The organism is Shewanella sp. H8, from assembly GCF_040285065.1.
In the GTDB taxonomy this organism is placed as follows: Bacteria; Pseudomonadota; Gammaproteobacteria; order Enterobacterales; family Shewanellaceae; genus Shewanella; species Shewanella polaris.
Genome location: NZ_CP157213.1, coordinates 4440697 through 4490743, shown reverse-complemented (window position 1 = coordinate 4490743; position 50047 = coordinate 4440697). Strand labels below are relative to the sequence as shown.

Below are 50047 nucleotides of genomic sequence, written 5' to 3'. Positions count from 1 at the left end.
TTATTTATCCCCAATATCTTTAATCAAAGGAGGTGTATTCTATAGTGAGATCACAATGATCGCTATCCTTAAAAGAATAATTATCCCCAACGGGATCATTCTGTGTATAGATCAGTGATCATCAAAGATCAAATTCGATCCATTATTTGTAAAATTCAAGCAGATCCAGCTTTATTAACCGATCCAACTTGATCTATAATAGCGATTCTTTGATCTATTAATACGAGTAAAGATCCACAAGATATAGTGTCTGTACACAGACTTATCCACATCTTCTGGTGCTTAATCGATAGTAGCTCAAAATAAAGTTTGGCAGAAATTTATCATATAAGTACTTTCGTTATTGACGGTAGCATTTAAAGTGATTACAATTCGGCCTCTTTTTTGCCCTTACCTCTAATTTTGGAGCTAAGGTAAATTCACTAACAAAGACGGATTGCCATCATGAGTAAACGTACTTTTCAACCTAGCAACCTGAAGCGCAAGCGTTCTCACGGCTTCCGCGCTCGTATGGCTACTGTAGGCGGCCGTAAGGTGCTTGCACGTCGTCGTGCGAAAGGTCGCGCTCGTTTATCTGCGTAAGTAGATAACTAGGTGACTAGCTATACCTTTTCGCGGGAGTTACGTTTGTTAACTCCCGCGCAATTTAAATCTGTATTCTCCAATCCAATCAAAGCATCCTCTGCTGAAATAACTCTGCTCGCAATTCCAAATTCAGAGCAACATCCTCGTTTAGGATTAACTGTGGCCAAACGTTTTGTTAAACGTGCAAACCAACGTAATCGTATTAAGCGTGTGATAAGAGATAGTTTTCGTTTACATCAACACGACATCCCAGATATCGATATCGTTGTATTAGTCAGAAATGGCGTGATGGAAATGGAAAATGCAGAACTACACAAATTAATAGAAAAGCTATGGCGCAAACTCAATCGCCGTTACAATGGCTAGCAACTACGGTTATTCGTGGTTACCAAATTATTATCAGCCCTTTATTGGGACCGCGGTGTCGGTTCAATCCAACTTGTTCTTATTACGCTATAGAAGCAATAAAAACTCATGGAACAGTGAAAGGTAGTTGGCTTGCTATGAAACGCATATTAAAATGTCACCCTTTACATCCCGGCGGTAGTGATCCCGTCCCCCCTAAAAATGACAGGTGTAATAAATAGGCTATGGAATCTCAACGCAATATATTGCTAATCGGTTTACTGTTTGTCAGCTTTTTAATGTGGCAGCAATGGCAAACAGATAAAGCACCACAACCAGCAGCGACTCAAACTGTTAGTCAAACTAACGCGGCATCGCAACACAGTGCTGACGTTCCTGAAGCAGATATAACTGGAGTACCAGTCGAATTACCTGCAACTAAAAACCTTATTAGCGTTAAAACTGATCAGCTTGATATTAAAATCAACCCGATTGGTGGTGACATTGTTTATGCAGCATTAGTGGCTCATAAACGCGAAATAAACAGTAATGATCCATTTGTCATTTTAGAGCAACACAACGATTTTACATATATAGCTCAAAGTGGACTCATTGGTCGAGATGGTATAGATAGTAGTGCTAATGGTCGTGCAACTTATAGTGTTCAAGCTAATTCATATTCGTTAGCTGATGGTAAAGACACACTAACAGTGCCATTAACTTATACTGCAAACAACGGTGTTACCTACATAAAAAACTTTACTTTTACACGGGGTCAATACGATGTAAAAGTTGATTACAGTATCAACAATACCTCTGCAGCACCTTTACAAGTGCAAATGTATGGCCAAATCAAGCAATCGGTTAAAGAATCAGAAAGCAGCATGATGATGCCAACCTATCGTGGTGCAGCATTCTCATCTCAAGATACTCGTTATGAGAAATATAACTTTGACGATATTGCTGAAAAGAATCTCAATAAAGTCACACTGGGTGGTTGGGCTGCGATGCTACAACATTACTTTGTGTCTGCTTGGGTTCCACCAGCAACAGATTCAAACACCATTTTCTCAAGTATGAGTGCTGGTGGATTAGCTAATATTGGTTTCCGTGGCGCGGTATATGATATTGCACCAGGTACAGCGAAAGAAATTAGCTCACAGTTTTATGTTGGCCCAAAAAATCAAAAAGCACTTTCAGCTATTTCTGAAACCTTAAACTTGGTTGTTGATTACGGTTTCTTATGGTGGTTAGCTATTCCAATCCATTGGTTATTGATGTTCTATCAATCATTTGTGGGTAACTGGGGTGTGGCTATTATTTTGATAACACTCACCGTCCGTGGTGGTCTATATCCGCTTACGAAGAAGCAATATACCTCTATGGCCAAAATGCGTAATCTCCAGCCTAAATTGGCAGAGATGAAAGAACGTTTTGGTGATGACCGTCAAAAGATGGGTCAGGCTATGATGGAGTTGTATAAAAAAGAAAAAGTAAACCCTATGGGCGGTTGCTTACCTATTCTGTTACAGATGCCAATTTTCATCGCATTATACTGGGTACTACTAGAAAGCTATGAATTACGCCATGCGCCATTCATGCTTTGGATTACTGATTTATCGGTTCAAGATCCATACTATGTATTACCATTGTTAATGGGCTTATCAATGTTCTTGATGCAGAAAATGCAACCGATAGCGCCAACAATGGATCCAATGCAAGTGAAAATGATGCAGTGGATGCCAGTTATCTTTACCGTATTCTTCTTATGGTTCCCAGCAGGTCTAGTACTTTACTGGTTAGTGGGTAACTTAGTTGCAATCACACAGCAGAAAATTATTTATGCAGGCCTTGAGAAAAATGGCATAAAATAAGCCTAAGCTCAATGTGGTATAACTGATTAAAAAGGCGGCTGATTAGCCGCCTTTTCCTTTATCAATTTTATAGGTAATACCGTGACAACAGACACTATTGTGGCACAAGCCACCGCCCCAGGACGAGGTGGCGTAGGTATCATTCGCATTTCTGGTGATTTAGCCACTAATGTAGCAAAAGCGATTATTGGCCATGTGCCTAAAACTCGTTACGCAGAATATTGTGACTTTAACAATGCAGACGGTCAGGTGATTGATCAAGGTATTGCGCTATTTTTTAAAGGACCAAATTCATTTACTGGCGAAGATGTCTTAGAACTCCAAGGCCATGGCGGCCAAATAGTACTTGATATGCTAATTAAGCGAGTAATGGAAATAGACGGTATTCGTATTGCTAGGCCTGGTGAGTTCAGCGAACAAGCCTTTATGAACGATAAACTCGACTTAACTCAAGCAGAAGCCATTGCAGACTTAATTGATGCCACCAGTGAACAAGCAGCAAAAAGTGCGTTGCAATCACTACAAGGTGAATTCTCAAAAGAAGTTCATGAGCTTGTCGACCAAGTAACCAATCTACGCTTATATGTAGAAGCCGCGATTGATTTTCCCGATGAGGAAGTCGACTTTCTATCCGACGGTAAAATTGCCAACGCGTTATATAAAATCATCAGTAAACTAGACACTGTACAAGCTAGCGCCAAGCAAGGTTCAATCATCCGCGAAGGAATGAAAGTTGTGATTGCTGGCCGCCCTAATGCCGGTAAATCAAGCTTACTTAATGCATTAGCCGGTAAAGAGTCAGCCATTGTGACTGAAATTGCAGGAACGACTCGCGATGTACTTCGCGAACATATCCACTTAGACGGTATGCCACTGCACATTATCGATACGGCTGGGTTACGAGATACACTCGACACTGTTGAACAAATAGGTATCGAACGCGCATGGGCAGAAATAGCCAGTGCCGATAGAGTCTTGTTTATGGTCGATGGCACCACAACCGAAGCTGTGAATCCTCACGAAATTTGGCCCGACTTTATCGACCGTTTACCGGCAAAACTAGGGGTAACCGTAGTACGAAATAAAGCAGATTTAACGGGTGAAACCTTAGATAAAACCGAAGAACAAGGCAGTTGTGTTTACCGGATATCAGCTAAAACAGGTTTAGGTGTTGATGAATTAAAGCATCACCTTAAATCATTAATGGGTTATCAAAGTAACTTAGAGGGTGGCTTTATTGCCCGTCGTCGCCATTTAGAAGCTCTCGACTTAGCCGCTAATCACTTACAGTTGGGCAAAGAACAGCTTGAAGTGTATTTAGCTGGAGAGTTACTAGCAGAAGAACTGCGCATGACACAAATGGCCTTATCTGAAATCACCGGTAAATTTACCTCAGATGATCTATTGGGCAAGATTTTTGGTTCATTCTGTATTGGTAAATAGGTGTAAATTGATGAAACTCGCTAACCAAGTTGTGGTGCTCGATTTTGAAACCACAGGATTATCACCAGATAACGGTGACCGAGCCATAGAAATTGGTGCGGTTAAGTTAGTTAATGGTCAAATAGTCGATACTTTTCAGGAATTGATTAATCCTGGTCAGCGAGTCAATAGCTTTATTGAGCAATACACAGGTATTAGCAATGACATGCTCAAACATGCCCTAGTATCCAAACAAGTTATGGGGCAGTTTTCCAAGTTTATTGATGGTTTTAATTTGGTGGCACACAATGCCAGCTTTGATAAAAAGTTTCTCGATGCTGAATTTAGTCATAGCAAACTGCATTACAATGGTCAGTTTGCTTGCTCGTTATTATTGTCTCGACGTATTAGCCAAGAAGTCCCCAACCATAAGCTTGGCACACTTGTAGATCATCACCAGTTACCTAACGATGGTGTGTTTCACCGAGCCTTGGCTGATGCCACCATGACCAGCCATTTATGGTTACATCAAATTGATGTATTACAGCAGCAACTGCCCAAGCAAGCTATTACCATTGAACTAATCAATAAAATATCCAGCCTTCCAAAAGCTCAAATTGCACGCTATTTGCGAACGATGAGCTAGTTACAACTCTTGCGATAACTTATCGACCAATAATCTCACTTTGGGTGATAAATGGCGATTATGCGGATACAAAGCCCAAATACCTTCTTTAGGTTGTTGAAAAGGAGCAAGCAATACCACTAACTGCCCCTCTGCTATAGCATCATTGACGTAATATCCTGGTAACTGCACAATCCCCAAACCACATATAGCTGCATTCAATAAACTCAAACCACTGCTACAAGCTAAAGACCCATGCACTTTTACCGTCTTAGGTTTACCTTGCTCAACAAAATGCCAATGTGACTGACTGCCGATTAAACAATTATGCAGACTTAACTCCGATAACGCATAAGGCGTGCCGTATTTAGCGATATAACTCGGGGCTGCGCACACATATTGGCTTCGACTAGTAAGCCGCTTTGCCATCATAGTCGAATTAGTTAATCGCCCTAACCTAATCGCCAAATCGTAACCACCGTCCACCAAGTCAAGTTGCTGATTAGTCAGTTCACAAATCACTTCAATGTCTGGATATTGCTGCATAAAATCAATCACTATCGGCATTATAAACTTTTCACCATAAGTCACTGGCGCAGTAATTCTAATAAGTCCTTGTGGCTTATCTTTTAAACTTGAAATGGCTCGTTCTGCTTCATCAAGACTGTTTAATACTTGGCGACAATGCCGATAATAAACCGAACCTTCTTCGGTTAACGATACTTTACGGGTGGTGCGATAAAATAATTTGGTGTTTAAACGGTTTTCAAGCTGACTGATTTGTCGACTTACTTGAGCTGTTGAAATGCTCAAACGTTTACCAGCCACAGTAAAACTGTCAGTTTCAGCCACTGCCACAAATTCGAAAATGCCTTCCCATTTCATCATTATTACATTCTCGTAAAAGTCATTTGCAAAATAAGCTGATTATCATTCTATGATAAACAAATACAATAACTAAATACACTACACTGTAGTAATACCTCTTAACCATGTTGACCATGGTCGTTAATGTTAAGGAAATCATTTATGTCAGCACAATTTATTAAATCAAAAGCCGCTATTGCTTGGGGACCTGGCCAGCCATTATCGGTAGAAGAAGTCGATGTAATGTACCCAAAAGCGGGTGAAGTCATGGTACGTATTGTGGCATCTGGGGTTTGTCATACCGATGCATTTACGCTTTCTGGTGATGATCCTGAAGGAGTATTCCCAGCAATTCTTGGTCATGAAGGTGGCGGCATAGTTCATATGGTCGGTGAAGGGGTTACCAGCGTACAAGTAGGCGATCATGTTATTCCGTTATACACAGCAGAATGTGGGGTATGTAAGTTCTGTACTTCTGGTAAAACTAACCTTTGCAGCGCAGTACGTGAAACTCAAGGGAAAGGATTAATGCCAGACGGCACTACGCGTTTCTTTAAAGACGGCAAGCCAATTTTTCACTACATGGGCTGTTCAACATTTTCTGAGTACACAGTATTACCTGAAATATCATTAGCCAAAGTCAGTAAAGATGCGCCATTAGAAGAAGTGTGTTTATTAGGCTGTGGCGTAACAACAGGTATGGGGGCAGTACTGAAAACAGCTAAAGTTCAAAAAGGTGATACTGTCGCTATTTTTGGTTTAGGGGGTATTGGTTTATCGGCAATTATTGGCGCCACCATGGCTGGTGCGAGCCGGATTATTGGTATTGATCTTAATGAATCTAAATTTGAACTTGCCAAAAAATTAGGTGCAACCGACTGCATTAACCCTAAAAACTTTGATAAGCCTATTCAAGAAGTGATTGTAGAAATGACCGACGGTGGTGTCGATTTCTCATTTGAATGTATTGGTAATGTCAATGTAATGCGCAGTGCATTAGAGTGCTGTCATAAAGGTTGGGGCGAGTCAGTCATTATTGGTGTAGCAGGTGCAGGCCAAGAAATATCAACCCGTCCATTCCAGTTAGTCACTGGTCGCGTATGGCGTGGAAGTGCATTTGGTGGCGTTAAAGGACGTAGTGAATTACCGGGTATTGTTGAGCAATACTTAGCTGGCGAATTTAAACTTGACCACTTTATAACTCACACTATGGGGCTTGAAGGCATTAATGATGCATTTGATTTAATGCACAAAGGTGAAAGTATTCGCAGCGTGATTCACTTTGCCAAGTAACGTTTAATTAATAGTGACAGGCGCAGTTAAGTGTAAAACCACTTAACTGCGTTCTGACAAATAAGGACACATCATGACCATTGAAAGTATCAGCAGTACCAAAGCATTTGGTGGTTGGCATAAACAATATAGTCATCAATCAAGTGCACTTAATTGCACCATGCGATTTGCTATTTACTTACCACCACAAGCCGAAAGCCAAAAAGTACCGGTTTTATATTGGTTGTCAGGGCTTACCTGTACTGATGAAAACTTTATGCAAAAAGCAGGTGCACAGCGAATAGCAGCAGAGCTAGGCATGGCTATTGTCGCACCCGATACCAGCCCACGAGGTGAAAATGTCGCAGATGATGCTGACGGCACTTATGACTTTGGTTTAGGTGCAGGCTTTTATCTAAATGCCACTAAACCACCATTTAGTCAGCATTACCAAATGTATGATTACGTGGTAAACGAATTGCCAGCATTAATTGAAGCCCATTTCCCAGTAACAGAGCAACGCAGTATTAGCGGTCATTCAATGGGTGGACATGGCGCGTTAACTATCGGATTAAAAAATCCGCACAAATATAACAGTTTGTCAGCATTTAGTCCTATTTGTCACCCAATGGACTGTCCATGGGGCATCAAAGCATTCCGCGGTTACTTAGGTGATGACCAGCAACAATGGAAACAATACGATAGCTGCGAGTTAATGGCCAATAGCCAACAATTTGTGCCCGCGCTGGTGGACCAAGGCAGTAATGACAATTTTTTGAATGAGCAATTAAAGCCACAAGACTTAGTTAAAATAGCAAAAGACAAAGGTTATCCGCTTGAGCTAAGAATGCAGCCTGGTTATGACCACAGCTATTATTTTATCGCTACATTTATTGAAGACCATTTGCGTTTTCATGCAAAGTATTTGTCATTAAGTTAGCTATCCAAGTAATACTGGAGTATTAACCCCATATCAACGAGCCTTATAAGGCTCGTTTTTTTATGCTAAAAACATTAAACACTCATGTTAACCAATAAACAAAGCCTAAATAAAAGCACTTAAAAACGCCTAAAGCACACTTATTTACACCGTTATCCCCCTTTATAAACACAAATAAGCCAACATTAATCGCAATTGAACGAGTAAAATAGCCAAATGCATCGCCCCACAGCAATCAAAACAGGTATGCAATAATGAAATACACAGATAATTTGGAGTCAAGATGGCAAAAGTAGCATTATTAGTAGGCACAACATTAGGCGGTTCAGAATATGTTGCCGATGAAATGGCGGCTCAACTTGCTGAGTTAAACCATCAAACAGAGGTCTTTATTGAGCCCAATATAAATGAATTACCAGATTTTTCAGTGTGGATTCTTGTCTGTTCTACTCATGGAGCAGGCGATCTGCCCGACAATATAGTACCGTTTCATAAGCAATTAATGATCGAAATGCCCGATCTTAACCATATAAAGTTCGCTTTATGTGCAATTGGTGACTCTAGTTACGATACTTTCTGCCAAGGACCAGAAAAAATAACCTCACTACTTTTACAATATGGATCTAAGCCTATTGTGGATAAGATCCAAATAGACGTCCAACGAGATCCAATACCTGAAGAACCTGCTCTAGCGTGGTTATTGCAATGGCAACATCTTATCTAAGCATATATAGGTCAGATCATTTTCTGCATAAATCATGATCAACCCACAGATTAGATCATACTTATCCACAATATGTTACTTCTTAGTATAACTTTGTGGATAAGCTATTATTTTTAGCGATCATAACTCTGTACTATTCACAGTCCGATCTGCTCAATGATCACCCTTGTGGATAATTACCCGATCTATCCCCATGTTATCTTGAGTTTGATCGCGATCAGATCACAGGTTAGTTTTAACTTTACCATATGATTTTAAGACAAAATTAAAGTTATCAACAGAAAAGTCCGATCCTAATAATAAACATAATAAAAAGATCTATATAAAGATCTTAAGATCTATTAAGCAAACCGCATCTTGATCAATCAGTGAAAAATGATCGTTCACGTTCAGACAAGCAAGTGCTAAAATGATCCAATCGAAAAAAGATTAAATTCGAATTTAACTTTCTTAGCTATCAAAGGTCAGATAATGCATTTTCATGAACGGTTTGATGTAATTGTTGTTGGTGGTGGTCATGCCGGAACTGAAGCAGCACTTGCAGCTGCAAGAATGGGCTCAAAAACATTATTGTTGACCCATAACATCGACACACTTGGGCAAATGTCTTGTAATCCTGCTATTGGAGGAATTGGCAAAGGGCATTTGGTAAAAGAAATTGATGCCTTAGGTGGCGCAATGGCAACAGCCACTGACTTTGCAGGTATTCAATTTAGAACGTTAAATTCCAGTAAAGGCCCAGCAGTTCGTGCTACACGAGCCCAGGCAGACAGAGCGTTATATCGTCAAAAAATCCAGCATATTTTACAAAATCAACCTAATTTACGTATTTTCCAACAAGCTGTTGATGACCTAGTTGTTGAAAATAATAAAGTTGTTGGTGTAGTAACACAAATGGGTTTGGCTTTCGAAGCACCAGCAATTGTATTAACAACGGGTACTTTCTTAAGCGGTAAAATCCATATTGGTATGCAAAATTACAGTGGTGGTCGCGCAGGTGATCCACCGGCAATTGCATTAGCAAATCGTTTACGAGAATTAAATATCCGTGTTGGCCGTTTAAAAACCGGAACCCCACCACGTATTGATGCTAATACCATTGATTTTTCACAAATGACCGAGCAAAAAGGTGACACACCATTACCTGTAATGTCATTTATTGGTGATGTAAGTCAGCATCCAAGACAAGTTTCTTGTTTTATCACTCATACCAATGAGAAAACCCACGACATTATCCGTGGAGGACTAGATCGAAGCCCTATGTATTCAGGTGTTATAGAAGGGATCGGACCACGTTATTGCCCATCTATTGAAGACAAAATCCACCGTTTTGCAGACAAATCGTCGCATCAAATATTTATTGAGCCTGAAGGGCTAAGCACTAATGAAATTTATCCAAACGGCATCTCAACCAGTTTGCCATTTGATGTACAGTTAAATTTAGTTCGTTCAATAAAAGGCATGGAAAACGCTGAAATTATGCGTCCTGGCTATGCCATAGAATACGATTATTTTGATCCACGAGATCTTAAAAACTCATTAGAGACCAAAGCCATTGAAGGACTGTTTTTTGCTGGTCAAATTAACGGAACAACAGGTTATGAAGAAGCCGGAGCACAAGGATTACTTGCAGGGATGAATGCATCATTGCAAGTACAAGGCAAAACTGCTTGGTGTCCTCGTCGTGATGAAGCTTATCTAGGTGTTTTAGTTGACGATTTATCTACATTAGGTACAAAAGAACCGTACCGCATGTTTACTAGTCGTGCAGAATACCGTTTATTACTTCGTGAAGATAATGCTGATTTACGCTTAACAGAAAAAGGCCGTGAACTTGGATTAGTTGATGATAATCGCTGGGAATCATTTATTATCAAAAGAGAATCGATTGAATTAGAACTTCAGCGTTTACGCAGCCAATGGGTTCACCCTAATTCAGCTTTACTGGGCGTACTCAATCCAGAATTAAATACTCCTATTTCACGTGAAGCATCATTTGAAGATTTATTACGTCGTCCAGAAATGGACTATGCAAAATTGATGTCATTAGAGGGTTTTGGTCCTGGACTCGAAGATAATCAAGCTGCTGAACAAGTACAAATTCAAGTTAAATACTCGGGTTATATACAACGTCAACAGGAAGAAATTGATAAAGCTATCCGCCATGAAAATTCATTATTACCATTAGATCTGGATTATCAAGAAGTGCCGGGGTTATCAAATGAAGTGATTGCCAAATTAAATAGCCATAAACCTGATACAGTAGGACAAGCATCGCGGATCTCTGGAATTACTCCAGCTGCGATATCAATCCTGTTAGTACATATGAAAAAACGCGGTTTATTGCGAAAAATAGCATAAATTTAGCTCTTTTTTCAAATCAATAACACGAGGGAAGTCATAAGACTTCCCTTAGTGCTTCTACGGCTTCATAATAACTACCGTCTTTATCATGCAACCTACGAGGCTTTCTGTGTTATCTGCCCAACTAAAAACCTATTTAGCTGAAATGAAAATGTCAGCCACTGAATTACAACAAAAACAATTAGTGGGTTTTGTTGAAATGCTCGATAAATGGAATAAGGCTTATAACCTCACTTCGGTTCGCGATCCTGAGCAAATGTTAATTCGTCATGTTATGGACAGTTTGACTGTTTCTCCTTATCTTGAAGGGCCACGTTTTATCGATGTAGGTACAGGTCCTGGATTACCAGGGATCCCATTAGCTATTATGAATCCCGATAAAGAGTTTGTACTGCTTGATAGTTTAGGGAAACGGATCCGTTTTCAAAAGCAGGTTCAGTTCGAATTAAAAATTAAAAACATTACTTCAGTTGAAAGTCGTGTTGAAGCATATGAGCCAGAGATTAAATTTGATGGTGTGTTAAGTCGCGCATTTGCATCAATACAAGATATGCTTAGTTGGTGTCACCATTTGCCGACTGAAAAAGGCACTTTTTATGCGTTAAAAGGCCAGTTAAATCAACAAGAATTACAAGAGATACCAGCAGGTTTTTCGTTGGTAGAAACCATTGTATTGCATGTACCAAAGTTAGATGAACAGCGACATTTATTAAAAATTGCTAAGCAATAAAGCGTATTTCATTTGCTAATTAAGCTAACCGGACATCAATAATTATTCAGATAGGATGACATTGTGGGTAAAATCATTGCCGTAGCCAATCAGAAAGGTGGCGTTGGAAAAACAACAACTTGCGTTAATCTCGCCGCATCACTTGCCGCCACAAAGCGTAAAGTATTATTGGTCGATTTAGATCCTCAAGGCAATGCAACAATGGGTAGTGGAGTCGACAAATATGATGTAGACAACACTGCTTATGATTTATTGGTCGAAGAAAAACCGTTTGCTGATATTGTGATTAAAAATACTATTGGTAAATACGATTTGATCGCAAGTAACGGTGATGTCACCGCTGCTGAAATTAAATTGATGGAGTTTTATGCCCGTGAGATCCGCTTACGTAATGCATTGGCACCGATCAAAGATGATTACGATTTTATTTTTATTGACTGTCCACCATCGCTCAATATGTTAACTGTCAATGCAATGTCTGCTGCCGATTCTGTACTTGTGCCAATGCAATGCGAATATTATGCATTAGAAGGCTTAACAGCATTAATTGACACTATTACTAAACTCAGTGCCATGGTTAATCCAACATTAAGCATCGAAGGTATTTTGCGTACAATGTACGATCCGCGCAATCGTTTATCTAATGATGTATCGGATCAACTCAAACAGCATTTTGGTGAAAAAGTGTATCGTACGGTCATACCGCGAAATGTTCGTTTAGCTGAAGCACCTAGTTTTGGTGCCCCTGCCATGTATTACGACAAATCAAGTGCTGGAGCTAAAGCCTATTTAGCCTTAGCAGGTGAAATAATCCGCCGAGCAGAACAGCTAACTCAACCCAAACAAGCGTAGGATACAAAAATGACGTTAAAAAAACGCGGTTTAGGTAAAGGCTTGGATGCCTTATTAAGCCACAGTAATGCCGCTAGTCGTAAAAATGCTCAAGCAGAAGAACAACAAACAACAAAACAAAGCGACTTAATTTACCTTGAGCTTGATTTATTACAGCCAGGTAAATATCAACCCCGTAAAGATATGTCGCCTGAAGCATTAGAAGAACTTGCGGAATCTATTCGTGCTCAAGGTGTTATACAACCAATTGTTATCCGAAAAATTTCTGAAACTAATTATGAAATCATCGCGGGTGAACGTCGTTGGCGTGCGGCTCAATTAGCTAAACTTAATAACGTCCCGTGTATTGTTAAGCAAGTTGCCGACGATGCTGCAGTTGCCATTGCTCTCATTGAGAATATTCAACGTGAAGATTTAAATGCAATGGAAGAAGCTATAGCATTACAACGATTACTTGAAGAATTTGAGTTAACTCATCAACAAGTGGCTGATGCTGTAGGAAAATCACGTGTTAGTGTGTCAAATTTATTACGTTTGAATAGTCTAAATGAGCCTGTTAAACGTTTGTTGGAAAATGGTGATATCGACATGGGCCATGCCCGTGCACTATTAGCGTTAGAGGGTGATGAGCAGACTAATTTGGCTCGATTAGTGGCTTCAAAAGAAATGACTGTTCGAGAAACTGAACGATTAGTCAACAAAGCCTTGAATCCGGCTAAAGACGCCGAAACACCAGCTAAAGATCATGATGTTAGCCGTTTAGAACAAGAGTTAATTGAAAGACTCGGTGCCAAGGTTGCGATTAATCATGGCAGTAAAGGTAAAGGCAAAATTGTAATAAATTACCAGAATCTTGCTGAATTAGACGGAATTTTGAGTAAAATTCGATGAAATATGAATTAAAGCAATTTCATTAGTAAGTTTGTGACATAGCTCTTATTTTCGTTTTTGATTATTTAGCGCTAAATCGTGTGCATAATCGTTGTTTTGCTATCATCAAAGTTGCAAACAAAGCGCGAAAAGGTATACTTTGCAGGCTTTTTGAATCTTAAGGCTAGTTTAATATATTAAATTTAACATTAAGACCGCGAAAGGCATTAATGCGGAGAGATGAAGTTGAGTAATGTTTTAGCGCGTCGTGGCAGGTTAGCAGCCTATAAATTAGTGCTGGTACAAGCGGCAGTCGCGAGTATTATTTCAATATTTTTTTTCGTTATGTGGGGAGCACAGTATGGTCTATCTGCACTTGCAGGTGGAGTTATCGCTGTACTTCCTAATTTTGTATTCGCAACCCTAGCTTTTTCACATAGTGGAGCAAGCTCAGCAGCAAAAGTGATTAAAAGCTTTTACTGGGGGGAAGCGGTAAAGATGCTATTAACCATTGCATTGTTTTCGTTAGTGTTTATCAATTTAAAAGTCGGATTCATGCCACTTTTTAGCTGTTATTCGTTAGCGCTAGTAGTACATTGGATAGCACCTTTATATTTCAAGCAAAGTTAAGTGGGATGAATCATGTCTGCAACTGGTGAAGCGTTAACACAGCAGAGCTATATCCAACATCACCTTACCAATTTAACTGTTGGTGAAGGGTTTTGGACTTGGAACATTGATTCATTGTTCTTTTCGGTTGGGCTTGGAATGTTGTTCTTATGGCTGTTTTACAGTGCCGGCAAAAAAGCGACAACTGGTGTTCCTGGCAAATTTCAATGTTTTGTCGAGATCATTGTTGAGTTCGTTGATAGCAGCGTGAAAGAAACTTTTCACGGTCGCAATCCTGTTATTGCACCTTTAGCGTTGACAATTTTTGTGTGGATTTTCATGATGAACTTCATGGATATGCTCCCTGTAGATTGGTTGCCTTGGGCAGCTAGTTTCATAGGTATACCATACCTAAAAGTTGTTCCAACTACCGACGTTAACATTACCTTCAGCTTAGCTCTTGGTGTGTTTGTGCTGATTATTTACTACAGCATTAAAGTCAAAGGTGTTTCAGGTTTTGTTAAAGAGTTAACACTTCAACCTTTTAACCATTGGGCAATGATACCCGTCAACTTATTATTAGAAACAGTGACTCTAGTTGCGAAGCCTATTTCATTGGCTCTACGACTATTTGGTAACTTGTACGCTGGTGAGTTGATATTTATCCTTATTGCATTGATGTACGGTTCTAATGTGGCGTTATCTGCTCTAGGTGTAGGATTACAACTAGGTTGGTTAATATTCCATATTTTAATTATTACTTTACAAGCATTTATTTTCATGATGTTGACCATTGTTTATTTAAGCATGGCTCATGAAGATCATTAAGGGTAACCGAAAATTTTTTGACCTAAATCATTAATAACAAAGATTTAGAATATTGGAGATAGATATGGAAACTGTATTAGGAATGACGGCTATTGCTGTTGCTCTACTTATTGGTATGGGTGCATTAGGAACAGCTATCGGTTTCGGCCTTTTAGGTGGAAAGTTTTTGGAAGGTGCTGCTCGTCAGCCAGAAATGGCTCCTATGTTACAAGTTAAAATGTTCATCGTAGCGGGTCTATTAGACGCCGTAACTATGATCGGTGTAGGTATTGCGCTATTTATGCTATTTACTAACCCATTGGGTGCAATGCTTTAATTAATGCTTCTGTCTTTAATCTAACTAGGAGGCTGTTGTGAATTTCAACGCTACCCTATTCGGTCAGACGGTTGCCTTTATTCTCTTCGTGTGGTTTTGCATGAAGTTTGTATGGCCTCCGTTGATGAATGCCATCGAAGAACGCCAGAAGAAAATTGCTGATGGTCTGGCAGATGCCGGCCGTGCAGCAAAAGATCTAGAGTTAGCACAAATTAAAGCTACTGAGCATATTAAAGATGCGAAAGTTACTTCCAACGAAATTATTGAGCAAGCTAATAAGCGTAAGGCTCAAATCGTTGAAGAAGCAAAAGCTGAAGCACAAACTGAGCGAGCTAAAATAGTCGCACAGGGTCAGGCAGAAATTGAAAACGAACGAAATCGTATGAAAGATGATTTGCGCAAGCAAGTTGCTTCTTTAGCCATTATTGGTGCAGAGAAAATTCTAGAACGTGCGATTGATCCAGAAGCCCACAGTGACATTGTTAATAAACTTGTTGCTGAAATTTGATTAAGGGAGTTGAGTTATGGCTGAATTAAGCACCATCGCTCGCCCTTACGCAAAGGCAGCTTTTGATTTTGCTGTTGAGCATAAAGCAGTAGAAAGTTGGACAGAAATGTTAACTTTCGCTTCATTGGTAAGTGAAAACGAATCAATAAAGCCACTGCTTAATGGTACTTTAGCGAGTACTGAACTTGCCTCACTATTTATAAAAGTATGTGGTGAGCAAGTCAATGAGCAAGGTCAAAACCTGATAAAGGTAATGGCTGAAAACGGTCGTTTAGGGATACTGTCAACAGTATCGCTACTTTTTGCTGAATACCGTAATGAGTGGACAAAAGAAGTTGAAGCCGATGTGGTTTCTGCTACTGAGTTAAGCTCTGAGCAACAGCAGCAAATTAGTGTTTCTCTAGAGAAACGTCTCGCACGCAAAGTTAAGCTGAATTGCAGCATCGATGCATCGCTTATTGGCGGTGTAATTATTAAATCAGGCGACCTAGTCATTGATGGCTCGGTAAGCGGTAAATTATCGCGTTTGTCTGATAAGCTGCAGTCGTAATTGGGAGTTTGAGCATGCAACTGAATTCCACTGAAATCAGCGATCTGATTAAGCAGCGGATCGAGCAGTTCGACGTCGTTAGTGAAGCTCGCAACGAAGGTACAATCGTTGCAGTAAGTGACGGCATCATTCGCATTAACGGCCTTGCCGATGTAATGCAAGGTGAAATGATCGAACTGCCTGGTGGCTGTTTTGCAATCGCGTTGAACTTAGAACGTGATTCTGTCGGCGCCGTAGTAATGGGACCTTACGCTAATTTAGCTGAAGGTGATAAAGTAAGAACCACTGGTCGTATTCTTGAAGTACCAGTGGGTCGTGGTCTACTTGGCCGCGTTGTTAACACTCTAGGTGAGCCTATTGATGGAAAAGGACCTATCGACAACGATGGTTTCTCTCCTGTTGAAGTGATTGCACCAGGTGTTATTGAACGTAAATCAGTAGATCAACCAATTCAAACTGGTTATAAAGCCGTTGATGCCATGATCCCTATTGGTCGTGGTCAACGTGAATTGATTATTGGTGACCGTCAGACTGGTAAAACAGCGATGGCCATTGATGCAATTATCAACCAGAAAGATTCAGGCATTAAGTGTGTCTATGTAGCTATTGGTCAGAAAGCTTCTACCATCGCTAACGTAGTACGCAAGCTTGAAGAACATGGTGCATTATCTAACACTATTGTTGTTGTTGCCTCAGCTTCTGAAGCTGCAGCACTGCAATATTTAGCACCATATTCTGGTTGTTCTATGGGTGAATACTTCCGTGATCGCGGTGAAGATTCTTTAATCGTATATGATGATTTGTCTAAGCAAGCAGTTGCTTACCGTCAAATTTCATTACTATTGAAGCGTCCACCAGGACGTGAAGCATACCCAGGTGACGTATTCTATCTACATTCTCGTTTATTAGAGCGTGCTTCACGCGTAAACGTAAATTATGTAGAAAAATTCACTAAAGGTGCAGTAACAGGTCAAACCGGTTCGTTAACGGCTTTACCTATTATTGAAACCCAAGCTGGTGATGTATCAGCGTTCGTACCGACCAACGTAATTTCTATTACAGATGGTCAGATCTTCCTTGAGACAGACTTGTTTAACTCGGGCTTACGTCCAGCTGTTAACCCAGGTATTTCTGTTTCTCGTGTTGGTGGTGCTGCGCAGACAAAGATTATCAAGAAACTGTCTGGCGGTATTCGTACTGCACTTGCACAGTATCGAGAGCTTGCTGCTTTCTCACAGTTCGCATCTGATTTAGATGATGAAACACGTGCTCAACTTGAGCATGGTGAGCGTGTAACCGAATTAATGAAGCAAAAGCAATATGCTCCTATGAGCGTTGCTGCCCAGGCTGTGTCTATTTTCGCAGCTGAAAAAGGCTACCTTAAAGGTGTTGCTTTAAATGAAGTCGGTCGCTTTGAGGCCGCTCTGCTTTCATACATGAACAGTCAACATGCTGACCTAATAAACACCATCAATGCTAGCGGCGATTATAACGCTGATATTGAAGGTGAGTTAAAGGCGGGCATGGACAAGTTCATTGAAACCCAAACCTGGTAATAATGAACACGGGGTGTCATTAGGCACCTCTGGTCCCAGATTGGAGAGTAGAGATGACCAGCGCTAAAGAGATTAAAACTAAGATCGCGAGTGTTAAAAATACTCAGAAGATCACTTCTGCTATGGAAATGGTAGCCGCTAGCAAAATGCGCAAAGCGCAGGAACGCATGGCAGCGAGCCGTCCATATGCTGAAAATATGCGTAAGTTGATCGGTCACGTAGCGCAAGGTACTCTCGAGTATAAACACCCCTATTTAGAGGTGAGAGATGCCAAGCGGGTTGGTTATATTGTTGTAGCAACCGACCGTGGTCTTTGTGGTGGTTTGAACGTCAACCTCTTTAAAAAGGTTGTGTCAGACGTTAAAAAATGGAAAGAACAGGGCGCAGATATTGAGTTTTGCCCAATTGGTGCCCGTTCTGTTCAGTTTTTTAAAAGCTTTGGTGGTGAAATATCCGCCCATGCATCAGGTTTAGGCGATGCGCCAAAACTTGCTGATTTAATTGGCACGGTACGTGTCATGTTAAAAGCTTACAACGAAGGAACACTGGATCGTCTGTACATTGTGTTTAACAAGTTTGTTAATACTATGAGCCAGACTCCTGTGATCGAACAGCTGCTACCTTTACCTAAGTCAGATGAAGAAGTAGCGAGTTACCCTTGGGATTATATTTACGAGCCTGATCCAAAAGAAGTTTTGGATTTATTGTTAACTCGTTATATAGAGTCTCAAGTGTATCAAGGTGTTGTTGAAAATATTGCCTCTGAACAGGCTGCCCGTATGGTAGCAATGAAAGCGGCAACAGATAACGCTGGCGAAATGATCGATGATCTGCAACTCGTCTATAACAAGGCCCGTCAGGCTGCGATTACGCAAGAACTGTCGGAAATTGTATCAGGCGCTGCAGCGGTTTAGGTTAGGTAACGAAATCAAGTTTAGAGGATTAATCATGAGCACAGGTACTGTTGTCCAAGTAATTGGCGCGGTTGTGGACGTAGAGTTTCCACAAGATTCTGTACCTCGAGTATATGACGCTCTGAAGATCACTGGCGAAGGCGCCTGCAATGGTTTGGTGCTGGAAGTTCAGCAGCAGCTAGGTGGTGGTGTAGTTCGTACCATCGCTATGGGTTCTTCTGATGGTCTGCGTCGTGGTCTAGAGGTAGCAAACTCAGGTTCACCAATTTCTGTTCCGGTAGGGGTTAAGACCCTTGGCCGTATTATGAACGTATTGGGTGAACCAATTGATGAAGCGGGTCCAATCGGTGAAGAAGAGCGTTATGAAATTCACCGTGCAGCTCCTTCATATGAAGATCAGTCAAATTCAACCGAGCTATTAGAGACAGGTATCAAGGTTATCGACCTTGTTTGTCCTTTCGCTAAAGGTGGTAAAGTTGGTCTGTTCGGTGGTGCTGGTGTTGGTAAAACAGTTAACATGATGGAACTGATTAACAACATCGCTAAAGCTCACTCTGGTCTTTCTGTTTTCGCTGGTGTTGGTGAGCGTACTCGTGAGGGTAACGACTTCTACTACGAGATGGAAGATTCAGGCGTATTAGACAAAGTAGCCATGGTTTATGGTCAGATGAACGAGCCTCCAGGAAACCGTTTACGCGTAGCGTTAACTGGCCTGAGTATCGCTGAAAAGTTCCGTGACGAAGGTCGTGACGTATTGTTGTTCGTGGACAACATTTACCGTTACACCCTAGCTGGTACTGAAGTATCTGCACTATTAGGTCGTATGCCTTCTGCAGTAGGTTATCAGCCAACACTAGCTGAAGAGATGGGTGTTCTTCAAGAACGTATCACTTCAACTAAGTCTGGTTCGATTACTTCTGTACAAGCAGTATATGTACCCGCGGATGACTTGACTGATCCGTCACCAGCAACAACCTTCGCTCACTTAGATGCGACTGTTGTATTGTCTCGTCAAATTGCTTCTTTGGGTATTTACCCAGCGGTTGACCCATTGGATTCGACTTCACGTCAGTTAGATCCACAGGTTGTTGGCCAAGAACATTATGATGTTGCAAACGGTGTACAAACTGTATTACAGCGTTATAAAGAGCTGAAAGACATTATTGCTATTTTGGGTATGGATGAATTGTCAGATGACGACAAAACCATGGTATTCAGAGCACGTAAGATTGAGCGTTTCTTGTCTCAGCCTTTCTTCGTAGCAGAAGTCTTTACTGGTTCTCCAGGTAAGTACGTTTCTCTTAAAGACACTATTCGTGGCTTTAAGGGTATCTTGGATGGTGAGTTCGATCACATCCCTGAGCAAGCGTTCTACATGGTTGGCTCAATCGATGAAGCTGTCGAAAAAGCTAACAAAAAGAAATAACTAGGCCGTAAAGCTTAGTTCTTTAAGGAGAACTTGATGGCAGCCAAAACAGTCCAACTTGATATTGTTAGTGCAGAAAATAGCATCTACCACGGCCAAGTTAGCTTTTTAGAAGTTACTGGTGCTGAAGGTGAGTTAGGTATTATGCCTAACCATGTTGCGTTACTGACACAAATCAAGCCTGGTATGGCGCGCTTTATCAAGCAAGATGGCAGTGAAGAAGTGTTGTATCTATCAGGTGGTTTACTTGAAGTGCAACCGACTGCAATTTCAGTGCTTGCTGATGTAGCATTACGTGCCGATGATATTGATGAGAAAGCTGCGTTAGCAGCCAAAGAACATGCTGAGCAAGCAATTGCTAACGCGGGATCTGACTTCAATTATGAAGCTGCAGTAATCGAGTTAGCCAAGTCTATGGCTCAATTACGTGTTGTTGAATGCATCAAAAAAAATATCACCAGATAATCTGATTATTTGACGCTTAAAAGGCGACTCTTTATGAGTCGCCTTTTTTATTGGTTAAATCTCCAGCTGTGTTTTCCCTTTGGTTGATATTCCGTTAAAATGTCAGCAAATCTCTATCGGTTCATTAAAGGAATGCTCAATGTCGTTAAATGTTGTGATCTTAGCTGCAGGTAAAGGAACTCGGATGCGCTCAGAGCTGCCTAAAGTGCTGCATCCTATAGCCCACAAAAGTATGGTTCAGCATGTTATCGACACTGCAAATTCACTTGGTTCGCAAGCTATTCAATTAGTATATGGCTATGGGGCTGATAAATTACAAGCAGCTTTAGGTGAACAAGCATTAAATTGGGTATTACAAGCAGAACAACTTGGTACTGGTCATGCGGTTGCCCAAGCAACTCCGAATATTAATGACGATGATACTGTATTAATTCTTTATGGTGATGTACCACTTATTCAGCAATCAACTCTAAAGGAATTATTGGCAGTACGCCCAGCTAATGGTCTTGCAGTATTGACGGTTAATTTGTCCAACCCTACTGGTTACGGTCGTATCGTGCGTGAGCAGGGTCGCGTTGTTCGAATTATTGAACAAAAAGATGCCAACGATGAACAGTTAGCCATTAATGAAGTAAATACTGGCATTATGGCTGTACCAGGTAAGCAGTTAAAAGCATGGTTAAATCGTCTATCTAATAACAATGCTCAAGGCGAATACTATTTAACTGACATTATTGCTATGGCTAATGCCGATGGAGTAGAGATTACCACCTCACAACCACAATCTGCTATCGAAGTTGAAGGCGCCAATAACCGCGTACAACTTGCCCAGTTAGAGCGTGCTTACCAAGCTCGTGCCGCTGAAAAAATGATGCTCGATGGTGCTAACTTACGTGATCCTGCCCGTATTGATATTCGCGGCGACGTGACAGTTGGTATGGATGTGATGATTGATGTTAACGTTATTTTTCAAGGTAAAGTGGCCTTAGGCAATAACGTCACAATTGGTGCTGGTGCGATTTTGATTGATTGTGATATTGCCGATAATGCCGAAATTAAACCTTATACTATTGTAGAAGGCGCTAAGCTTGGACAAGCTGCCAGTGCTGGGCCTTTTGCTCGTTTACGCCCTGGAGCAGAGCTTAAAGAAGACGCTCATATTGGCAACTTTGTTGAAATTAAAAAGAGTGTATTAGGTAAAGGTTCTAAAGCAGGCCACTTGGCTTATTTAGGCGATGCTGTTATTGGTGCAGGTGTTAATATAGGTGCAGGTACTATTACCTGTAACTACGACGGTGCTAATAAGTTTATTACTACCATTGAAGATGGCGTATTCGTCGGTAGTGATACTCAGTTAATTGCACCTGTTACCATAGGCAAAAATGCTACTTTAGGTGCTGGTTCAACTATCACCAAAGATGTTGCTCAAAATGAACTGGTGATCACTCGTGTTAAACAGCGCCATATTACCGGTTGGCAGCGTCCAGTAAAAATTAAAAAGTAAATTCAGATTTAATTAAAAACTAAAAACGTCAAAAGCCTCTGCTTATCACAGAGGTTTTTTTATGCTTTTATTTCAAATTCAGGTCATAAAAACTAGATAAAGTTTCATTTGGTGCTAAAATATCTTTCGTTTTGAAACTTATGTGAAAGATATTAAGCTTAATGACTAAACGTAATACCCAACAACGTCGCCATTCGATCATTAAATTGGTTAATGAGCAAGGCGAAGTCAGTGTCGATGAGCTGGCTAATTTATTTGCCACTTCAGAAGTCACTATTCGCAAAGACTTAGCCATGCTTGAAACCCATGGGCTATTGTTACGACGTTATGGCGGGGCTGTTCCTGTTCCTCAAGAAATGACTCAAATTACCAATGAGAAACTGTCTTTAAACAAGCAAGCGATTGCTGCTAAAGCTGCTGAGCTTATTCGTGATCATAACCGAATTATTATTGATAGCGGCAGTACTACTTCTGGTCTTGTGCAGCAACTTAATGATAAGCGCGGTTTAGTGGTGATGACAAATTCATTGCAACTGGCAAACGCCATTCATGAACTTGAAAATGAGCCGACATTATTGATGACCGGTGGCACCTGGGACCCTCACTCAGAGTCTTTTCAGGGCCAGGTAGCAGAGCAAGTATTACGTTCATATAATTTCGATCAATTATTTATCGGTGCAGATGGCATCGATTTGGATCGTGGTACCACCACATTTAACGAACTAACCGGCCTAAGCAAAGTGATGGCTGAAATGTCTCGTGAAGTCGTAGTGCTATTAGAGTCGACTAAAATTGGCCGACGGATCCCTAATCTAGAATTACCTTGGGATGTGGTTAATGTCTTAGTTACCGACGACAACATCACTCAAGAATCCGTTAACACTATTTCAGCACATGGTGTAAGAGTCATACTCGCGCCATACGCTAAGTAAACAAAATTAAATTGAAACAGTAAAGGAAACTAACATGTGTGGAATCGTAGGCGCTGTGGCGCAAAGGGATGTTGCAGAAATTTTAGTAGAAGGCTTACGTCGTCTTGAATACCGTGGTTATGACTCTGCGGGTATTGCAGTCATTAATAATGGAGAATTAGCTCGAACTCGCCGAGTCGGTAAAGTTCAAGAGTTGTCTTTAGCACTAAATACCACACCACTCGCTGGCGGCACAGGTATTGCTCATACTCGTTGGGCTACTCATGGTGAACCTAATGAGCGCAATGCACACCCTCATTTATCTGAAGGCGATATCGCGGTTGTTCACAACGGTATTATTGAAAATCACAATAAACTACGCGAAATGCTAAAAGGCTTAGGTTATGTATTTGCATCAGACACCGATACTGAGGTTATTTGCCATCTAGTCCATCATGAGTTAAAAACTGCAGCCAGCTTATTAGCTGCAGTACAAGCGACAGTTAAACAGCTTGAAGGTGCCTATGGCACAGTGGTTATTGACCGTCGTGATAGTGATCGTATGGTGGTTGCTCGAAGCGGTAGCCCATTAGTTATTGGTTATGGCTTGGGTGAAAACTTTGTTGCATCAGACCAATTAGCATTGTTACCCGTCACTCGTTCATTCGCATTTTTAGAAGAAGGCGACGTAGCTGAAATCACTCGTCGTGAAGTTAACATTTTTGATGTTAATGGCAACGCTGTTAAGCGTGAAAAGAAAGAGTCTGAAGTTGTACATGATGCAGGTGACAAAGGTGAATACCGTCACTACATGCTGAAAGAAATTTATGAGCAACCTACTGCCATAGCACATACTTTAGAAGGTCGTATTGCTGGTGGTAAGGTATTAGATTCTGCCTTTGGTGAAAAAGCATCTGAATTGCTAAAAGATATTAAACATGTGCAGATAATTGCCTGTGGTACCAGTTATCATGCCGGTATGGCTGCTCGCTATTGGTTAGAAGATTGGGCTGGTGTCTCGTGTAACGTCGAAATAGCATCTGAGTTCCGTTACCGCAAGTCGCATCTGTTCCCAAATAGCTTGTTAGTCACTATTTCACAGTCTGGTGAAACCGCGGATACTTTAGCGGCAATGCGCCTTGCAAAAGAAATGGGCTACAAAGCCACATTAACCATCTGTAATTCAGCTGGTTCATCATTAGTACGTGAATCTGACATGGCTTATATGATGAAAGCTGGCGTAGAAATTGGTGTTGCGTCAACTAAAGCCTTTACCGTGCAACTTGCTGGTTTATTAATGTTAACAACGGCTATTGGTCGTCATAACGGCATGACAACTGAAATGGAAGCTGCGATTACTCAAAGCCTTTTATCAATGCCTGCAAAAGTTGAACAAGCATTAGGTTTAGACGATGCTATTGCTGAAATAGCAGAAGATTTTGCCGACAAACAGCATGCGTTATTTTTAGGCCGTGGTGATCAATATCCAATTGCCATGGAAGGAGCACTAAAGTTAAAAGAAATTTCATATATTCATGCTGAAGCTTACGCATCCGGTGAGTTAAAGCACGGTCCATTAGCGTTAATTGATGCTGATATGCCAGTCATCGTGGTTGCACCAAATAATGAATTACTCGAAAAGCTTAAATCAAACGTTGAAGAAGTTCGTGCTCGTGGTGGATTAATGTATGTATTTGCAGATGTTGACGCTGAGTTTGAGTCAGACGACACCATGAAAGTTATCCAAGTACCACATTGTGATGAATTTATGGCACCGTTGATCTACACCATTCCATTACAGTTATTGTCGTACCATGTGGCATTAATTAAAGGTACCGACGTAGACCAACCACGTAACTTGGCTAAGTCTGTAACGGTAGAGTAAGTTTTATTTTTTAATAAAAAAGGCTTCTTTAGAAGCCTTTTTGTTGTCCTATTTTTGATTATGATACAAATGAAATAAGACATCCCATTGAAATATTATTAAATTTTCGATTTTAGTTATGAACCATTAAAAATGACAACATACTATGACAAAGTTATTAAAGGATGATTGATTTAACTTAAGTGTGCTGGTAAGCTGCTGAAAATATTAAATTTTGTGTTAACTAAGGCTATTTAGAGTATTTGTCGATATTCTGCTAATACCCAGTTAATTATTTATCAATAACAAGGAAGGTTTTTAATGGATTATTTTGTAGGCGCATTAAAAAAGTATGCTGACTTCACTGGTCGGGCGCGAAGAAAAGAATATTGGATGTTTATACTTATTTATACCATTATCAATGTTATTTTGGCCGTGCTTGGTTTAGATACCATTTCAGCGATAGTGAGTCTCGGATTATTAGTTCCAAGTCTTAGTATTGCAGCTAGAAGGCTGCATGACACTGGTCGTTCTGGATGGTGGCAATTAATACTATTAATTCCAATTATTGGTTTAATTGTTCTGATTGTTTTCTTAGCTCAAGACAGCCATGGTACGAATGATTACGGCGTTAACCCTAAATTAGGTGTCCCAACATAAAATCGAGCAAGATATTGTGGTGATGCTAATAACAGTTAAGTTGCCTTGAACACGTTTAAATTGTGTGGCTGATATTATTAGCACTATAATTCATAGAGCTTGCAGCGATTTTTAATCAACAAAAAGGGAACAAATATTGTTCCCTTTTTACTATCTGTTATTTGTTAATTTACCAAACCCTAGCAACCAAACCTTTGAGGTAATAACCTTCAGGGAATGCGCTGCTAATGGGATGATCGCTGGCTTGGTGCATACGCTCAATAAACTGAACTTCACGTTTTGCATCTAGTGCAGCATCGGCAACCACTTTTTGGAATAGGTCAGACTGCATTAAGCCTGAACACGAGAACGTTAGTAATATTCCGCCGGGATTCATCAATTGCATCGCAATCATATTGATGTCTTTATAGCCACGACATGCGCCATCTAACTGTGATTTATTATCAGCAAATTTAGGTGGGTCTAGTACGATAACATCGAAGGTTTTACCCTCATCTCGGTACTGGCGTAACAATTTGAACACATCGGCTTCGTTATAGTTCACGTGGTCATCATTAAGGTTGTTAATGGCCATGTTATCTCGAGCAGTTTGTAGAGCAAGCGCTGATACATCAACGTTTTCAATACTAGCCGCCCCCGCTTTAGCTGCATATAAACCAAATGTTCCTGTATAACAAAAACAGTTAAGTACCGATTTACCTTTAACGAAACGAGCTGCCATGGCGCGGTTATCTCGTTGATCCAGATAGAATCCTGTTTTATGGCCTTTAACAACATCGACGGCAATCTTAATACCGTTTTCTTCGATAATGATAGGCATTGGAGGCAACTCTCCGTGGAGTAATCCTACAACTGGAGTTAGACCTTCTTTCTTTCTTGAGTCTACATCTGAACGCTCATAGACAGCGCAGTCTGGATACTGAAGTACCAGTTGCTCAACAATCGTGTCGCGCCACTTTTCAGCTCCAGTACTTAATAGTTGGCAAACGAATACGTTGGCATAACGGTCTATGGTTATACCAGGTAAACCGTCCGATTCTGCCGCGATTAAACGATAACCCGTTAGACCCTGTTCGCGGATAAGATTATCGCGTCCTGCTTGGGCTCTTTTTATCCGTCTGGCAAAAAAATCAGCATCGATGGTTTCTTCTTTGTCGAAGGTCCATATCCTCACTTGAATTTGAGATTCTGGCGACCAGGCACCGCGTCCGAGCCAATGTCCGTCATGTGCCACGACTTCAACCGTGTCGCCAGCTTGCGGTTTTCCGCCATTGACGTTATGAATACCGTTGGAAAATATCCAAGGGTGGCGTCGCTCTAATGAACGTTCGCGGCCAGGTTTAAGTTTAATTCTGATAGCCATGGTATTGCCTAATGTAAAATGTAAAGGGGACTAATATTCACGTCGCAGTCGTTAAAAGGTGATTGTAAGCCTTTATTTCGACTTAGTTAGAGGTATGCATGCCATCAATTAATTGTTTGTTTCAAAAAATCGGGATGACGAATGGAGATCATAGCCTTTTTTTAGCTTAAAAACCTGACAAATAATTAAATGATTGGCTTGGTGTTAGATTGTTATCATCATAATCAATAATAAATGGGGAAGATCAGCATATTATTTAATTCTAACATGATGGCTTTGACTGCTGTTTATCAAGCCATTAATTTTGGGATCACTCGAAGCCCAAACTTAGCTGATAACTTTGTTTATGACTAATTATCAGCTTTAGACTGCGTTTATTTAATGTGTCTAAAATGTACATTAAATAGGGATTAACGGCTTGTTTGTGGCATTAGTACGGGCCAATATTCTTAAGTGGCTTTTTGTATTGGTAAAAAACATTCTGATAATAGTTTTACTGACACTAATTTCATTTTCTAACGCTCAAACAACTCAACTGTATTTGTTAATTTACCAGCAAGAGAATTGAGTTCTAAACCTGCTTCACTAATTTGATGATTACCAACAGATACCGTTTCACCTAATAACCTAAAATCTTGCACTTTAAGCTTAACTGTATGCGCTTGCTGCTGTGAAGCTTGCGCTAGCATGGCAGACTCTTGACTGACGGTGGCGAGTGATAGAATGAGTTGGCGGCTCTGTTCAAGTGTTAACACTAATTGATTTGCTAATGATACTGAGTGTTGTGCTTTTTGTTGGTTTGAAGCCATATTATCGACTGCAGATTGAATTGAATCGACAATATTGGCGAGCATTGTATTTATTTCTACAGTTGAATTATGTGTGCGTAAGGCTAGCGTTCTAACCTCATCAGCAACTACCGCAAAACCTCTTCCTGTTTCACCGGCTCTAGCCGCTTCAATGGCTGCGTTCAATGACAATAAATTAGTTTGAGAGGCAATATCGGCAATGGTTTTTACCACAGTTGCCACTTGTTTACCTGAATTTTGCAGTGTTAGTAGCATGCTGGCAGTCGTTTCAATGTCTTGAGCCAGTACGCTAATGCTTTCTGCTGTTTGTTTAACTTCTTTTTGCCCTTCAACCATGCTCTGCGCACCCTGTTGAGCAGAATCTGATGCACTTTGAGAGTGTTCTACACTTTGTTCCATTTGTTGTTCAAGCTGCGACATTACATCTACTAAGCTCACAATGGTGTATTGAAGTTCATCAACAGAGGCTGATGATTTTTCAGTGGTATTGCTCAGTTGAGCTACTGTTTGGCTAATACTGGCAATCGCGTCGTGTACATCATTCATACCTAGGCGGAATACATTAATTAAACCGTTAACGCTGGTGGCAACATTACCAATTTCAATAATACATTCATCTGATAATTTTGCTTTTAGATTACGATTTTGAGCAATACTAGTCAGATCGTTCGACAGTTGTTGTATAGGGTTAGCAATTTGTTTTTGAGCGGCTAAGAAAGCACCTATTGCCACTAGTACCATTAATCCCACGAGTACATATATCAGTAAGGTATTGTCGCCAAGTTCTTTTTGAATGTTTATAGCATTTTGATTGGCTTGGTTTGATATATCTTGCGCTAGTGTATCTAGGCGATCTTTTAATTCATTGGCGCTATTGTTTAGACTACTTAACTGCTCGCGGGCATTATCCCAATCAACTGACGATTTGCTCATAGTGGTTTCAAGTGCCGACAAAGCAGTATTTAATGCATCTATTTGTGGCATTAACTGTGTCGATGTGACGTCACTTAATTGTTGGTACTGTTTGTTTAGACTTTGGGTTAATGTGTTTTTTTGTTCGCTAAATTCATCAACACTAATCGTTGTGCCATAAAGTGAATACCCCATTAATACTAATTCTTTGGCATGGCTTTGCACTTTGGTAATGCTATTAAGTGCGGGTAATGTCCCATCAATAAATCCGGCGACTTCATTCTTAACGGTTTGATTGCTACTGCTTAGTAAGCCTGCCGCAACTAAGGTCATTATCAAAATGGCGGCATATCCCAATAGAATACGAGCTTTGATAGTATTAAAAGCATTAAGCATGGGTAATTACCTTACATTTTTTGTCAGAATGAATAAGACCGGATAAAAATAGTTTTCTATTCAAGTTATTTTATTGTATTCATTATAGATGTTAGTTGAACATTAGCTTGAATCAATATATCGGCATTTTTAATGATTTCTTTAAGCAAAAGAACAACCATCCAATGAAAATCTATTTTTTTACCAGAAAAATTAAGTATTGTTAGCTTTATTATTAAAAAGGGGAACTTTTAGTAAGAATCAATCGCTTCTAATAATTTTATTTTTAAATGGATTATTAAGATTAATTTCGTCAATATTTTTAGTTATTTGAAAATAAGTGTTGGCAAGAGTAGTGAGGACTAGCTTATGGAGTAAGTGTCATCGCGTCTTATCATGACAGTAACTATACATTGGTTAGCGATTAAACTCCCAGTTGGTTACTGACGTTAACCTATGATGTGTTTATTTGCTATAGCGTTAAGTTTCTTCATATAACCTAAAGACGTGCGTTTTATGTTGCTCGGTCATGATATTTACGTATTTAGCTATTCTAGTTACTCGCAAACGGTGGCTAGTGAGTTCCAAGGCCAATACGTATTAGGTTGTACAAGTTTTGCTGCTTATGATGTTGTTATCGTTAAATTCGCATTGTGTGACTGCAAGCATATGTTAGTTAATCGTTAGATTCAGGTCATCAATGTAGCCATGATCTTAGCGTTCGAACTATACTGACACTGTTGTTATCTCAGTTTGCTGCATTTTTTTTAGCTCAATGTTTTTCCACACTTTGTCATGGAAGTAAAACACTACGGTATTAACTGCTGGCTCAAGCAGGGCTATGGTGCCACCGATAATAATACTACCGGTTAGTAAGTAAGTAATCGTAAATGCGACACTAAAATGTAAAATGGCAAAGCTAATAGTCTTTTTCATGGTGGACCCCTATTTGATTTATGCAAATGATAACAGTTATCATTATCATGTAAAGAGGGTTGGTTAGATTATTGTAAATGAAAATATCGATTAAGATTTTTTTCCTAATTATAAAAACAGTAAAAGCCCTTTAAAAGGGCCTTTATGTTAGCGAATAATATGAATCAATTCAGGCTAGTAATGCCAAGGGAAACGAGAAAAGTCTTGATCTCGTTTTTCTAAAAATGCATCTCGGCCTTCTTGAGCTTCTTCACTAGCATAGGCTAGGCGTGTTGCTTCACCGGCAAACAGTTGTTGGCCCACTAAGCCATCATCAGCCATATTAAAGCCATATTTAAGCATACGCATGGCTGTGGGTGATTTAGAGTTAATCTCTTTGGCCCAAACTAATGCTTCTGTTTCCAATTCAGCATGTGGAATGGCACGGTTTACCATACCCATATTAAATGCCTCTTCTGCAGAGTAATTAAACCCAAGAAAGAAGATTTCGCGGGCACGTTTTTGGCCGATCATCTTAGCTAAGTAAGCACTACCATAACCCGAATCAAAACTGCCTACATCTGGGTCGGTTTGCTTGAAAACAGCATGTTCTTTAGAGGCTAATGTTAAATCACAAACCACATGCAAACTATGACCACCACCAACCGCCCAACCGGGTACTACAGCAATCACCACTTTAGGCATAAAACGAATCAAACGCTGCACTTCTAATATATGCAAACGCCCCATACGAGCAACATCGGGCTTACCGTCTTCAGCCCCCTCGTATTTATAACCATCTTTACCACGAATTCGTTGATCACCACCTGCGCAGAATGAGTATTGACCTTTTGCTGATGGACCATTACCTGTCAAAAGTACACAGCCAACATCAGACCATTGTCTAGCGTGGTCTAAAGCCATAAAGAGCTCATCTACTGTTTTTGGACGGAATGAATTAAGGCAATCAGGGCGATTTATGGCGATACGGACAGTACCTTGAGATTTTGCGCGATGATAAGTGATGTCTTCAAAGTTGAATCCTTCGACAACATCCCATAAGCTAGGATCAAAGATGTCAGATACCGATTCAGTTTGTGATTGTGTCATAAAAAAGCTAGCCCCTGTTGTAAATATTACACAAAGGCTAGGCTTATTTGATACTTAGGTCAATTTGTTACCAAAAAATAGTTAACGAACTCAGATCTTATCGCAAATAAATTGTAAGTTATCTTTGGTAAACACAGGGTGACGAGCACTACTATGACAGTATTGGTTTTTAAACTCGCTAATAGCTTCATTACTAGTAAATACACCATCTAGTTCGCGGATCTCAATGGTCGACAAACGATCATAAATTTCTGTTTTTATTTGTGGTATGTGTTTATCAACTCGGATAATTTTGGTACCCGTCATCGAATCAAGTTTTCTATCTGCCTTATTAAACATACTTTTAATATCATTAATTGGCTTATCAAGTTTATCTGTTTCAGTCGCGAAGTAATAAATACCCCCCGCGATTATTGCTAAAATAATCCAGCCTCTCATTTTTCTATCCAATAATGTGTTATTACCTATATAATAAGCTAGTTATCGTTCAATATTAAAGCAGTAAGGCTGTAAAATGACGAAAGAATCTAACCCCAAGGACTTTTCCAAGCAACAGCGTATTCAAATCCATCAACCAGATGCCAGTAAAGCAGACCGTTTTAATCCGCGCAACCGTATTTACGTAAGAGCTGTCGATGGCTTATGGACATCGATACGCCGTAAGATGGGTTGGATTGCCATGTTATTCTTCTTACTTTTGCCTTGGATACCATGGGGAAATAGACAAGCAGTTTGGTTTGATCTTGCTGAGCAAAAGTTTCACGTGTTTGGTTTAACTATTTGGCCACAAGATTTAACCTTGCTCGCTGCACTATTTATGATCGCCGCGTTTGGGTTGTTTTTCGTTACCACTTATTTAGGTCGAGTGTGGTGTGGTTTTACTTGCCCACAGACAGTATGGACCTTTATTTTCATCTGGTTTGAAGAAAAGTTTGAAGGTGCACGTAATAAACGTATAAAGCTTGATCAAATGCCATGGAGTGTTAATAAACTCTGGCGTAAAACAGCTAAACATACCGCTTGGTTATTTGTCTCACTATTAACTGCCACTACGTTTGTTTCGTACTTTGTTCCAAGTCACGAACTCTATATCGACTTTTTTACACTTAACGCCAGTGGCGGGATTTATTTTTGGGTCGTATTTTTTACGGTTGCTACTTACGGTAATGCCGGGTGGATGCGTGAGATTATGTGCATCCACATGTGTCCTTATGCGCGTTTTCAAGCAGCAATGTTTGATAAAAATACCTATATAGTAGGGTACGATAGCCAACGTGGAGAAACCCGTGGCCCACGTACCCGCAAGCAAGATCCTAAAGAAATGGGGTTAGGTGATTGTATAGACTGTGATTTATGTGTCCAAGTGTGCCCAACAGGAATTGATATTCGTAATGGCCTGCAATATGAATGCATCAACTGTGGTGCCTGTATTGATGCATGCGATAACACCATGGAACGGATGGGATACGATAAAGGTCTCATTAGTTACACAACAGAAAACAAGCTTGAAGGTGTGCAAGAAAAGGTGTTGCGACCAAAGTTAGTTGGTTATGGCGTGGTACTGACGGTTATGATCCTAGTCTTCGTCTACGCTAGTGCGACCATCGCCCCAGTACGTATGGATGTCATTAGAGACAGAAATTCTCTTTATAGAGAAAACAACCAAGGCAACACAGAGAACACCTTCACCATTAAAATTCTGAATAAGACTGAGCAGCCACAAGAATATGAGCTAAGTGTTGAAGGCTTGCCTAATGCCAGATGGATTGGCCCACAACATGTATCAATAGAATCGGGTGAAGTTTTGACCTTACCAATTAGTATCGCTGTTGATCCTATCGAGCTTAAGAGAAGTATCACCAAAATCGATATCAAAATCACTGCACAGATAGACGGTAATCCAATAGAGATAAAACAGGAAACTCGATTTTTCGGTGATTAGAACCGAGTGAAATAGCCATAAAAGGGACGAATAGTCCCTTTTTTGTTCTTTTCGTTTGAAAAAACACCTGTTAGTCATGTTTATCTAATATTTAAGCTTTTTATGCTTGCACAAAATCTTGAGTTGCCTATAATGCGCATCCACTGACACGGCAGACAGCGCAAGCGGTCACCGGGTTAGGTTGAATTAAGTGCTTCAAAACACTGAGTTCAGCAGCGAAAAGAAAGTTTGAAAAAACACTTGACGCCAACACGGGGAAGCGTAGAATACGCACCCCAAGCCAACGACCTAGCGTCTTAGGCTGCTAACATGAAAGACTTAAACTTCTTCATAGTGAGCAACGTTCTTTAACAATTTAAACAAGAAATCTGTGTGGACATTCACAGGTATTGAGTTATTCGAAATTGTCTTCTGTTCTTCGGAATGTTGGCAATCAAAAAATTTCAACTCAATGCAACGATGAATGTTCATAGCAATATGTAACAAGCATTTTATAGATTCTTCCGAGTTTATAAGGTGTAAATCAGAATTCATTGAGCCGAGATATTCCTAACCGAATATTTCAAAAACTTTAATTGAAGAGTTTGATCATGGCTCAGATTGAACGCTGGCGGCAGGCCTAACACATGCAAGTCGAGCGGTAACAGAGAGGAAGCTTGCTTTCTTTGCTGACGAGCGGCGGACGGGTGAGTAATGCCTAGGGATCTGCCCAGTCGAGGGGGATAACAGTTGGAAACGACTGCTAATACCGCATACGCCCTACGGGGGAAAGGAGGGGACCTTCGGGCCTTTCGCGATTGGATGAACCTAGGTGGGATTAGCTAGTTGGTGAGGTAATGGCTCACCAAGGCGACGATCCCTAGATCCCTAGCTGTTCTGAGAGGATGATCAGCCACACTGGGACTGAGACACGGCCCAGACTCCTACGGGAGGCAGCAGTGGGGAATATTGCACAATGGGGGAAACCCTGATGCAGCCATGCCGCGTGTGTGAAGAAGGCCTTCGGGTTGTAAAGCACTTTCAGTAGGGAGGAAAGGTAGCGTGTTAATAGCACGCTGCTGTGACGTTACCTACAGAAGAAGGACCGGCTAACTTCGTGCCAGCAGCCGCGGTAATACGAGGGGTCCGAGCGTTAATCGGAATTACTGGGCGTAAAGCGTACGCAGGCGGTTCATTAAGCTAGATGTGAAATCCCCGGGCTCAACCTGGGAATTGCATTTAGAACTGGTGAACTAGAGTCTTGTAGAGGGGGGTAGAATTTCAGGTGTAGCGGTGAAATGCGTAGAGATCTGAAGGAATACCGGTGGCGAAGGCGGCCCCCTGGACAAAGACTGACGCTCATGTACGAAAAGCGTGGGAGCAAACAGGATTAGATACCCTGGTAGTCCACGCCGTAAACGATGTCTACTCGGAGTTTGGTGACTTAGTCACTGGGCTCCCAAGCTAACGCATTAAGTAGACCGCCTGGGGAGTACGGCCGCAAGGTTAAAACTCAAATGAATTGACGGGGGCCCGCACAAGCGGTGGAGCATGTGGTTTAATTCGATGCAACGCGAAGAACCTTACCTACTCTTGACATCCACAGAAGCCGGAAGAGATTCTGGTGTGCCTTCGGGAACTGTGAGACAGGTGCTGCATGGCTGTCGTCAGCTCGTGTTGTGAAATGTTGGGTTAAGTCCCGCAACGAGCGCAACCCCTATCCTTATTTGCCAGCACGTAATGGTGGGAACTCTAGGGAGACTGCCGGTGATAAACCGGAGGAAGGTGGGGACGACGTCAAGTCATCATGGCCCTTACGAGTAGGGCTACACACGTGCTACAATGGCGTATACAGAGGGTTGCAAAGCCGCGAGGTGGAGCTAATCTCACAAAGTACGTCGTAGTCCGGATTGGAGTCTGCAACTCGACTCCATGAAGTCGGAATCGCTAGTAATCGTAGATCAGAATGCTACGGTGAATACGTTCCCGGGCCTTGTACACACCGCCCGTCACACCATGGGAGTGGGCTGCAAAAGAAGTGGGTAGTTTAACCTTCGGGAGAACGCTCACCACTTTGTGGTTCATGACTGGGGTGAAGTCGTAACAAGGTAGCCCTAGGGGAACCTGGGGCTGGATCACCTCCTTACCTATACGACTAACTCAATACCTAAAGTGCAGCGATGCATGTGAGTGTTCACACAGATTACTTGTTACCTTCTTCGGAAGGAGAGTGAAACACACCGCGAGCCGGTTAAGTGTTGTTCTTTAACAATTTGGAAAGCTGATAGTACTAACTAAAGGCGCATTGATGACGATTCGTTGTTGTTGATGTGATTACGTTAGTGCGAAAAATAATACTGATGCGAAAGCATCAGTATCTTGAGTTCTCAAAACACTGTTTAAGTGTCTTGAATATTCTAAAAACTAAGGCGAGTCCACTTCCTACCCTGGAGGTGAGACAAGTAAAAACCAGCTAGTTGCGATATAACGCAGGTGGTTCACGAAAGTGAAACTCATTTGGGTTGTATGGTTAAGTGACTAAGCGTATACGGTGGATGCCTTGGCAGTCAGAGGCGATGAAGGACGTAATAACTTGCGAAAAGCGTTGGCGAGCTAGTAATAAGCATTTGAGCTAACGATATCCGAATGGGGAAACCCAGCAGCATAAGCTGTTATCACTACATGAATACATAGTGTAGTGAGGCAAACCCGGGGAACTGAAACATCTAAGTACCCGGAGGAAAAGAAATCAACCGAGATTCCCCTAGTAGCGGCGAGCGAACGGGGATTAGCCCTTAAGTCTATGGGGTGTTAGTGGAATGAGTTGGAAAGCTCAGCGGCACAGGGTGATAGCCCCGTACATGAAAACTAACCATAGTGAAAAAAACGAGTAAGGCGGGACACGTGACATCCTGTTTGAATATGGGGGGACCATCCTCCAAGGCTAAATACTCCTGACTGACCGATAGTGAACCAGTACCGTGAGGGAAAGGCGAAAAGAACCCCTGTGAGGGGAGTGAAATAGAACCTGAAACCGTGTACGTACAAGCAGTGGGAGCGGTTCTTGAGACCGTGACTGCGTACCTTTTGTATAATGGGTCAGCGACTTACGTTTTGTAGCGAGGTTAAGCGAATAGCGGAGCCGTAGGGAAACCGAGTGTTAACTGCGCGTTTAGTTGCAAGGCGTAGACCCGAAACCGAGTGATCTAGCCATGGGCAGGTTGAAGGTTGAGTAACATCAACTGGAGGACCGAACCGACTTATGTTGAAAAATGAGCGGATGACTTGTGGCTGGGGGTGAAAGGCCAATCAAACTCGGAGATATCTGGTTCTCCTCGAAAGCTATTTAGGTAGCGCCTCGAGCGAATACCATTGGGGGTAGAGCACTGTTAAGGCTAGGGGGTCATCCCGACTTACCAACCCTTTGCAAACTCCGAATACCAATGAGTACTACTCGGGAGACAGACAGCGGGTGCTAACGTCCGTTGTCAAAAGGGAAACAACCCAGACCGTCAGCTAAGGTCCCAAAGTGTATGTTAAGTGGGAAACGATGTGGGAAGGCTTAGACAGCTAGGATGTTGGCTTAGAAGCAGCCATCATTTAAAGAAAGCGTAATAGCTCACTAGTCGAGTCGGCCTGCGCGGAAGATTTAACGGGGCTAAACATACCACCGAAGCTACGGGTGCATTTCTTAGGAAGTGCGCGGTAGAGGAGCGTTCTGTAAGCGGTTGAAGGTGAAGGGGTAACCCACACTGGACGTATCAGAAGTGCGAATGCTGACATGAGTAACGATAAAGGGAGTGAAAAACTCCCTCGCCGAAAGACCAAGGGTTCCTGTCCAACGTTAATCGGGGCAGGGTGAGTCGACCCCTAAGGTGAGGCCGAAAGGCGTAATCGATGGGAAACAGATTAATATTTCTGTACTTCTGCTAACTGCGATGGAGAGACGGAGAAGGCTAGGCTAGCGCGGCGTTGGTAGTCCGCGTTTAAGGTAGTAGGCTGTATTCTTAGGCAAATCCGGGAATACGTACTTAAATGTACAGGTTGAGAGCTGATGACGAGTCACTAAGGTGATGAAGTAGTTGATGCCATGCTTCCAGGAAAATCTTCTAAGCTTCAGGTTAGTAGAAATCGTACCCCAAACCGACACAGGTGGTCGGGTAGAGAATACCAAGGCGCTTGAGAGAACTCGGCTGAAGGAACTAGGCAAAATGGTACCGTAACTTCGGGAGAAGGTACGCTGCTGTCGGTGATGGGACTTGCTCCCTAAGCTGACGGCAGTCGCAGATACCAGGTGGCTGCAACTGTTTATCAAAAACACAGTACTGTGCAAAATCGCAAGATGACGTATACGGTATGACGCCTGCCCGGTGCCGGAAGTTAATTGATTGGGTTATCTTCGGAGAAGCTCATGATCGAAGCCCCGGTAAACGGCGGCCGTAACTATAACGGTCCTAAGGTAGCGAAATTCCTTGTCGGGTAAGTTCCGACCTGCACGAATGGCGTAATGATGGCCACGCTGTCTCCAGCCGAGACTCAGTGAAGTTGAAATTGCGGTGAAGATGCCGTATACCCGCGGCTAGACGGAAAGACCCCGTGAACCTTTACTATAGCTTGGCACTGAACATTGAACCTACATGTGTAGGATAGGTGGGAGACTTTGAAACTTTGACGCTAGTCAGAGTGGAGTCAATCTTGAAATACCACCCTTGTAGTTTTGATGTTCTAACCGCGGCCCCTTATCGGGGTTCGGGACAGTGCCTGGTGGGTAGTTTGACTGGGGCGGTCTCCTCCCAAAGAGTAACGGAGGAGCACGAAGGTTGGCTAAGTACGGTCGGACATCGTACGGTTAGTGCAATGGCATAAGCCAGCTTAAATGCGAGACAGACATACACGTCGAGCAGGTACGAAAGTAGGTCATAGTGATCCGGTGGTTCTGAATGGAAGGGCCATCGCTCAACGGATAAAAGGTACTCCGGGGATAACAGGCTGATACCGCCCAAGAGTTCATATCGACGGCGGTGTTTGGCACCTCGATGTCGGCTCATCACATCCTGGGGCTGAAGTCGGTCCCAAGGGTATGGCTGTTCGCCATTTAAAGTGGTACGCGAGCTGGGTTCAGAACGTCGTGAGACAGTTCGGTCCCTATCTGCCGTGGGCGTTGGATGATTGAAGGAAGCTGCTCCTAGTACGAGAGGACCGGAGTGGACGAACCGCTGGTGTTCGGGTTGTTATGCCAATAGCATTGCCCGGTAGCTACGTTCGGAATCGATAACCGCTGAAAGCATCTAAGCGGGAAGCGAGTCCTAAGATGAGTCATCCCTAGAGCTTTAAGCTCTCTAAAGGGCCGTAGGAGACTACTACGTTGATAGGCAAGGTGTGTAAGCGTTGTGAGGCGTTGAGCTAACTTGTACTAATGACCCGTGAGGCTTAACCATACAACCCAGATGGGTTTTACTGACCTTAGTGTTAGAATAGAGCGCTTAGACAGTGTGAGAGACTCAAAAAGCAATCAGCTTTCCGAATTATTATTTAATGCATAAAAAAGAATGCGTTAGATAAGCAAAATTTGTCTGGAAACCATAGAGCTGTGGCACCACCTGATCCCATTCCGAACTCAGAAGTGAAACACAGTATCGCCGATGGTAGTGTGGGGTCTCCCCATGTGAGAGTAGGTCATTTCCAGGCGCCTAATTGACTTGAAAGAGTCGTGAAACAGCCCGCTATTATATAGCGGGCTTTTTTACATCTGTAATTTGTTGTGAAATGGTTAGCGGATAAACAGTATGCGTCCGGCGAACTACGTCTTGTCTAGCCTAACCTGCCAGGGTAAGAGACTGTTGAGGTCACAATCAGGGTAGGATAATTGTTCTAAGCAGTGTTCGATGTAATCGAACGGAGTAAGTCCATTCGCTTTAGCCGTTTCTATGATGCTGTACAAAATTGCACTCGCCTCAGCGCCGCGATGGTTGTGATTGAATAGCCAGTTTTTACGCCCTATCACAAACGGTTTTACTGCCCGCTCTGCACGGTTGTTGTCGATATTGAGGCGACTGTCTTGCGTGTAACAACTCAGCTTTGACCATTGATTGAGGCTGTAATGGATGGCTTTGCCTAGCGGACTTTCCTTTGATACTTGCTGCACTGATTTATCCAACCATTGCTTAAATAACGCCAATTGGGCACATGAATGGGTGCGCCTAAAATACAATCGTTCTTCCAGGCTCAGTGCTTGTATTTGGGTTTCAATACGGTACAGCTTGGCTATCATGCTCAGCGCCATATCCGCTTTACTGATTTTGCCTACTTTGGGCTTGCCTTGTGCTATTAGCGCTTCTTTGAATTTACGCCGTGCATGAGCCCAACAACCGACCAGTTTATTGTTTGCCTGCTGATAAGCCGCGTAACCATCGACTTGTAAATAACCATTAAATACCGTTTGCTCGGTGGCCAGAAAACGGCTCACGCAGGTGCCCGCGCGGCTACCGTCTTGATAGTCGTACAGTACTATATTGCACAAACCTTGATATCGAGGCTCAGTGCTTGGTTTATCCGCGCCAGCGCAATACACCCACATATAGGATTTTACTCGCTCATCGTTAATCACTTTGAGCGTGGTCTCATCGGCGTGGATGACATCTTGTGTTAATAAATGGTGGTGCAGTAAATCATATAAGGGCTTGAACAGCGCTGCAGATTTCATCATCCAATCTGCCATGGTTTGCCTGCTTAAGGCGATACCATGTTGCTTGAACAGTGTTTCTTGCCGGTAAAGGGGTAATGCGTACTGATATTTACTGGTAATGAGTTGGCTTAGTAAGCTTGACGTCGCCACGCTTTTAGGGATAGGACTGACTGGCACGGGCGCTTGTTTGATATTGGCCTGGGTTCCTTTTGTTTCACAATGCTTGCAGCTGTATTTTAATCTAACGTGCTCAATCACACTGATTTGCGCCGGAATAAACTTCAGCTTCTCACTGCTGTCTTGGCCCATTAACGCCAGCTCATGACCACAGCACTCACACTGCTTATCTTCATCACTGATGTCATGGATAATCACTTCACGTGGCAGGTCTTTAGGCAGTAATTTACGCTTGGCGCGCTGTTTAGGTGACACAGGCGCGTCAGCATCTGCTGTTAATTCAACAGGCTCATCAACCGTCACTTCTGCTTCGTTAAACAACTCACCTTGATAGTCATGGCTTTCACTGCTGGCGCCGAAACGTTGTTGCTGGGCTAAGCGAAATTGTTCAAGCAAACGCTGCTCAGAGTGTTTAAGTTCGGCGATTTCAGCGTCTTTCAACTCGATAACATTATCTTTAGCCGCCAGCGTCTCAAGCAATAATTGCTTAAGTAAATCAACGTCATTGGGTAAGTTATCAGGGCTTAATTTCATGGTGTTATTATATCAAATATCCCATTAAATAAGGCTAAAGCAGTGATCTAATTATCGAAAACAGCCTTCGCAATGGCGATCAATTAACTGTAATTCAAGCCGTTCACATGCTGATGACCCAACACATCAAAGCCAGATAACAGCCAATGAAACTGTTGCTCAGATAAACTCATGCACTCATCAATACTTTTCGTCGGCCACTTAAATTTATCCTGCTCGAGGCGTTTGTACCAAAGCGCAAAGCCGGTGCTATCCCAATAGAGGATTTTTAATTTATCACGGCTTTTATTACAAAAGACAAACACACTGCCGTCGCTGGCCTGTATGGATAATTGCTGCTCAACGATAACAGCTAAGCCATTTATAGATTTACGAAAATCCACCGGTGCACGGTGCAGATAAACACACGGAAGCTCACGAAACATCAACATGCTTGTAGGCCTTTAATAATCTCAAGCAGGTAGCGTGGGGGCAAGGTGCTGGGGAAAGTCCATAGCCCTGTATGATGCTGAAAATGGATAGCCTGGGCTGAAGCGGAAGGTTGAGCTTGGGTTGTCATCGCTGTCGGCGATGTCACGGTAGCCTTAACAAACGGCGCTATCTGTTGGGTGCCCGTTTTAGCCATGTCCGCTTTGCGGGCGTAAAACCCACTAAGACTAAGCTTGTGCACACGACAAAAATTTGAAATCGTTAAGCCGCTAGCGGATTGCTGTTGTATCAAAGCAGCCCAATCTTGATGTGAACGTTTAGCCATGTTAACTCCTGATGTCATTATCAGTCGTTAAGATAAAGGCTCGATGAGCGCAGTTGAAGACGTACTTGCCCGGACGCATACGATAAACAGTAATAAAAAACCGAGAACAACAGTTATCGTCATTCTCGGTTAGTAATATGAGAGTTAATAATTTTAAATATTCACTTTACCTCATGGTAACAAACTCTTCCGCGCCAGTTGGATGTATCGCAACAACTGAGTCAAAGTCAGCTTTGGTTGCGCCCATTTTCATCGCTACGCCAAAACCTTGGAGTATTTCATCCATTCCAAAGCCTATACCGTGTATGCCGACTACAACCTCATTGTCACCTGCACAAACTAGTTTCATTTTACAGGCTTGACGATGCGAGGTTATCGCAGAGTACATAGAGGTGAATGTTGAGGTATACACTTTAATGTTTTCTTTACCGTGTTTTTCAGTAGCTTCTGGCTCTGTTAAACCCATAGTGCCGATAGGAGGATGGCTAAATACTACGGTTGGAATTAAGCTGTAATCCATTTTGGCATCTGGCATGTTACCAAATAACCGCTCAGACAATAACCGACCAGCTTTAACTGCTACAGGGGTTAATTCAACTCCTCCAGCCATAATGTCACCAACACAGTAAATACCTTTAGCCGTAGTATTTTGCTGTTCGTCTGTAATGACGTAGCCTTTTGCATCTAGCTTCACATCAGTATGTTCTAAGCCGATGTTGCCAGTTGATGGTGAACGGCCAATGGCCCAAATTAGACAATCAACAGTTAATGTTTCTCCATTTTCAAGAGCTAAAGTTAGGCTGCCATCGTTATTTTTACTGACCGATTTGGGCACACTATTAGTGTGCAGTGTTGGGCCGTCAGTTGCCATTGCTTCAACTAAAGCGTCAGTTAAAATAGGGTCAAAGTTACGTAATGGAGCGTGCTTACGTACTAATAGATGAGTTTCGCTACCTAGCGCATGTAATACGCCAGCAACTTCTACTGCAATATACCCAGCACCTATAACGGCAACACGTTTAGGTTGTTCGCGTAAGGCGAAAAAACCGTCAGAATCGATACCATATTCAGCACCAGGAATATTTGGAATGCTTGGTGCTCCACCTGTTGCAACAACGATATGATCTGCTGTGTAATGTTCGCCATCGACTTCAATGGTGTTGTTATTGATGAAGCAACCATATCCATTTAATAAGGTGACTTTATTACTTGTAAACCCACGACCGTAAGCATCATGAATACGGCTAATATAAGCTTCACGATTGTCGACTAGAGTATTCCAATTGAATTTATTGACGGTAACATCAAAGCCATAGTCTTTAGCGTACAAATTCAGTGCTTCGGCGACGTGAGCACCATACCACATGACTTTTTTAGGTACACAGCCAACGTTAACGCAAGTTCCGCCAACTTGTTTTGCTTCAATAATTAATACTTTCGCGCCACGCATTGCTGCACGGTTTGCTGAGGCTATGCCGCCACTCCCTGCGCCAAGTGCGATATAGTCAAAATGTTGAGCCATGATGATCTCCATTACGGTTAATGCCATCATTGTAAGGGGGTTTGTGTTTGCAATCTAGTCGTTAAGTTATTGCAAACATGGCAAAGCTTAGCGTTTGGGCTGGCAAATGTTGCGATCAACATCCGTGGGACCAGTGTTGGCGCACTTAAGGCAAGTGAATTCTCTTTTTCTAATATCAATTTCATCTTGATAATGACTAAATTGATTATTTTTTGTATGGCGTAGTTTCTTTTGCAGGTGTTTAAGGCGATTATCGAGCCAGCGACAACTTGGGTCATTGGCTATTGTGGACCTTGATGAGCGATTATTTGTTTGTTTTGTTATTTGGCTTTTAAGACTAGGTTTAAGGTAAATATCATCTGATTTATATTCTAACCCAGAGCGTGGTTTTTCGGGGACAATGATAACCTTACCCAGATGATCACTAGCATGTTGCGGAGGTAGTGAACTAGCATTATCATTGGTCAGTTGTGTATGTTGATTAGGCTCTTTTGTAATGAGATCAGTTAGCTCGCCAGCTATTAATAGCTTACTTGGGAATGTTAATAACACAATAAATAAGCTAGTTGAAATACGGGTGATTGGCGTTAACATAAGCTTCCTTGCTTGAGTAAATTGGGCTTTCTTATACCCTTAAGTTTAGCCTTCAAACACTCAAATACCAGTGAACCATGTTAAAAAGTTAAGTTTAAATACACTCCTGCATAAGTTTGATCTAAGCTGCCCTGAATACCATCAGTACTAGCTTGCTGTTTAATGTCTTCTTGAGCAATACTGTGGCTAATATGTGCAGATAATGACATTGAATCACTAATTTGATGTTCAGCTTCTAACCCAAATTGAAAATGATTAGCACCATCGTGTTGTTCGCTGCTATATTGAAAGTCAACACCTTGTACTACATAGGGTGTTAACGTGAGTTGTTCATTAATTTCCCATGGGCTATGCAAACTCAGTTCAACAAAATAACCGCCAGCCTCGGTAGCAAATGTGTAATTAATAGCAGGAATAAGCCAGCTAAAACCGTTATAAGTTAATGAACTGAAAAACTCATTGTCGGATGCGCGCTCATCACCATAAAACTCTAAACGTTGATAGCCAATAGTGGCGTCGACGTCATCATGTAAATGTAAGGTATATTCTAAACCTGCATTCCATTCAATATAGTGCACTTGGTCTGCTCGGCCTACTACAGCATAAACCGCTAGATCCTCTTGTTCGAAACTGGCAACACCCCAAACAATACCGCCTTTATCTAAATTATTGCGACCTTCTGATATGTAATGGTTATCCCAAGCTATATTAAATCCAATTGTTGGTTGGTTATCTGTTGTGGCGAGTGCTGGAATTGAAACCATTAAACTTACCCAAGTCATTACAACGAGAAAAAAAGAGTTAACACTATTTTTACGGTTAATGGTTGAGGTATAAAAGGTCATATTTGTTCTGCTCGCGGTTAAAATGTAAATAGATATGTCTTAATAAAGCGTATGGTAGTCTATTTAAAGTAAATTTAAATGATAATCAATTTTATTTGGGATCTATCTGTCAATATTAGTTTTGTAAATTAAATGTAAACTGAATTTGAGGTGTTGATCACTTTATTTGTCTAGTAATTGAGCTAGGAAGAGTTAGCTTTGTATTTAGTTAAAATGATACAGTCAAAAATGGTGATAAAAGACGTATGTATCATTTAGAAAGGCCCGTTATGTTTGTAGGGGTAAATTGTTTCAACGCTTGAAAATGACATCAGGTAACCCAATATAAGGTAGATACTCTCGGCCCGGGATCTGAATAATAAAATCCCATCTTTTAACCCAAGTTGAGGTTAAATACTCACGCGACATAATTCGAGGAATCTTTATGAGCAATCCATTGCTAAGTAGCGCAGAATTACCAGAATTTTCAAAAATTAAACCTGAACACATTCAGCCTGCGGTTGAGCAAGGCATTGCTAAATGTCGTGAGACCATTGATGCACTGTTAGCTAAAAATAGCCAATACACTTGGGATAACTTGATTGCACCTCTAGAAGAGGTTGATGATGAATTAAGTAAAATCTGGTCGCCTGTGTCACACATGAATTCGGTGATCAGTAGCGATGAATTACGTGATGCCCATGATGCTTGTTTACCACTACTGTCAGATTACGGCACTTATGTTGGACAGCATCAAGGTTTGTACGAAGCGTATAAATCGATCCACGAATCGGCAGACTTTGCACAACTAACTCAAGCACAAAAAATGGTGGTTGAACAAAGTTTACGCGACTTTGAATTGTCGGGTATTGGTTTAGATGACAGCCAGAAAGCACGCTATGGTGAAATGGTTAAGCGTTTATCTGAGCTAACCAGTAACTTTTCTAACCAATTATTAGATGCAACTCAAGCATGGACCAAACTGATTACTGACGAAGCCGATTTAGCTGGTTTACCAGAGTCAGCCATCGCAGCTGCAAAAGCCATGGCAGACGCCAAAGAGCAAAAGGGTTGGCTATTCACCCTCGATTTTCCATCTTATTTACCTGTGATGACTTATAGTGAAAACCGTCAACTACGCGAAGAATGCTACCGTGCATTTGTAACCCGCGCGTCTGATCAAGGCCCTAATGCCGGTGAATTTGATAACACCGACAATATGAACGAAATTATTGCGCTGCGTCATGAGTTAGCAAATCTACTCGGTTTTGCCAACTATGCTGAAAAATCGTTAGCGACCAAAATGGCCGAGAATCCAGCACAAGTATTGGGATTTTTAAATGAGTTAGGTGAACGCTCTGAAGAACAGGCAGCAACTGAGTTAGCCGAGCTACGCACATTTGCTAAAGAGCACTATAACGTCACTGAAATGGCGTCGTGGGACTTAAGCTTTTATGCTGAAAAACTACAACAACACAAGTATGAAGTATCGCAAGAAATATTGCGTCCGTATTTTCCTGAAAACAAAGTATTGTCAGGTTTATTTTACACCGTAAATCGTTTATTTGGCTTAACCATTAGTGAACAAAAAGGTGTAGATACTTGGCATAAAGATGTTCGTTTTTTCAATATTCATGATGCCGATAAAGTGCATCGTGGCAGTTTTTATCTCGATTTATATGCTCGTAGCGGTAAGCGTGGTGGCGCGTGGATGGACGATTGTCGCGGTCGCCGTGTAACCTCTACCGGGCTGCAAAAACCAGTAGCATATTTAACGTGTAACTTTAATGGCCCGGTGGATGGCAAACCTGCGCTATTTACCCATGATGAAGTGACTACATTGTTTCATGAATTTGGCCACGGCATTCACCACATGTTAACCAAGGTTGATGTGGGCGGTGTATCGGGTATTAATGGAGTACCTTGGGATGCGGTAGAGCTACCAAGTCAGTTTATGGAAAATTGGTGCTGGCAAGAAGAAGCGCTAGCGGAAATATCTGGCCACTATGAAACGGGTGAGCCATTACCAAAAGAGTTGCTTGATAAAATGTTAGCAGCCAAAAATTTCCAGTCGGGCATGATGATGTTACGCCAACTTGAGTTTTCATTATTTGACTTTAGAATGCACCATGAATTTGACCCTAAAAAGGGTGTCGATATTCAGGGGATTTTAGATGAAGTTCGTAGTCAAATAGCGGTATTAACACCGCCAAGCTTTAATCGCTTTCAACACGGGTTTGCCCATATTTTTGCGGGTGGTTATGCTGCAGGTTATTACAGTTATAAGTGGGCCGAGGTTTTATCTGCAGATGCATTTTCACGTTTTGAAATTGAAGGCATCTTTAACTCGGAAACGGGTAAAAGCTTCTTAAACAACATTCTCGAAATGGGCGGTAGTGAAGAGCCTATGGAATTATTTAAACGCTTTATGGGACGTGAACCAAACACTGATGCTTTATTACGTCACAGTGGTATTGCTGCGGTGAAATAGGATTTATTGAAAAAGAGGAGACGCTAAATAAGTGCCTCCTCTTTTTCAAATTAACTGCATATTTAGTGTTTATTTAATCGCTAGTGTTTAATAAATATACGTTAATTTAATTTAATTTTACTGCACATTTTTACATTTGAAAGTGATATAACTATTGCCTTAGTTAAATTATCGCCATACATTTATGCTTGTAAACTTATATCACTCTAATGGATTCTAGATGTTGACCGCGATTCCTACTCCTAACCCTATTTTTTTCGAACTTACTCCAGGTAAAATTGTTGATTTACAGATCGACTATCCGGTAAAAGTACGCATGAAAGCTGCTTTGGTTGGATATGAATTAGGGCAATATATTATCTTAAAGCATCCCGCACCTCAGAAGATGAGTAATTACAGTGATGTACTTGTCGAGGGTAATGGTGTTGTTGTGCGTTACTTATTAGAAGGGCAGCAAGGTGAATGCTATGCCTTTAGATCGACAATTAAAAATATTACTAAAATTCCTGAAAAATTTATATTTTTACGCTATCCAGATAAAATTGAAAATCGTCAACTTCGAACTCATCAACGTTTTATTACTCATTTACCAGCGTCAATAGTTACAAGAGAAGATCAAAATGATAAAAAGGTCGCCCAATTAAAAGGCATTATTTCGGATATTTCAGCCAAAGGATGTGGTTTTGTATTTAAAACTGATAATGCCCAAATTAAAGTGAATCCGAAAGATATTTTCATTATTATGCGTTCACCTAACGATAAAGAAATATTTATTCCTGCCAAGGTATGTAATAGCCGATTTGAGAATGGGAAAGTCAATGTTGGTATTCAATTTGAAGAGGATGATGAACAAGTTAAAACCTTATTGAATCAGCTGTTTATTGATTTGTAACTATGTTGAAACTGTTATTTACCCCCATTGTCGCGTTGTTTTGGATTGGCTTACAATAGATAAACGCTATTATGCCAATCCATCTTATGAACACCATAAATGAAAAATTTTAAATAGACTTATTGCTATCATTCCATTTCTCGCAACGAGTCATATTTTTCTGTTATTCCTTCCGTTCTTGAAGTACTTCTTTAAACGCGAACATACCATTTAACGCTGCTGGAAAACCGGCATAAATTGACATTTGTAACAATATTTCTTTTACTTCATCTTCGCTGCAACCAACATTCAAAGCTGCATTCAAATGAACTTTGAGCTGAGGCCTACAATTGCCCAAAGCGGTTAGTGCCGCAACAGTGGCTATTTCTCGCGACTTTACATCTAAGGCGGGTCGGGTATAGATATCGCCAAACGGATATTCAATGGTAAATCGGGCTAAGTCAGGGCAGATATCTTGCAGGCTTTCGATAACATTATGACCTGCTTCGCCGTCAATTTTTGACAACTGTTCCAGACCTAAAGTGAATCTTGAGTTTGGCATTGATGTACTCCTATCGATAAGTAGAAGCCAAACCTTACAAGTTAGAGTTAACTCTAAGTCAACGGACTTTATTGGCTTTATACAAATTAATTTTGTTTTCAAGCGCCAATAAATGATTTTTCTGTTGCTCAATGTGAGCTTGTAATTGTTCTTTGTGGTACTCGAGTAACTGCTGGCGATTCAATACCGTACTTGCACCTAATGCTCGCAATTTAGCGTATTCCTGAATTTTGACTAAAGGCATCCCCGTGTCTTTTAGGCGTTTGACAAAATTAACCCATTCTAAATCTTTGGCTGTATAGACTCGATGGCCGCTACTATTTCGTTGAATCTTGCTGAGTAAACCGACTTTTTCATAATAACGCAGCGTATATGAAGATAATCCGGCTAACGTCGAAAATGCTTTCATATTCATCGCGTTACTCCTGAGTTAATGGTTTTTTCTGTAAAATCTCTATAATACAACCAGTTATTAACGATACTCTCATGTGTTATAAATGTGAAACAAAGCTATCGAGTAAAAGTTGTTGAGCATTATCAACAAAATTATGTCATCTATCTCGAGTTAATAGCATAGGCACTTTAATCATTTATTTCGATAGTCATTTATTGTGATTCAAACGGGTGATTTGGCATTCTGACTAATAGGTACATTAGCTTTAATACATTTAAAGTATCGTTTATCGATAATTTATTGCTGATAAAAGGTTTGTGTGTTAACTTCAGTTTAACATTAACCAGCTTAGAATGATCATGGATAGAATTGTCTCGTTAAGTAAATGGATTAAATTGCTGATTGTATTTTTAGCTTTATTACAAGTCACTAGTTATAGCGGCACTATGGTGTTCGGAGAATTCCAAGCGGGTGAATATGTGTTAACCATTGATTGGTGGGGTTGGTTTAGTAGTTATCTAGCTGTCGACTTTGGTACACCTTGGCAAGCTCTCGCTCAAAGCCTTTATTATGCGGGATTTCATCCTGGGATCATTCTGGGCAGTGTTGAAATTCTACCTTACCTGTTTATTTACTATTTTCTCTACCAACTTTTTGGTCTGTATCAGCAAGGTCATGTGTTTACTCCAAGTAACTTCCGCTGCTTGAGCCGTATTGCCTTAGTATTTTTAGTCTGGATTTTACTCAGCCTTTTCTACCCGATGATCATCGCATTTACATTGCACTTTAGTGGTACATCTAGTGCGGTACCTGTTTATTTTAGCCTTGGCAGTCAAGAATTAAAGTATGCACTTTTCGGAATGATTTTTTACTGTGTGGCATGGGTAATGAAGCATGCAACTGAGCTTCAAGAAGAGGCGGAGTTGACAATTTAATGGCCATAATTATTGAGCTGGATGTGATGTTGGCAAGGCGAAAAATGAAGTCCACTGAACTGGCTGAATTGATAGGTATAACCCCTCAAAATTTGTCGGTGCTTAGAAGTGGCCGCGCAAAAGCGATTCGATTTTCGACACTAGACGCTATTTGCGAGCATTTACAATGCTCGCCAGGTGACATTTTAGTCCACAAGGACGATGAATAAATTAAGGACAATAATATGCAAAATTTGCTTAAAAAAATAACCACAGTTGCAATGTTAGGCACCACAATGCTGGTTACTTCAGGGTGTACTATGCGCCTAAGTGAAAGCACCTTTATTGCCAGCGATGAAGTCCCCACAGCCTTTACTGCTGAGTTTACTCAACAATTACAGCAGACGATGCCTAATCATTTGATTACCCCAGTCAGCTTAGAGTCAATTGATCACGTTAAGTTAAATGGTTTTTATATCGATAACCCCAATAGCCTTACAACCTTGGTTTTTTATCAAGGCAACGGCATGAAAATCGAACCACATGGCCTGTCGGTACTGACCACATTATCAACGCTCAATACCGACATTTTAGTAATGGATCGTCGTGGATTAGGGGCAAGTGAAGGCCAACCAAGCATTAACAATATTATTGCAGATGCACAGCAACAACTGGATTATTTACATCAGCAATATCAGCCTGAAAAAGTGATATTGCACGGTTACTCATTAGGCAGTTT

At 41.3% G+C, this 50047-nt stretch carries 46 protein-coding genes and 3 rRNA genes (1 of these 49 cut by a window edge); 35 read left to right on the top strand and 14 right to left on the bottom strand.

Translation table 11 applies throughout. The features are described from left to right. Window positions 1-444: 444 nt before the first annotated feature. The 6 genes from rpmH (at window position 445) to ABIS04_RS19615 (ending at window position 4872) form a co-directional block, all read left to right on the top strand. Window positions 445-582, top strand: coding sequence for a 50S ribosomal protein L34 (gene rpmH / locus ABIS04_RS19640; RefSeq protein ID WP_006083827.1), 138 nt, complete (start codon window positions 445-447; stop codon window positions 580-582). 12 nt (window positions 583-594) lie between these two features. Further along, window positions 595-951, top strand: coding sequence for a ribonuclease P protein component (rnpA, locus tag ABIS04_RS19635; RefSeq protein ID WP_137224106.1), 357 nt, complete (start codon window positions 595-597; stop codon window positions 949-951). Beyond that, on the top strand, window positions 918-1172 hold the full coding sequence (gene yidD, locus ABIS04_RS19630; protein WP_137224108.1) for a membrane protein insertion efficiency factor YidD: 255 nt from the start codon (window positions 918-920) through the stop codon (window positions 1170-1172). The genes rnpA and yidD overlap by 34 nt, the downstream gene beginning before the upstream one ends. 3 nt (window positions 1173-1175) lie before the next feature. Then, a complete protein-coding gene (gene yidC, locus ABIS04_RS19625; RefSeq protein WP_350432158.1) occupies window positions 1176-2804 on the top strand; it encodes a membrane protein insertase YidC in 1629 nt (542 codons plus the stop codon). An 81-nt stretch (window positions 2805-2885) separates the two neighbouring features. Then, window positions 2886-4247 carry a tRNA uridine-5-carboxymethylaminomethyl(34) synthesis GTPase MnmE gene (gene mnmE, locus ABIS04_RS19620; protein ID WP_137224112.1) on the top strand — a complete coding sequence of 454 codons (1362 nt, stop codon included), beginning with the start codon at window positions 2886-2888 and terminating at the stop codon, window positions 4245-4247. A 10-nt stretch (window positions 4248-4257) separates the two neighbouring features. Then, window positions 4258-4872, top strand: a complete 615-nt coding sequence (locus ABIS04_RS19615; protein ID WP_350432157.1) for a 3'-5' exonuclease — start codon at window positions 4258-4260, stop codon at window positions 4870-4872. Here ABIS04_RS19615 and ABIS04_RS19610 read toward each other — a convergent pair whose 3' ends face one another. Further along, a complete protein-coding gene (locus ABIS04_RS19610; RefSeq protein WP_140235477.1) occupies window positions 4873-5739 on the bottom strand; it encodes a LysR substrate-binding domain-containing protein in 867 nt (288 codons plus the stop codon). A gap of 141 nt (window positions 5740-5880) precedes the next feature. On the opposite strand from ABIS04_RS19610, the gene ABIS04_RS19605 reads away from it, so the two are divergent. The 20 genes from ABIS04_RS19605 (at window position 5881) to ABIS04_RS19510 (ending at window position 25581) form a co-directional block, all read left to right on the top strand. Then, window positions 5881-7011 (top strand): S-(hydroxymethyl)glutathione dehydrogenase/class III alcohol dehydrogenase, encoded by a 1131-nt coding sequence (locus tag ABIS04_RS19605; RefSeq protein WP_140235476.1) that lies wholly within the window; start codon window positions 5881-5883, stop codon window positions 7009-7011. Window positions 7012-7084: 73 nt separating this feature from the next. Further along, a complete protein-coding gene (gene fghA / locus ABIS04_RS19600) occupies window positions 7085-7930 on the top strand; it encodes an S-formylglutathione hydrolase (RefSeq protein ID WP_140235475.1) in 846 nt (281 codons plus the stop codon). A gap of 283 nt (window positions 7931-8213) precedes the next feature. After that, a complete protein-coding gene (mioC, locus tag ABIS04_RS19595; protein ID WP_140235474.1) occupies window positions 8214-8654 on the top strand; it encodes an FMN-binding protein MioC in 441 nt (146 codons plus the stop codon). 471 nt (window positions 8655-9125) lie between these two features. Further along, complete coding sequence (gene mnmG, locus ABIS04_RS19590; RefSeq protein ID WP_137224124.1) at window positions 9126-11015, top strand: tRNA uridine-5-carboxymethylaminomethyl(34) synthesis enzyme MnmG; 1890 nt, start codon at window positions 9126-9128, stop codon at window positions 11013-11015. Between the two features lie 112 nt (window positions 11016-11127). Continuing rightward, the gene (gene rsmG / locus ABIS04_RS19585; protein ID WP_137224126.1) at window positions 11128-11748 is read left to right on the top strand and encodes a 16S rRNA (guanine(527)-N(7))-methyltransferase RsmG; all 621 of its coding nucleotides are present in this window, start codon (window positions 11128-11130) and stop codon (window positions 11746-11748) included. Window positions 11749-11811: 63 nt separating this feature from the next. Further along, window positions 11812-12600 carry a ParA family protein gene (locus ABIS04_RS19580; RefSeq protein WP_137224128.1) on the top strand — a complete coding sequence of 263 codons (789 nt, stop codon included), beginning with the start codon at window positions 11812-11814 and terminating at the stop codon, window positions 12598-12600. Between the two features lie 9 nt (window positions 12601-12609). Then, window positions 12610-13491 carry a ParB/RepB/Spo0J family partition protein gene (locus ABIS04_RS19575; protein ID WP_140235473.1) on the top strand — a complete coding sequence of 294 codons (882 nt, stop codon included), beginning with the start codon at window positions 12610-12612 and terminating at the stop codon, window positions 13489-13491. A gap of 225 nt (window positions 13492-13716) precedes the next feature. Further along, window positions 13717-14100 (top strand): ATP synthase subunit I, encoded by a 384-nt coding sequence (locus ABIS04_RS19570; protein WP_137224132.1) that lies wholly within the window; start codon window positions 13717-13719, stop codon window positions 14098-14100. A gap of 12 nt (window positions 14101-14112) precedes the next feature. After that, the gene (atpB, locus tag ABIS04_RS19565; RefSeq protein WP_137224134.1) at window positions 14113-14907 is read left to right on the top strand and encodes a F0F1 ATP synthase subunit A; all 795 of its coding nucleotides are present in this window, start codon (window positions 14113-14115) and stop codon (window positions 14905-14907) included. A gap of 64 nt (window positions 14908-14971) precedes the next feature. Then, on the top strand, window positions 14972-15223 hold the full coding sequence (gene atpE / locus ABIS04_RS19560) for a F0F1 ATP synthase subunit C (protein WP_011639455.1): 252 nt from the start codon (window positions 14972-14974) through the stop codon (window positions 15221-15223). Window positions 15224-15260: 37 nt separating this feature from the next. Beyond that, window positions 15261-15731 (top strand): F0F1 ATP synthase subunit B, encoded by a 471-nt coding sequence (gene atpF, locus ABIS04_RS19555; protein WP_137224136.1) that lies wholly within the window; start codon window positions 15261-15263, stop codon window positions 15729-15731. A gap of 16 nt (window positions 15732-15747) precedes the next feature. Next, window positions 15748-16281, top strand: a complete 534-nt coding sequence (gene atpH / locus ABIS04_RS19550) for a F0F1 ATP synthase subunit delta (protein WP_137224138.1) — start codon at window positions 15748-15750, stop codon at window positions 16279-16281. Window positions 16282-16295: 14 nt separating this feature from the next. Further along, on the top strand, window positions 16296-17837 hold the full coding sequence (gene atpA / locus ABIS04_RS19545) for a F0F1 ATP synthase subunit alpha (RefSeq protein WP_137224140.1): 1542 nt from the start codon (window positions 16296-16298) through the stop codon (window positions 17835-17837). A 53-nt stretch (window positions 17838-17890) separates the two neighbouring features. After that, window positions 17891-18751 (top strand): F0F1 ATP synthase subunit gamma, encoded by an 861-nt coding sequence (atpG, locus tag ABIS04_RS19540; protein WP_137224142.1) that lies wholly within the window; start codon window positions 17891-17893, stop codon window positions 18749-18751. Window positions 18752-18785: 34 nt separating this feature from the next. Next, window positions 18786-20177 carry a F0F1 ATP synthase subunit beta gene (atpD, locus tag ABIS04_RS19535; RefSeq protein ID WP_137224144.1) on the top strand — a complete coding sequence of 464 codons (1392 nt, stop codon included), beginning with the start codon at window positions 18786-18788 and terminating at the stop codon, window positions 20175-20177. A 36-nt stretch (window positions 20178-20213) separates the two neighbouring features. Further along, on the top strand, window positions 20214-20642 hold the full coding sequence (locus ABIS04_RS19530) for a F0F1 ATP synthase subunit epsilon (RefSeq protein ID WP_350432155.1): 429 nt from the start codon (window positions 20214-20216) through the stop codon (window positions 20640-20642). 139 nt (window positions 20643-20781) lie between these two features. Then, window positions 20782-22146: a bifunctional UDP-N-acetylglucosamine diphosphorylase/glucosamine-1-phosphate N-acetyltransferase GlmU gene (gene glmU, locus ABIS04_RS19525; protein WP_350432154.1), complete on the top strand. Its 1365-nt coding sequence runs from the start codon at window positions 20782-20784 to the stop codon at window positions 22144-22146. Window positions 22147-22307: 161 nt separating this feature from the next. Further along, the gene (locus ABIS04_RS19520; RefSeq protein ID WP_140235471.1) at window positions 22308-23078 is read left to right on the top strand and encodes a DeoR/GlpR family DNA-binding transcription regulator; all 771 of its coding nucleotides are present in this window, start codon (window positions 22308-22310) and stop codon (window positions 23076-23078) included. A gap of 34 nt (window positions 23079-23112) precedes the next feature. After that, window positions 23113-24942, top strand: a complete 1830-nt coding sequence (gene glmS, locus ABIS04_RS19515) for a glutamine--fructose-6-phosphate transaminase (isomerizing) (protein ID WP_137224152.1) — start codon at window positions 23113-23115, stop codon at window positions 24940-24942. A 300-nt stretch (window positions 24943-25242) separates the two neighbouring features. After that, entirely contained in the window at window positions 25243-25581 is a 339-nt protein-coding gene (locus ABIS04_RS19510) for a DUF805 domain-containing protein (RefSeq protein ID WP_137224163.1), read from the top strand. Between the two features lie 169 nt (window positions 25582-25750). Here the strand turns inward: ABIS04_RS19510 and ABIS04_RS19505 are convergent, their stop codons facing one another. The 5 genes from ABIS04_RS19505 to ABIS04_RS19485 all read right to left on the bottom strand — a co-directional run bounded on the left by ABIS04_RS19505 (window position 25751) and on the right by ABIS04_RS19485 (window position 31503). Then, window positions 25751-26944: a class I SAM-dependent methyltransferase gene (locus ABIS04_RS19505; protein ID WP_350432153.1), complete on the bottom strand. Its 1194-nt coding sequence runs from the start codon at window positions 26942-26944 to the stop codon at window positions 25751-25753. A 515-nt stretch (window positions 26945-27459) separates the two neighbouring features. Continuing rightward, window positions 27460-29061 (bottom strand): methyl-accepting chemotaxis protein, encoded by a 1602-nt coding sequence (locus tag ABIS04_RS19500; protein ID WP_137224167.1) that lies wholly within the window; start codon window positions 29059-29061, stop codon window positions 27460-27462. A 705-nt stretch (window positions 29062-29766) separates the two neighbouring features. Continuing rightward, window positions 29767-29976 carry a DUF2061 domain-containing protein gene (locus ABIS04_RS19495; RefSeq protein ID WP_137224169.1) on the bottom strand — a complete coding sequence of 70 codons (210 nt, stop codon included), beginning with the start codon at window positions 29974-29976 and terminating at the stop codon, window positions 29767-29769. A gap of 174 nt (window positions 29977-30150) precedes the next feature. Further along, window positions 30151-31065: a 1,4-dihydroxy-2-naphthoyl-CoA synthase gene (locus ABIS04_RS19490; protein ID WP_140235467.1), complete on the bottom strand. Its 915-nt coding sequence runs from the start codon at window positions 31063-31065 to the stop codon at window positions 30151-30153. 90 nt (window positions 31066-31155) lie between these two features. Then, window positions 31156-31503 (bottom strand): hypothetical protein, encoded by a 348-nt coding sequence (locus tag ABIS04_RS19485; RefSeq protein ID WP_140235466.1) that lies wholly within the window; start codon window positions 31501-31503, stop codon window positions 31156-31158. 76 nt (window positions 31504-31579) lie between these two features. On the opposite strand from ABIS04_RS19485, the gene ccoG reads away from it, so the two are divergent. The 4 genes from ccoG to rrf all read left to right on the top strand — a co-directional run bounded on the left by ccoG (window position 31580) and on the right by rrf (window position 38674). Next, window positions 31580-33007, top strand: a complete 1428-nt coding sequence (ccoG, locus tag ABIS04_RS19480) for a cytochrome c oxidase accessory protein CcoG (RefSeq protein ID WP_350432152.1) — start codon at window positions 31580-31582, stop codon at window positions 33005-33007. 572 nt (window positions 33008-33579) lie between these two features. Beyond that, window positions 33580-35132: ribosomal RNA gene (locus tag ABIS04_RS19475) — 16S ribosomal RNA — on the top strand. A gap of 382 nt (window positions 35133-35514) precedes the next feature. Continuing rightward, window positions 35515-38424, top strand: a 23S ribosomal RNA gene (locus tag ABIS04_RS19470). Between the two features lie 134 nt (window positions 38425-38558). Continuing rightward, window positions 38559-38674: ribosomal RNA gene (gene rrf / locus ABIS04_RS19465) — 5S ribosomal RNA — on the top strand. Together the 16S, 23S and 5S rRNA genes form the textbook arrangement of a ribosomal RNA operon. A gap of 112 nt (window positions 38675-38786) precedes the next feature. On the opposite strand, the gene ABIS04_RS19460 is transcribed toward rrf, so the two are convergent. From ABIS04_RS19460 to ABIS04_RS19435, 6 genes are all read right to left on the bottom strand, one after another. Then, the gene (locus ABIS04_RS19460) at window positions 38787-40382 is read right to left on the bottom strand and encodes an IS66 family transposase (RefSeq protein WP_350432151.1); all 1596 of its coding nucleotides are present in this window, start codon (window positions 40380-40382) and stop codon (window positions 38787-38789) included. Between the two features lie 83 nt (window positions 40383-40465). After that, window positions 40466-40813: an IS66 family insertion sequence element accessory protein TnpB gene (gene tnpB / locus ABIS04_RS19455; RefSeq protein ID WP_350432150.1), complete on the bottom strand. Its 348-nt coding sequence runs from the start codon at window positions 40811-40813 to the stop codon at window positions 40466-40468. Beyond that, window positions 40807-41136, bottom strand: coding sequence for an IS66 family insertion sequence element accessory protein TnpB (locus tag ABIS04_RS19450; RefSeq protein ID WP_350432149.1), 330 nt, complete (start codon window positions 41134-41136; stop codon window positions 40807-40809). Before ABIS04_RS19450 ends, tnpB begins: the two co-directional genes overlap by 7 nt. Window positions 41137-41302: 166 nt before the next feature. Further along, the gene (gorA, locus tag ABIS04_RS19445; protein ID WP_350432148.1) at window positions 41303-42658 is read right to left on the bottom strand and encodes a glutathione-disulfide reductase; all 1356 of its coding nucleotides are present in this window, start codon (window positions 42656-42658) and stop codon (window positions 41303-41305) included. A gap of 87 nt (window positions 42659-42745) precedes the next feature. Then, window positions 42746-43252, bottom strand: coding sequence for a hypothetical protein (locus tag ABIS04_RS19440; protein WP_350432147.1), 507 nt, complete (start codon window positions 43250-43252; stop codon window positions 42746-42748). Window positions 43253-43332: 80 nt separating this feature from the next. Next, a complete protein-coding gene (locus tag ABIS04_RS19435) occupies window positions 43333-44097 on the bottom strand; it encodes a hypothetical protein (protein ID WP_206194437.1) in 765 nt (254 codons plus the stop codon). Between the two features lie 424 nt (window positions 44098-44521). Here ABIS04_RS19435 and prlC point away from each other — a divergent pair, with 424 nt between their 5' ends. Then, window positions 44522-46567, top strand: coding sequence for an oligopeptidase A (gene prlC, locus ABIS04_RS19430; RefSeq protein ID WP_350432146.1), 2046 nt, complete (start codon window positions 44522-44524; stop codon window positions 46565-46567). Between the two features lie 220 nt (window positions 46568-46787). Continuing rightward, window positions 46788-47459, top strand: a complete 672-nt coding sequence (locus ABIS04_RS19425) for a flagellar brake protein (RefSeq protein ID WP_350432145.1) — start codon at window positions 46788-46790, stop codon at window positions 47457-47459. 163 nt (window positions 47460-47622) lie between these two features. Here ABIS04_RS19425 and ABIS04_RS19420 read toward each other — a convergent pair whose 3' ends face one another. Beyond that, window positions 47623-48000, bottom strand: coding sequence for a carboxymuconolactone decarboxylase family protein (locus tag ABIS04_RS19420; RefSeq protein ID WP_140235460.1), 378 nt, complete (start codon window positions 47998-48000; stop codon window positions 47623-47625). 58 nt (window positions 48001-48058) lie between these two features. Beyond that, window positions 48059-48415: a MerR family transcriptional regulator gene (locus tag ABIS04_RS19415; protein WP_140235459.1), complete on the bottom strand. Its 357-nt coding sequence runs from the start codon at window positions 48413-48415 to the stop codon at window positions 48059-48061. A 338-nt stretch (window positions 48416-48753) separates the two neighbouring features. Between ABIS04_RS19415 and ABIS04_RS19410 the strand changes: the two genes are divergently transcribed. The 3 genes in view from ABIS04_RS19410 to ABIS04_RS19400 are tightly spaced (at most 15 nt apart) and all read left to right on the top strand, a layout consistent with a single transcriptional unit that may run on beyond the window. Beyond that, a complete protein-coding gene (locus tag ABIS04_RS19410) occupies window positions 48754-49329 on the top strand; it encodes a DUF2975 domain-containing protein (RefSeq protein ID WP_240778415.1) in 576 nt (191 codons plus the stop codon). After that, window positions 49329-49538 carry a helix-turn-helix transcriptional regulator gene (locus ABIS04_RS19405; RefSeq protein WP_137224187.1) on the top strand — a complete coding sequence of 70 codons (210 nt, stop codon included), beginning with the start codon at window positions 49329-49331 and terminating at the stop codon, window positions 49536-49538. Before ABIS04_RS19410 ends, ABIS04_RS19405 begins: the two co-directional genes overlap by 1 nt. A gap of 15 nt (window positions 49539-49553) precedes the next feature. Next, window positions 49554-50047, top strand: the 5' portion of a protein-coding gene (locus ABIS04_RS19400; protein WP_350432144.1) for an alpha/beta fold hydrolase. The gene runs 370 nt beyond the window's last position; only the first 494 of its 864 coding nucleotides appear in the window; it begins with the start codon at window positions 49554-49556; the stop codon falls past the right edge of the window.

Excerpts from the sequence above, each read along its gene's own strand:
- yidC (WP_350432158.1), top strand. The coding sequence starts at position 1,176 with ATGGAATCTCAACGCAATATATTGCTAATCGGTTTACTGTTTGTCAGC.
- ABIS04_RS19450 (WP_350432149.1), bottom strand. The coding sequence starts at position 41,136 with ATGGCTAAACGTTCACATCAAGATTGGGCTGCTTTGATACAACAGCAA.
- ABIS04_RS19510 (WP_137224163.1), top strand. The coding sequence starts at position 25,243 with ATGGATTATTTTGTAGGCGCATTAAAAAAGTATGCTGACTTCACTGGT.
- atpA (WP_137224140.1), top strand. The coding sequence starts at position 16,296 with ATGCAACTGAATTCCACTGAAATCAGCGATCTGATTAAGCAGCGGATC.
- ABIS04_RS19495 (WP_137224169.1), bottom strand. The coding sequence starts at position 29,976 with ATGAAAAAGACTATTAGCTTTGCCATTTTACATTTTAGTGTCGCATTT.
- ABIS04_RS19530 (WP_350432155.1), top strand. The coding sequence starts at position 20,214 with ATGGCAGCCAAAACAGTCCAACTTGATATTGTTAGTGCAGAAAATAGC.
- ABIS04_RS19410 (WP_240778415.1), top strand. The coding sequence starts at position 48,754 with ATGGATAGAATTGTCTCGTTAAGTAAATGGATTAAATTGCTGATTGTA.
- atpH (WP_137224138.1), top strand. The coding sequence starts at position 15,748 with ATGGCTGAATTAAGCACCATCGCTCGCCCTTACGCAAAGGCAGCTTTT.
- ABIS04_RS19505 (WP_350432153.1), bottom strand. The coding sequence starts at position 26,944 with ATGGCTATCAGAATTAAACTTAAACCTGGCCGCGAACGTTCATTAGAG.
- ABIS04_RS19425 (WP_350432145.1), top strand. The coding sequence starts at position 46,788 with ATGTTGACCGCGATTCCTACTCCTAACCCTATTTTTTTCGAACTTACT.
- glmS (WP_137224152.1), top strand. The coding sequence starts at position 23,113 with ATGTGTGGAATCGTAGGCGCTGTGGCGCAAAGGGATGTTGCAGAAATT.
- atpD (WP_137224144.1), top strand. The coding sequence starts at position 18,786 with ATGAGCACAGGTACTGTTGTCCAAGTAATTGGCGCGGTTGTGGACGTA.
- tnpB (WP_350432150.1), bottom strand. The coding sequence starts at position 40,813 with ATGTTGATGTTTCGTGAGCTTCCGTGTGTTTATCTGCACCGTGCACCG.
- ccoG (WP_350432152.1), top strand. The coding sequence starts at position 31,580 with ATGACGAAAGAATCTAACCCCAAGGACTTTTCCAAGCAACAGCGTATT.
- rpmH (WP_006083827.1), top strand. The coding sequence starts at position 445 with ATGAGTAAACGTACTTTTCAACCTAGCAACCTGAAGCGCAAGCGTTCT.
- yidD (WP_137224108.1), top strand. The coding sequence starts at position 918 with ATGGCGCAAACTCAATCGCCGTTACAATGGCTAGCAACTACGGTTATT.
- atpB (WP_137224134.1), top strand. The coding sequence starts at position 14,113 with ATGTCTGCAACTGGTGAAGCGTTAACACAGCAGAGCTATATCCAACAT.
- ABIS04_RS19500 (WP_137224167.1), bottom strand. The coding sequence starts at position 29,061 with ATGCTTAATGCTTTTAATACTATCAAAGCTCGTATTCTATTGGGATAT.
- mnmG (WP_137224124.1), top strand. The coding sequence starts at position 9,126 with ATGCATTTTCATGAACGGTTTGATGTAATTGTTGTTGGTGGTGGTCAT.
- prlC (WP_350432146.1), top strand. The coding sequence starts at position 44,522 with ATGAGCAATCCATTGCTAAGTAGCGCAGAATTACCAGAATTTTCAAAA.
- ABIS04_RS19405 (WP_137224187.1), top strand. The coding sequence starts at position 49,329 with ATGGCCATAATTATTGAGCTGGATGTGATGTTGGCAAGGCGAAAAATG.
- ABIS04_RS19575 (WP_140235473.1), top strand. The coding sequence starts at position 12,610 with ATGACGTTAAAAAAACGCGGTTTAGGTAAAGGCTTGGATGCCTTATTA.
- ABIS04_RS19610 (WP_140235477.1), bottom strand. The coding sequence starts at position 5,739 with ATGATGAAATGGGAAGGCATTTTCGAATTTGTGGCAGTGGCTGAAACT.
- glmU (WP_350432154.1), top strand. The coding sequence starts at position 20,782 with ATGTCGTTAAATGTTGTGATCTTAGCTGCAGGTAAAGGAACTCGGATG.
- ABIS04_RS19435 (WP_206194437.1), bottom strand. The coding sequence starts at position 44,097 with ATGACCTTTTATACCTCAACCATTAACCGTAAAAATAGTGTTAACTCT.
- ABIS04_RS19490 (WP_140235467.1), bottom strand. The coding sequence starts at position 31,065 with ATGACACAATCACAAACTGAATCGGTATCTGACATCTTTGATCCTAGC.
- atpG (WP_137224142.1), top strand. The coding sequence starts at position 17,891 with ATGACCAGCGCTAAAGAGATTAAAACTAAGATCGCGAGTGTTAAAAAT.
- ABIS04_RS19485 (WP_140235466.1), bottom strand. The coding sequence starts at position 31,503 with ATGAGAGGCTGGATTATTTTAGCAATAATCGCGGGGGGTATTTATTAC.
- ABIS04_RS19605 (WP_140235476.1), top strand. The coding sequence starts at position 5,881 with ATGTCAGCACAATTTATTAAATCAAAAGCCGCTATTGCTTGGGGACCT.
- ABIS04_RS19615 (WP_350432157.1), top strand. The coding sequence starts at position 4,258 with ATGAAACTCGCTAACCAAGTTGTGGTGCTCGATTTTGAAACCACAGGA.
- ABIS04_RS19440 (WP_350432147.1), bottom strand. The coding sequence starts at position 43,252 with ATGTTAACGCCAATCACCCGTATTTCAACTAGCTTATTTATTGTGTTA.
- ABIS04_RS19415 (WP_140235459.1), bottom strand. The coding sequence starts at position 48,415 with ATGAATATGAAAGCATTTTCGACGTTAGCCGGATTATCTTCATATACG.
- ABIS04_RS19520 (WP_140235471.1), top strand. The coding sequence starts at position 22,308 with ATGACTAAACGTAATACCCAACAACGTCGCCATTCGATCATTAAATTG.
- ABIS04_RS19420 (WP_140235460.1), bottom strand. The coding sequence starts at position 48,000 with ATGCCAAACTCAAGATTCACTTTAGGTCTGGAACAGTTGTCAAAAATT.
- fghA (WP_140235475.1), top strand. The coding sequence starts at position 7,085 with ATGACCATTGAAAGTATCAGCAGTACCAAAGCATTTGGTGGTTGGCAT.
- mioC (WP_140235474.1), top strand. The coding sequence starts at position 8,214 with ATGGCAAAAGTAGCATTATTAGTAGGCACAACATTAGGCGGTTCAGAA.
- atpE (WP_011639455.1), top strand. The coding sequence starts at position 14,972 with ATGGAAACTGTATTAGGAATGACGGCTATTGCTGTTGCTCTACTTATT.
- ABIS04_RS19460 (WP_350432151.1), bottom strand. The coding sequence starts at position 40,382 with ATGAAATTAAGCCCTGATAACTTACCCAATGACGTTGATTTACTTAAG.
- gorA (WP_350432148.1), bottom strand. The coding sequence starts at position 42,658 with ATGGCTCAACATTTTGACTATATCGCACTTGGCGCAGGGAGTGGCGGC.